This is a genomic window from Streptomyces sp. NPDC093109 (genome assembly GCF_040701725.1).
GTDB lineage: Bacteria > Actinomycetota > Actinomycetes > Streptomycetales > Streptomycetaceae > Streptomyces.
In genome coordinates, this window is sequence record NZ_JBFBEZ010000026.1 from 1 (window position 1) to 55549 (window position 55549).

The window sequence follows — 55549 nt, forward strand, 5'->3', positions numbered from 1 at the left end:
ATCAAAACGCTCACCCCCTAATCCGAGATCGCAGCTTGAGTGAGTGGAGTTCAGTCGTGTTCTCGGCCGCCGCCCGCGCCGTGGCGGCGGGCCCGCCGCCCGCCCGGCGCCGCGCGCACCGGCCTCCGGGGATGGTGTCCGCTCCCGTACGTATCGCGGACGCGGCGACGGTCAGGCTGCTGCGCCGGGGCGACCGCGTCGATGTGATCGCCGGGGCGGAGGGTGAGTCCGAGGCCCGGGTGGTCGCCGAGGGCGCGCGGGTGTCCGAGATCCCGCGGGTGCGGGAGGGCCTCACGGACGGCGGCGCGCTGATCGTGCTGTCCGTGCCGCGCGCCACCGCGGTGGCGCTGGCCGGCGCGAGCGCCACCTCGCGGCTGGCGGTGACGCTGTGCTGAGACATGGCGCGCCGGGTCGAACACGTGAGGTGTCACGTCGCCTGATCGCGCATGCGGATTGGACAGCGTGGGCACTGGCTGCCGTAGGTTTCGCAGCAGTTTGTCATTCCTACGGCACATGTGAAGAAAGGCTCACTCGTGAGCAAAGAGAAGGAAAGCGTGCTGGCGGGCTTCAAAGCCTTCCTGATGCGCGGCAACGTGATCGACCTCGCGGTCGCGGTCGTTATCGGCGCGGCTTTCACCAACGTGGTGAACTCGCTGGTGAAGGGCGTGATCAACCCGCTGGTGGGCGCCTTCGGCACGAAGGACCTGGATCACTACAGCTCCTGCCTCAAGGCGCCGTGCGTGACGAAGGGGGGCGAGGTGGTCACCGGTATCCCGATCATGTGGGGATCGGTGCTCAGCGCCGTTCTGACCTTCCTGATCACGGCCGCCGTCGTCTACTTCCTGATGGTGCTGCCGATGTCCAGGTATCTGGCCCGGCGGGCCAGGCTCCAGGCGGCCAAGGAGGAGGTCAAGGAGGTTCTGGAGGTCAGCGAGCTGGAGGTGCTGAAGGAGATCAGGGACGCTCTGGTGGCGCAGCGCGGTGCTCCGGGGCCGGGCGGGTCGGGACCGGCCGCGCGGTAACGGCGGTACCGCCCTGCTGGGCGCGGTCAGATGTGGTGGGGCGGCTTCTCGTCGAGGAAGCGCGCGAGGTCGGCGGCGCTGTCGCCGCTCGCGGCGGGCCGCTCTCCCCAGCCTCGGTCCGTGTCGTCCGAGGACGGCTGGTCCAGCGGGTCGTCGAAGATCAGCGCCGGACTGGGTCGCGGCGGCTCAGGGGTGGGGGCGGTGCTCATCACTCCAGAGTACGGGCGCGCCCGGCTGACCGTTCCCGCGGCCTGCGACGACCCGTCGGCCCTGGGAGTTGTCGTACCCACGTGGTACGCATGGGGATTATGGCGAGGAATGACGCACTGACCGATGTGGCGGGGCTGCGGGTGGGGCACGCGCGGGTGGCCGGGGACCGGGCGTTGACCGGGACCACGGTTGTGCTGGCTCCGGAGGGCGGCGTGGTCGCGGCCGTGGATGTGCGGGGCGGCGGTCCTGCCACGAAGGAGATCGAGGCTCTCGATCCACGCAATATCGTCCAGCGGATCGAGGCCATCGTCCTGACGGGCGGCAGCGCGTTCGGTCTTGACGCGGCGGCCGGGGTGATGGCGTGGCTGGAGGAACACGGGCGCGGGGTGCGGGTGGGGCCTGACCCCGGGCAGGTGGTGCCGGTCGTGCCGGCCGCGGGCGTCTTCGATCTGGGGCGCGGTGGTGACTGGCGGATACGGCCGGACGCGGCGACGGGGCGGGCGGCGGTGGAGGCCGCGGCCGGGACGGCCCTCGGGGCGCCTGTCGAGGAGGGCGCGGTGGGCGCGGGCACGGGCGCGCTGGTCGGCCCGCTGAAGGGCGGGACGGGTACGGCGAGTGTGGTGCTGGACTCCGGGGCGACCGTGGCCGCCCTGGTCGTGGCCAACGCGGCGGGTTCGGTGGTCGATCCGCTGACGGGGGTGCTGTACGGGCGCTACTTCAGCGGCCGTGCGGAGTATCCGGCGCCCGAGGTCCACCGGGCGGCGTGCGAGCGGCTGGCCGAACTGAGCGAGCGGAACGGGCCCGCTCCGCTGAACACCACGCTGGCCGTCGTCGCCACCGACGCCGAACTCTCCCGTGCCCAGGCGCAGAAGCTCGCGGGGACGGCGCACGACGGCATAGCGCGCGCCGTCCGTCCGGTGCATCTTCTCAATGACGGCGATACGGTATTCGCGATGTCGACCGGTGTTCGCCCGCTCGACGCGACGGATCAACTCGCTCTCAACGAAGTGCTGGCGGCCGGTGCGGACGTGGTGACCAGGGCAATAGTCTCGGCCGTCCGCGCGGCGAAGGGCGTGGACGGCCTCGGCGGGACGTTTCCTTCGTACCATGATTTGTACGGACTCGACTGAGGGGCGCGACCGGCGGGTTGACCGGGGGCGCGAAAGAACTTTGCGTGCGCCCCCTTCGTTTTCCAAAACTTAGGACGCGATGTCAGCCCTAGGCACTACGTTATGCAATCACCAAGTGACATGTGGCGACGGCCTGGAGACCCATCTTGAACGATCCCTACGAGACAACCGAGACGCACCTCGAGCGACTCCTGGGTCGGGCACTCAACTCCTTCGACCTGCCTGACACGTTGGTCGAGGGACTCGACCGTGCGCTGGCGCACGCCAGCTCGCTGTGTTCCGCGCACCACAGTGCGGGGCTGCACCGCGAGACGTACCGGCACACCTATCTGCTCGACGACGGCAGCGCGCTCAGCCTGTGGGAGCTGGTGCACAACACCGGCCGGGACGGCGCGCGGCTGCACGAGCTGTACGGGGAGGAGTCCGAGGCCCAGCTCGCCGCGGCACGCCTCGGCCGCATCGGCGGTGCGGAGGGGCCGCTGTGCTCCCCGTTCGCCGGAGAGAGCTGGGAGGGACCGGCGGACGCCGCGTATCCGGCCGCCCCCGAGGCGGAGTCCCATACCGGCGATCCGGCCACGGACGATCTCGCGGCCGGACTGCTCGCGGAGCTGGAGTCGGAGCGTACGGCGGAGATCGACGCGCATCTCGCGCTGCTCCGCGCGCTGCGGGCGCTGCCCGCGCCGGCGCCCGCGACCCGGCACCGGATGTACTCCCCGGACAACTCCCCCGACCACGCGCGCCGGGTGCTGCGCCGGGCGGAGAACGACGACCGGCCGGGCGAGGAGACCGGACGGATGCTGAAGACGGCGTTCGCGCACCACATCACACAGGTCTTCGGCCGGCAGTGCCAGGTCGAGGGCAAGGACGCCGGGTTCATGCTGTACGAGCACGCGTTCCTGCTGATCGACGGCAGTGAGACGAGCCTCTGGGAGGTCGAGCACACGGCGACGCGGGACGGCCGCCATATGTGCGAGGTCTACGAGACGGAGAGCGCGGCGCGCGAGGCCATGGAGCTCCGCGCGCAGGTGAGATAAGACCGGTCGGTCCGAGGCCCAGGGGATGTCATGGGTGTGGGTCGTACGGCCGCCAGGGGTGGACGGGCGTACGACCCACGGGGGAAGGCGGCGGTCAGACGGCCACCGGCAACTTGGTCTCGGCCGGGGCCGTGGCCCCGGTGTCACCGGCGGCTATCGGCTCCTCCGACCGGTCGGGACCGCCCGTCCTGCGGGCGCCCTTCAGCAGGATGACCAGCCCGGCGCTGACGGCCGTACCCGCCGCGATGGCGATCAGGTAGAGGATCGGGTGACCGATCAGCGGGATCACGAAGACGCCGCCGTGCGGAGCGCGCAGGGTGCACTCGAAGAGCATGGAGAGCGCGCCGGTGACGGCCCCGCCCGCCATGGCGGACGGGATGACCCGCAGCGGGTCGGCCGCCGCGAACGGGATGGCGCCCTCGGTGATGAAGGAGGCGCCGAGGAACCAGGCCGCCTTGCCGTTCTCCCGTTCGGTACGGGTGAACAGCTTGCCGCGCACGGTCGTGGCGAGCGCCATCGCGAGCGGCGGGACCATGCCCGCGGCCATGACGGCGGCCATGACCTTGAGGCTGCCGGGGTTGGGGTTGGCGAGGCCGCCGACCGCGAAGGCGTAGGCGACCTTGTTCAGCGGGCCGCCGAGGTCGAAGCACATCATCAGGCCGAGGATGACGCCGAGGACGATCGCGTTGGCGCCGGAGAGGCCGGACAGCCAGTCGGTCAGGGCCTTCTGCAGTTCGGCGATCGGTTTGCCGACCACCAGGAACATCAGGAAGCCGACGACGATGGAGGACAGGAGGGGAATCACGACCACCGGCATGATCCCGCGCAGTACGGAGGGCACCCGGACCCGCTGGATGGCCATCACGGTGCCACCGGCGATCAGACCGGCGGCCAGCCCGCCGAGGAAGCCCGCGTTGATGGTGGTGGCGATCATGCCGCCGACGAAGCCGGGCACCAGACCGGGACGGTCGGCCATGCCGTAGGCGATATAGCCCGCAAGGACGGGCACCAGGAAGCCGAAGGCCAGGCCGCCGATCTGGAAGAGCAGGGCCGCCCAGCTGAGGTGGTCCGTCCAGACGAAGTGCTCGGCGACCGAAGGCGCCTTGTTGATGGTGTAGCCGCCGATGGCGAAGCCGAGGGCGATGAGGAGGCCGCCCGCCGCGACGAACGGGACCATGTAACTCACGCCGGACATCAGCCACTTGCGCAGCTTGGTGCCGTAGCCCTCACCGGGTTCCCCGGCGCTCTCGACGGGCGTGGGGTGGCCGGCCGAGGCGGTGACCTCGCCGCGGGCCGCCTTGCCGCGTACTTCGGTGATCAGTTCGTCGGGGCGGTTGATGCCGGCCTTGACGCCGACGTCGACCGTGGGCTTCCCGGCGAAGCGCTCCTTCTCCCGTACCGGCACGTCGTGGGCGAAGATCACCGCGTCGGCGGCGGCGATGACGGCCGGGTCGAGACGGTTGAACCCGGAGGAGCCCTGCGGCTCGACGGTCAGCTCGACGCCGGCCCGCTGCCCGGCCTGCTCCAGGGCCTCGGCGGCCATGTAGGTGTGGGCGATACCCGTGGGGCAGGAGGTGACGGCGACGATACGGAACGGCTCGGCGGAGTCGGCCGCGGCGGGCGCAGACGGCTCCTCCGGCGCGGGCGCGGCGCTCTTCGGGGTCTCGGGCGCCACCGGGGGCGTCTCTGAGGCTGTTTCCGTGGCGACGGGTGCGGCAGTCGCCGCCGGGGTCTCCTCGGGCTCCTCGCCGCGGATGAGAGCCGCGGCGGCCGACGCGTCGGTCGCGGACCGCAGTGCCGTCGTGAACTCCTCGTTCATGAGGCGGCGGGCCAGCGCCGAGAGGATCGTCAGATGCGCGTCGTCCGCACCGGCCGGGGCCGCGATCAGGAAGATCAGGTCCGCCGGGCCGTCGGGGGCGCCGAAGTCGATGCCCCGGGGGGAGCGGCCGAAGCCCAGCGTCGGCTCGCTGACGTGGGCGCTGCGGCAGTGCGGGATCCCGATGCCGCCGTCGAGGCCAGTGGGCATCTGCGCCTCGCGCGCGGCCACATCGGCCAGGAAGCCGTCCAGGTCGGTGACCCGGCCCAGGGTCACCATCCGCTCGGCCAGCGAACGGGCCGCTGCTTCCTTTGTCTCGGCGGCCAGGTCGAGGTCGACCAGGTCCGCGGTGATCATGTCGCTCATCGCGGGCTCCTTTGCTCGCTTATCGCGCGGTGGGGAGGAAGGGGAAGGAGGGGGAAGAGGGGAAGGGGGTACGGGAGGGGAAGGGAACTGAAGCTCGGGCTCATGAGGCGGGCTCCGTGAGAAGACGGTCCAGCGGGACATCCGCGGTCACCGTAACCGCCGACAGGTCCAGGTCCCCCGGTGACGGCATCACGCTGCCCGGCAGCTGTACGGCCGCCGCGCCGTGCGCGACGGCGGACGCCAGCGCCGCCGGGCCTTCGCCGCCGGCCGCCAGGAACCCGGCGAGTGAGGCGTCACCCGCGCCCACATTGCTGCGGACCGAGGTGACCGTGGCGGAGCCGAAGTACGTGCCCGCCTCCGTGACCAGCAGCTGGCCGTCCGCGCCGAGGCTGGCGAGGACCGTCGCGGCGCCGTACGTCCGCAGCTCCTCGGCCGCCTTGACCGCGTCCCCCACCGTGGCGAGGGGGCGGCCGACGGCCTGGGCCAGCTCTTCGGCGTTCGGCTTCACGACGTCCGGGCGCTCGCGGAGCGCGGCCAGCAGCGAGGGCCCCGAGGTGTCGAGCGCGATCCGGGCCCCGGCGTCGTGGGCGCGGGCGACCAGCTCGGCGTACCACTCGGGGGCCAGCCCGCGCGGCAGGCTGCCGCAGCAGGCGATCCACGTCACGGTGTCGCCGTCCTGGCCGAACCCTCCGCCGGCGCCCGCGTGGGCGCCGATCCGGGCGCGGACGGTGGCGAGCAGCGCCTCCGACTCGGCGGCGGTCAGCTCGGGACCGGGCGCGTTGATCTTCGTCAGGGTGCCGTCGGGCTCTGCGAGCGCGATGTTCGACCGGGTCGCCCCCGCGACCGGCACCGGTACGACCTCGATGCCCTGCTCCGCGAGCAGTTCCGCGACGAGCGCGCCCGGCGCGCCGCCGAGCGGCAGCACGGCGACGGTACGCCGGCCGGCGGCGGCGACCGCCCGCGAGACGTTGACGCCCTTGCCGCCGGGGTCCATGCGCTCGGCCGTGGCGCGCAGCACTTCGCCGCGGTCCAGCGCAGGGACCTCGTACGTACGGTCCAGGCTGGGGTTGGGGGTGACGGTGAGGATCATGGCGGCGGTGCTCCTAAACACTCAGCACTTCGGTGCCCGCGGCCTCGACCGCCGCGACATCCGAAGGGCTGAGCCCGCTGTCGGTGATGAGCAGGTCGACATCGGCGAGGGTGCCGAAGCGCGCGAAGTGCTCCTGGCCGTGCTTGGCCGAGTCGGCGAGCAGCACCACCCGCCGGGCGGCGCCGATGAGCGCGCGCTTCACGGCGGCCTCGGCGAGGTCCGGGGTGGTGAGGCCGCCCTCGGGCGAGAATCCGTTGGTGCCGAGGAAGAGGACATCGGCGCGGATCTCGCTGTACGCGCGCAGCGCCCAGGCGTCGACGGCCGCACGGGTACGGTGCCGGACCCTGCCCCCGACCAGGTGCAGATCGATCCCCGGGTGGTCGGCGAGGCGGGCGGCGACGGGCAGCCCGTGCGTGACCACGGTGAGCCCGCAGTCCAGCGGCAGCGCCGCCGCGAGCCGCGCCACGGTCGAACCGGCGTCGAGGATCACGCTGCCGTCCCGCGGCAGTTCGGCGAGGGCCGCGTGCGCGATCCGGTCCTTCTCGTCGGCGGCGGTGGACTCGCGCTCGGCGAGATCCGGCTCGAAGTCCAGCCGCCCGGCGGGTATGGCCCCGCCGTGCACCCGCCGGACGAGCCCGGCCCTGTCCAGCGCCTTGAGATCGCGCCGTACGGTCTCGGCGGTGACCTGGAACTCCTCGGCCAGCGACAGCACATCGACCCGGCCGCCCTCGCGGGCCAGGCGCAGGATCTCCTGCTGACGCTCCGGTGCGTACATGTGGTTTTACGTCCGTTCCGTGCCCGAACCTGTGGTTTCGACGGAAGGCTACGCCGACATTTCCACAAAGTAAACAGATCCGGGCATGGTGCGGACATGATCAGGCATCATGTGGACGTTCGTGGACATGTGGTCCACAGGGCAGGGGTCAGGGGGCAGGGCAGAACGATGAATGGGTACGCTGTAGCGCTGAACGCGTCCATGGTGGTGCTCGCCGGGGCGGGCGGGACAGCCGCGCTCACGGCCGGCTGGGTGTTCCCCTGGCTACGCAAGGGGATGTTCCGGCCGCGGCTGTGGGGCTATGGGCTGCTCGTCATGGCGGCGGCTTTCGCGCTCCAGCTGGCCGGCGGTCTGCTGATCGACGACCGGGGCACGGAGCTGCGTTTCTTCACCACTCCGGCCGCGATCGGCTTCGTGACCGCCCTGGCGCTGATGACCTTCGCCCAGGTGGCGTCGCGCGACAAGCGTTGAGGGGCTCCGGCTCCGTACGGGAGTCCCGTACGGAGCCGGAGCCCCCCCAAAAAAAAGCGCTACGCCTTCGCGTCCTCCTCGTGCGGCTTCGGCCGTCCCGGTAGCGCGAACATCACCGCGAAGATGACCGCGAGCACCGCCACCACCCACCACATCGCGTGCTCGAAACCGGCCGCGAAGGCCCCGCCCACCGCGCCGGAACCGCCCTCGAGCCGGTCGTCGACCACGCCGAAGAACACCACCGACACCAGCCCGAGCCCCAGCGCGTTGCCCATCTGCTGCACGGTGTTGATCAGGCCGGACGCCGACCCCGAGTGTTCGCGCGGCACCCCCGACAGGACCGCGTCCGTGAGCGGCGCCACGATCAGGCCCATGCCGAGGCCCATCACCACCAGGGGCGCGGCCATCTGCCACGGGTGGATGTCCAGGCCGTAGCGGTCGGCCACCGCGATGTAGAGCAGCAGTCCGGCGATCATCGTGAGGGCGCCCGCCTGGAGCACCTTCCGGCCGAAGCGCGGGACCAGTTTCTGTACGGAGAGACCCGCCGCCACCGACACCGCGATCGAGAACGGCACCCCGGTCAGCCCCGCGCGCAGCGGGCTCCAGCCGAGTCCGGTCTGCATGTAGAGCGTCCAGACCAGGAAGAAGATGCCCAGCGCGACACCGAAGGTGAGCTGGACCGCGGTGCCCGCGGCGAAGCTCTTCACCCGGAACAGCGACAGCTCGATCAGCGGCGAACCGTCCACGCGCGCCTTCCGCCGCTCGTACGCCACCAGCACCGCGACCACGCCGACGCTGCCGATCATGCAGAGGTGCCCCCACAGCGGCCAGCCCAGCTCGCGCCCGCGCGTCAGCGGGTAGACCAGCATCAGCATCGCGGCCGTCACCAGCACCACGCCGACCAGGTCGAGCCGGAGCGCCTTGGGTGCCCTGGACTCGGTGATGAACCTCCGGCCCAGCAGCACGCCCGCGATGCCGACCGGCAGGTTGATCAGGAAGATCGGGCGCCATTCGAGCCCGAAAAGGTTCCACTGCGTGAGCAGGGCGCCGAGCAGCGGTCCCGAGACGGCGCCCAGACCGACGATCGCGCCGAACATCCCGAAGACCTTGCCGCGTTCGTGCGCCGGGAAGGTGACATGGATGATCGAGAGCACCTGCGGCACCATCATCGCGGCCATCGCGCCCTGGAGCAGCCGGGAGCCGACGAGCATCTCCGGGTTGACCGCGAAGCCGCAGAGCGCGGAGGCGATCGTAAAGCCGGTGATACCTATCAGGAAGAGCCTTTTACGGCCGTAGATGTCACCGAGCCGGCCACCGGTGATCAGGCCGGCGGCGAACGCCAGCGCATAGCCGGCGGTGATCCACTGGATCGCCCCGAACGAGGCCCCCAGGTCCCTTTCCATGCTCGGGACGGCGATATTGACGATGGTCACATCGACCAGGTCCATGAAGGCGGCCGTCATGACGATGGCCAGCGCCAGCCAGCGGCGGCTGTCGGGCGCGGGGTCCGGGGGAAGGTGGGCGTCGAGCCGGTGGCCGGGGTCGGGCGTCGGGTCCAGAGCGGGTTCGGCGGTGGTGGAAGAACTCATGCGGCCGACGCTAGAAGCCATCTAGGTCGGAAAGTGTCCTCGATGACGCGCACGATGGCCGTATGACCGATACCCCGGCCCGGCTGCTCAGCCTGCTCTCGCTGCTCCAGACCCCGCGCGAATGGCCCGGCAGCGAGCTGGCCGGGCGCCTCGGCGTCAGCCCGCGCACCATCCGCCGCGACATCGACCGGCTGCGCGCCCTCGGCTATCCCGTCGAGGCCACGATGGGCGCGGTCGGCGGCTACCGGCTGGTCGCGGGGGCGGCGATGCCACCGCTGCTCCTCGACGACGAGGAGGCCGTGGCCATCGCCGTCGGGCTGCGGGCCGGTGCGGGCCATGCCATCGAGGGCGTCGACGAGGCGTCCGTACGGGCCCTCGCCAAGCTGGAGCAGGTGCTGCCGGCCCGGCTGCGGCACCGCGTGTCGACGCTCCAGGCCGCGACCGTACCGCTCACGCGCGGCGACGGCGCGACCATCGATCCGCGCACCCTGACCGTCCTGGCGGGCGCCGTCACCGGCACCGAGCGGCTGCGCTTCGGCTACCGCTCGGGGGACGGTACGGAGACGAAGCGCCAGGTCGAGCCGTACCGCCTGGTCTCGACGGGCCGGCGCTGGTATCTGGTCGCGTACGACCTCGGGCGGGAGGACTGGCGTACGTTCCGGGTCGACCGCGTGGGCGAGCCGTTCGCGACCGGCGCCCGGTTCGCGCCGCGCGAGCTGCCGACGGGCGGGGACGCGGCGGAGTATCTGAGCGCGTCGATGTCGGGCATGAAGCCCCGGCTGGAGCTGGACGTGGACTTCCGGGCACCGGCGGCGTTCGTGGCGGCCCGGCTGCCGCGCCATCTCGGCGCCCCGGAGGCGACGGGGCCCGACTCCTGCCGGCTGCGCGGCACGGTGCACGATTCGCTGGAGTGGCTGGCGCTGCGACTGGCGCTGGTGGACTGCGAGTTCACCGTCCACGAACCGGCCGGGCTCACCGATTTCCTGAGCGAGCTGGGCGCCAGGCTGACCCGCGCGGTGGCCCGCCCGGTGGCCCGCCAGGAAGAGGGCCAAGAGGCGGGCCCGGGGCAGAGGTGAGCCCCGGCACCTGGGGGGGGTTGGTGCCGGGGCTCGTCTTCGGGGCCGAATACCGGCCGTCGGCCGATAAATCGGCCGTCCCGTACCGCGCTCACGGGGAGCGGATCGGTACGAGCTAAGGGGGACACTACGGCTCTCGGGCGCCGACGTCACGCCGCCGCGTCGAAACCTGTGTCCCGAGCCATCTTTTTCAGCTCCATCAGAGCGTGCTTCTCGATCTGCCGGATCCGCTCGCGCGTCAGGCCGTGCTGCTTGCCGACCTCGGTCAGCGTGCGCTCCCGGCCGTCGTCGATTCCGTACCGCATCTTGATGATCGAGGCGGTGCGCTGGTCGAGCTTGCTGATCAGGTCCTCCAGCTCCTCGCTGCGCAGCAGCGTGAGGACGGACTGCTCGGGCGAGATGGCGGAGGTGTCCTCCAGCAGGTCGCCGAACTGCGTGTCGCCGTCGTCGTCCACCGACATGTTCAGGCTGACCGGGTCACGGGCCCAGTCGAGGACGTCCAGGACGCGCGCCGGGTTCGAGTCGAGCTCGGCGGCGACCTCGGCGGGCTCCGGGTCCCGGCCGTGCTCCCGGTTGAACTCGCGCTGCACGCGGCGGATCCTGCCCAGCTCCTCCACCAGGTGGACGGGCAGCCGGATCGTGCGGGACTGGTCGGCTATGGAGCGGGTGATGGCCTGGCGGATCCACCAGGTCGCGTACGTGGAGAACTTGAAGCCCTTGGCGTAGTCGAACTTCTCGACCGCGCGCACCAGGCCCGCGTTGCCCTCCTGGATCAGGTCGAGCAGGGGCAGACCGCTGCGCGGGTAACGCCGGGCGACGGCCACCACAAGACGGAGGTTGGAGCGGATGAAGACGTCCTTCGCGCTCTCCCCCGCCGCGTACAGCGCCTCCAGCTCCTCGTGCGAGGCGCCGGCACCGGCGGTCCCGCTCTCCACCTCGCCGTCGAGTATCTTCCGGGCGTAGACACCGGCCTCGATGGTCTGGGACAGCTCGACTTCCTTTGCGGCGTCGAGCAGCGGTGTGCGCGCTATCTCGTCGAGGTACATGCCGACCAGGTCGCGGTCGGCGATCTCCCCGCCTACAGCGCGAACACTGCTTGCCGCTTTCGCCCCACGCGAGCCGGAACCGGAGGCGCCGGAGGCGGTGGTGGAACGACGGGCGACGGCACGGGTTGCCATGCGAGCTCCCTTGCTGAACTGAGTAGGTCGCGACACCCTCCCGGGTGCCCTGCATCCGTTGGAAACAACGACTGGAATCCGGACAGAATTCCCCTCCGGTGCGGAGAATTTCTGATCATGCAGTACCCTGTGCCGCGAACCGGGGAGAACAGATGCCGTACATAAGTACAGAAGTGCAGGTCAGGCCGGGCGAGGAAGCCGATCTTGAGGCGCTGACCGACCTCTACAACCACTATGTGCGTGAGACCGTCATCACCTTTGACACCACCCCTTTCACCCCCGAACAGCGGCTCGGCTGGCTGCGCTCTCACCCGAAAGACGGCCCGCACCGGCTTTTGGTTGCTCAGGATGTCGCGTCTGCCCGCATTCTCGGGTACGCGACGAGCAGCGCCTTCCGCCCGAAGGCCGCCTACTCGACCTCGGTGGAGGTGTCCGTCTACTGCGCGCCGGACGCCGGCGGGCGCGGTATCGGCAGCCTCCTCTACCAGGCACTCTTCGCCGTCCTGGAGACGGAGGACGTCCATCGCGCGTACGCCGGTATCGCCCGGCCGAACGAGGCGTCGGACCGGCTGCACGCGCGGTTCGGCTTCCGGCACATCGGCACATACGAAGAGGTCGGGCGGAAATTCGACGCGTACTGGGACGTGGCGTGGTACGAGAAGCGCCTGGGCGCCGAGACCCCGGGCGCTTCCGCCCCGGCCGCCCCAGCCGCCCAGGCCGCCCCAGCCGCTCCGGCCGCTCCGGCCCCGACGCGATCCCCGGCCCCGTAACCAGGGCCCGGTGCCGGTCAGCCGAACTGCACGGACCTCTTCGCCATCCCCAGCCAGAATCCGTCGATGACGCTCCGCCCGCTGCCCAGCTCCTCCTCCGCGGCGCCGAGCGTGACGAAGAGCGGCGCGAAGTGCTCCGTGCGCGGATGGGCCAGCCGCCCGGCCGGGGACTTCCGCTCGAAGTCGAGCAGCGCGTCGATGTCCTGGTCCGCCAGCGCCCGCGCGCCCCAGTCGTCGAACTCCGACGACCAGCCGGGCACCCCGCCGCCGGTGTGCCGCAGCGCGGCCAGGTTGTGCGTGAAGAAGCCGCTGCCGACGATCAGCACGCCCTCGTCCCGCAGCGGCGCCAGCCTGCGCCCGACCTCCAGCAGCTTGCGGGGGTCGAGCGTGGGCAGGGAGACCTGGAGCACCGGGATGTCCGCGTCGGGGAACATCTCCACGAGCGGTACGTAGGCGCCGTGGTCGAGCCCCCGGTCCGGCACGTCCTGTACGGGCATCCCCGGGGCACGCAGCAGCTTGCGTACGGAGTCGGCGAGCGCGGGGGCGCCGGGCGCGTCGTACCGCACCTGGTAGTAGTGCTCCGGGAAGCCCCAGAAGTCGTACACGAGGGGTACGGTCACGGTCGCGCCGAGCGCGAGCGGGGCCTCCTCCCAGTGCGCGGAGACCATCAGGATCGCCTTGGGGCGGGGCAGGTCCGCGGACCAGGCGGCCAGTTCACCGGGCCAGACCGGGTCGTCCGCGAGCGGCGGGGCGCCGTGGGAGAGGTAGAGGGCCGGCATACGCGTCGGCGTCGGCGTGGGCTCGGCATCGGTGGCGGTATCGGTCGCGGCGGCGGTACTCATGGCGGTCATGGCGGCTCCCCGAATCTACACTTGAATCCTCAAGCATTATCCCGCCCACTCTAGCCACACTTACTTTAACTTTCAATGATGAGTAGAGTGGAGAGCATGACCATGGCAGCCACCGGCAACGAAGCCGACGTCCACAGCGATCAGGAGCCGCGCTGGCTCAGCGACGAGGAGCAGCGCGTCTGGCGCGTGTACCTCCACGCGACCACGCTGCTGGACGACCATCTCGACCGGCAGCTCCAACGCGATTCCGGCATGCCGCACATCTACTACGCGCTGCTCGTGCACCTCGCGCAGGCGCCGCGCCGCCGGATGCGGATGACGCAGCTGGCGAAGGACGCGAAGATCACCAGGTCCCGGCTCTCGCACGCGATCGCGCGGCTCGAACAGCACGGCTGGGTCCAGCGCGAGGACTGCCCCTCCGACAAGCGCGGCCAGAACGCGTATCTGACGGACGAGGGCGAGAAGGTGCTGCAGCGCGCCGCGCCCGGCCATGTGGCCGCCGTACGCCAGGCGCTCTTCGACCGGCTCTCGCCCACGCAGTTGGAGCAGCTCGGCGAGATCATGCGGCTGATGGCCGACGGGCTTCAGCCGGAGGGTACGGGCGCGGATCTGCCCTGGCGCCGCTGAGTTCGCTCGCGGCCGTACCAGGGCAGATCCGGTTCTCTGTTTCTTGTACTTGCTTGCCTACGTAGGTGCTTGCTTACGTAGGTGCTTGCTTACGTAGGTGCTTGCCTACGTAGGTGCCTGCTTACGTAGTGCCTGCTTACGTACGCGCGGTGCCCGTCCGCCGTGCCGCCGTCAGTGCATCGCCACCGGCAGCACCATCTCGTCCTCGGCACCGTCGCCCGCGCCGCCAGAAGCGGTCGGTGAGGTGCCGGGGCGGCCGGTGTTGATGAAGGTGACGGCGATCGCCGAGGCGACGACCAGGATGCCGACAGCCCACCAGATGGCGCTGGCGAAGCCGGCCACCAGGCCCTGCAGGGCGAGCAGCTTCTGGTCGCTCGCGCCCGCCGCGTGCGAGGCGAGGTACGAGGTCGTGGCGGAGGCCGCGATCGTGTTCAGCAGCGCCGTCCCGATCGCGCCGCCCACCTGCTGCGAGGTGTTCACCATCGCGGAGGCGACGCCCGCGTCACGCGGCTCGATGCCGTGCGTGGCGAGGGACATGGCCGGCATGAACGCCGTACCCATGCCAAGACCGAGCAGCAGCTCCGCCGGCAGGATCAGGGTGGTGTACGAGGAGCCGATCTCCAGCTGGGTCAGCAGCAGCATGCCGACGGCGGCGACCAGGAAGCCGGGGCCCATCAGCAGCCGCGGCGGGACCCGGGTCATCAGCCGGGCGCCGATCTGGGTCGAGCCCGTGATCATGCCGACGATCATCGGCAGGAAGGCGAAGCCCGTCTTGACCGGCGAGTAGCCCTCGACGACCTGGAGGTAGTAGGTCAGGAAGAGGAACAGGCCGAACATGCCGATGATGGCGAGACCCAGCGAGAGGTAGACGCCGGCGCGGTTGCGGTTGGTGACCACGCGCAGCGGCAGCAGCGGGTTCTTGACCCGCGACTCGACGACGACGAACAGCAGCAGCAGGACCGCGGAGGCGACGAAGAGGGAGACGGTCGAGATGTCGCCCCAGCCGTCGGACTCGGCGCGCGTGAAGCCGTACACCAGCGAGACCAGGCCCAGCGTCGAGAGGACGACACCGGGGATGTCCAGCGCGGAACTGTTCCGTCCGCCCGCGGGCTCCCGGATCACGAAGTACGCGCCGAGCGCGGCCACGACGGCGAACGGGATGTTGACGAAGAACGTCCAGCGCCAGTCCAGGTACTCGGTGAGGAAGCCACCGAGGATCAGGCCCACGGCGCCACCGCCACCGGCGATCGCACCGAAGATGCCGAACGCCTTCGCGCGCTCCTTGGCGTCGGTGAAGGTCACCGCGAGCAGCGACAGCGCGGCCGGTGCGAGCAGCGCGCCGAATGCGCCCTGGAGCGCGCGGGCGCCGAGCAGCAGCGCCTCGCTGTTGGCGGCGCCGCCGATGGCGGACGCGGCGGCGAAGCCGGACAGACCGATGACGAAGGCGCGCTTACGGCCCCACAGGTCGGCGATGCGTCCGCCGAAGAGCAGCAGACCGCCGAAGGCGAGGGCGTAGGCGGTGATGACCCACTGCTTGTTGCCGTCCGATATCCCCAGGTCCTGCTGGGCGGAGGGCAGCGCGATGTTCACGATCGTCGCGTCGAGCACGACCATCAGCTGGGCGACGGCGATGAACACCAGCGCCTTCCAGCGGTTCGGATCGGGAAGCGCGGCTCCCGTGTCGGGAAGCCTCTTCTCGGCTGTTTGTGACATGGAGGTATCCACCTAAGGGTACGGAAGGGCGAAAAGGTACGTAAGTGCAGGCGACGTTGCGGGACTTACGAAGTCATCGAGGGGTTCATGGGCTCACCTCACCGGCGGCGAGGGAGCAGGTCCTCCGGGGTCGCGGGGGGTCCCGGCAGTACGGACCGGGCCGGGGCCGCCATACCGTCGAGAAGCAGTTGGATGTGCCGGTGCGTGAACCGGTCGAGCTTCAGGCACCCGGAGTCCGGCAGCGGACGGGTGAGCTGGGACAGCGCCATCATCACGTCGGTGACGGCGACGTCCGGGCGCAGCTGCCCCGCCTCACGCGCCCGCTCCATCAGACGCTCGGCGGCGCCTTCGAGCCGTTCCCGCTCGGCTCGCGTATCGGGGCGGTTCTGTTCGAAGGTTTCGGAGAGCATCGGGCAGAGCGCCCCGATCCGCTCGTCCGCCGCCGTGTGCACGAAGCGGCTCAGCGCGCCGAACGGGTCGGGCCGCTCGGCCACCGCGTCCTCAGCCAGGAGCAGCTCCGCCGCGTCCGCCGTACGGGACATGACCGAACGGACGACGCCGTTGATGAGGGCACTGCGGTCGGGGAAGTGACGGTAGAGGGTCGCGTTGCCGATGCCGGCGCGCCGGGCGATCTCGTCCAGCGGCGCCTCTGAACCGTACTCCACCAACATCTCGCGCGCCGCCGCGACGATCCGCTCCCGGTTGCGCAGCGCGTCCGCGCGTGGACGCGTGACGCGGCGGGCCGCTCCGGAGGCTCCGGCCTCCACGGCCGCTCCGGCTTCTCCGGCCGCTCCGGATGCCGTGGTGTCGCTGGCGGTGGTCACGTGTCGCGCTTCTTTCGGGAGTCTTCGTAACGCTTCGGCGAACCCTTGGCAATGCCCAGGTAAACGGGGAACACCTCCCCGTTTCTCGGGGACACGAGTGCAAACGGGGAGAGCCTCCCCGGTTATTTCACCCCTTAATGTGATCCAGGTCACAAGCTCGGAAGAACCCACGATCGGCGCACCCAGCGGGCGCCGACACGCCGACCGACGGAGGGTGATCGAACGGAGAGCAGTCAGAACCGCCGACTGCCGCGCGACCGAAGGCGGCCGGATGCAGCAGAGGCGTGGGATAGGCAGAGCCGGCGGACGTGCCGGAAGCGACACCAGCAGCACCAGCAGCATCCGCGACACCAGCAGCCCCCGCGGCACGCGTGGCACCCGTGGCATCCGCAGCCCCCGCGGCACCCGCCGGCTCGGCACCCTCGCCGGCCTCACCGCGCTCGCCCTCGCCGCCCTGACATCGGCGAGCGGCACCCTCCCGCACCCCACCCGCGCCTCCGCGGGCCCCGGAAGCACCACGGGCTCGGCGCTCGGCCCGTGCCGTATCGCGTCGGGCACCGCCGTACAGATGTCGGAGGGGCTCCCCACCCCGTCCGGCTACTCCCGCTCCACCGGGCGGATCCGCGCCCTCAACCTGATGATCGACTTCCCGGACGCGGTGGGCCCGGTGAAGGCGACGGAGCGGCTCGCCGAGTTCTTCCCGCAGACGTCCGAGTGGTTCAGGACCAGCTCGTACGGGCGGCTCGACTACCGCGCCGAGGCCCCGGTCCGGGAGTGGCTGCGGATGCCGGTGCCGTTCGCGGAGTACGGGATCGAGCGCGGGTCACCGTACGAGCCCGGCTACCGGCGGCTCGTCGAGGACATCGTGGCCGCCGCCGACACGGACGTGGACTTCAGCGCGTACGACCTGGTCAACGTCCTGGTCACGCCCAACGCCGGGCCCTCGGCGCTGGACACCGTCCTGTCCGTGACGTTCTCCGGCAACGCGGACGCGCCGCACGCGGACGGGGTGCCGCTCGCCAACACGTCCTTCGTCTACAGCCGCCAGGACGACGGCTCCGGCTCGTACACCGACACCGGCTACCGGGTGCTGCCGCACGAGAACGGCCATGTCTTCGGCCTCCCCGACCTCTACACGGCGGAGGGCGGCGGCGCGGTCGGGCACTGGGACATCATGTCCGAGGACTGGGGCGCCAACAACGACCTGCTGGGCTGGCACAAGTGGAAGCTGGGCTGGCTGGACGACGAGCAGGTCGGCTGCGCCGCCGGCCACGGTTCGAGCGAGTTCCTGCTCTCGCCGCTGGCGCTTCCCGACGGCCCGAAGGTCGTCTTCGTACCGGTCTCCAAGGAGTCCGGTTACGCGGTGGAGGTACGGACCCGGGCGGGCAACGACGAGGCCGTCTGCGAGCCGGGTGTCCTCATCTACCGCGTCGATTCGGGCGTGGACACCGGGCGCGGTCCGGTGACGGTCTCGGACAGCAGGGAGAACAGCGGCGGCTGTACGCGGCGGCCCAACGTGCACGCGGAGCTCTCGGACGCGCCGTACGGCCCCGGGACGTCCTTCACGGACAAGGAGAACCGGGTGCGGATCTCGGTGCTGTCGCGGGAGCCTGACGACAACTTCCTTGTACGGGTGGAGCGTTCCTGAGCCGCTTCCCGGTACGGGTGGAGCGTTCCTGAGCCGGGCGGCCGTTCGAGGAGCCGCGGCCGTCAGCCGATGCGGCCGTCAGCCGACGCCCTTCAGGAACTTCGCCGCGATGGGTCCGGCGTCCTTGCCGCCCGAGCCGCCGTCCTCCAGCAGGACCGCCCAGGCGAGGTCCTGCTCGCCCTGGTAGCCAATCATCCAGGCGTGTGTGCGCGGCGGGGTCTCCTCGCCGAACTCGGCCGTGCCGGTCTTGGCGTGCGGCTCGCCCGCGAGGTCCTTCAGCACCGCCCCCGAACCGAAGGTGACGGTCGCCCGCATCATCTCCCGGAGGTCCGCCACGACCGCCGCGTCGAGGGCGGCGGGGGCCTCGTACTTCTTCTTCACCCCGTCGGGCACGAGGACCGGCTGCTTGAACGCGCCGTCCTTGACCGTCGCCGCGATGGAGGCCATCACCAGCGGGGACGCCTGGACGCGCGCCTGTCCGATGGCGGAGGCTGCCTTGTCGTTGTCGCTCGTGGCGACGGGCACGCTGCCGTCGTACGTACTGATGCCGACGTCCCACGCGCCGCCGATGCCGAACGCGGTCGCCGTGTCGTGGAGGGCCGCGTCCGGGAGTTTGGCACGGGAGTTGATGAAGAAGGTGTTGCAGGACTTGGCGAACGAGTCCTTGAAGGTGGCGCCGGCGGGCAGCGTGAACTGGTTCTGGTTCTCGAACTTCTGGCCGTTCACCTCGGCGAACTTGGGGCAGTCGCCCGGGTCGCCCGGTCTCAGGCCCTCCTTCAGGAGCGCGGCGGCGGTGACGACCTTGAAGGTGGAGCCCGGCGGGTAACGGCCTTCGAGGGCGCGGTTCATGCCGCCGGGGTTGTTGGCCGCGGCGAGGACATGCCCGGTGGACGGTTCGATGGCGACGAGGGCGGCGTTCTTCGTGACGCCGTCCAGCGCGTCGGCGGCGGCCCGCTGGATCTTCGGGTCGATGGTGGTCTTCACCGGCTTGGCCTCGGCGCCCCCGACCTCGGTGAGCCGCTTCACGGCCTGCCCGGACCCTCGGTCCACGATCGCGACGGACTTGGCGCCGCCTCCGCCGCCGGTGAGCTGCTTGTCGTACCGGGCCTGGAGTCCGGAGACCCCCTTGCCGCTCTCGGCGTCGACCGCGCCGACCAGGGAGGGCGCCAGCAGTTCGTCCCCGTTGGTATCGAGCACGGCCGCGCGCTCCTTGGACTGGAGGGCGAGGGTCTGCCCGGCGGCCAGCTTCGGATGGATCATGGGGGAAGTGAACTCCACCTCCCATTTCCCCTGCTTCGAGACGACCTTGGCCTCTGACTCCCACGCGAAGCCGCCGGCGTCGGGTATCGCCATCTCGACGGAGAACGGGATGTGGACCTCGCCTTCCATCTTCTTCCCGGAGCCCGCGGAGATGGTGGTCTTCGACGGCTTCAGGTTCGTCATGACGGACTTGATGAGCGATTCCGCGTTGGCCGGCGTGTCCGTGAACGAACCGGCCGCCTCGGCGTCGCCCGACTCCCACGCGGCGAGGAACTTCGTCAGCTGATCGGTGGCCGCACGGACCTCCGGGTCCTCCCTGGAACCACCCGCCAGCGCCGCGTATCCGCCGTAGCCGACCCCTGCTACGGCAGCGACCGCCACCAGCGTCGCTATGACGGGACGACGGCGCGAACGCGACGCGTCACCCCTGGAACGGTGGTTGCGGTGACCGGTCTCGTGCGCCATGAGAAGCAGACTAAACGTACGTTCGCTTCCGTCACCCCCGAACAGGTGATTCGAGCCAGGGAACCCAGGATTCGAGACAGCTTCGTCCCGGCAACCGGGGAAAGGGGCCGGTCGGGGCTCGTCCCCTACGCGATCGTCAGCGCGGCGAATGCCTCGTCCAGGAGGCCGACGAGGTCCAAGTCGCCGTCGGACACGAGCCAGTGGTCGAGAGCGGTGTTCAGACACTCCAGCGCCGCGCCGGCCCGCACCGACAGCGCCACCGTGACGGGCCGCGGCGGGTCGGTGCGCTCGGCGAGGGCCGGAACCAGGAGCGGGCGCCAGCTGTTCTGCTTCTCCCGCTGCCGCGCGCACAGGGCCGGGGTGCCCATGATGAGGCGGGTGGTGGCGAGCGCCTCGGCCGGGTCCCGGCGGTAGGGCTCGACGAGGACGTCCAGCGAACGCCGGAGCGCCGTCCAGTCGTCCTCGGCTGCGGGGCGGGCCCGCAGGGCGTCGGCGAGCTGTTCACCCTGTGCGTCGACGGCACCGAGGACGGCGTCCTCCTTCGTACCGAAGTACCGCAGGAAGGTGCTGCGGGACACTCCCGCCGCCGCGGCCAGATCGCTGACGGTCACCTTGTCGAAGCCCTCGCGGCGGATCAGGTCGTAGGCCACCTGTGCCAGCTCGGACCGCACGGCGGCGCGGGCGATGTCTCTCGTTCTCGTACGCGGTCCGTTCACCTCGCGAATCCTACCCCTCGATCGACCCTGGCTCGCATGTATGAGCTTCGGACGCTACTGTGACACCGAGTGTCAATTATCGCCATTGAGCCATGCCTGCGGCAACAACTCGGTCATGAAGCTGAGTAACGAAGAGCGACGAACGAAGGAGGACACATGAGAGGTCTGAAGGGCAAGGAGGGCATCCGCTGCAATGTGCTGGCCCCCGGGCTGGTCCTGAGCGAGCAGCTGGTGCGGAACTTCGACGAGGGGCAGCCGGCCCACGCGCTGGACGCCGGACGCAGTCCGCGGCTGGGCGATCCCGCCGACCTGGCCGGCGCCGCCGCCTTCCTGTTCTCCGACGACGCGGCCTGGATCAACGGCCAGGCGTGGTCGATCGACGGCGGCGTGAGCCTGCGCGCCTGACACCCGCCCCTCTCCCGCAGCTCCACCCCCATAACTCCCTTTCGAAAATGGAGACATGAAGCCATGACCAAGACCCTCGGACTCATCGGCGCCGGCAACATCGGCAGCGCGCTGGCCCGCCTCGCCGTCGCCGCCGGCCTGGACGTCGTACTCAGCAACTCCCGCGGCCCCGAGACCCTCGCGGACCTGGTCGCCGAACTCGGCCCCCGGGCGCGCGCGGCCACGCCCGTCGAGGCCGCCGAGGCCGGTGACCTGGTGGTGGCGACGATCCTGCTGGGCGCCCACGAGCAGCTGCCCGCCGCCGCGTCGGCCGGCAAGACCGTCATCGACACGATGAACTACTACCCGGACCGCTTCGGCCCCATCGCCGCGCTGGACGAGGGCGCGCCGGCCGGGCTGACCTCCAGTGCGCTGGTGCAGCGGCACCTCGCCGAGTCGAAGGTCGTCAAGGCGTTCAACAACATCGACTTCGTCCGGCTGTTCACCCTGGCCCGGCCCGCCGGCGCCACCGACCGCAGCGCCCTGCCGATCGCCGGTGACGACGCGGTGGCCAAGGCCGAGGCCACGGCGCTGCTGGACCTGCTCGGCTACGACGCGGTGGACATCGGCACGCTCGCCGACAGCTGGCGCAGCCAGCCGGGCACCCCGGTCTATGTCGACCCGTACTTCACCGCGAAGCCCGAGCAGGAGCTGAGCCAGGAGGAGATGTACGGCTGGTACGTCCGGACGCCCGGCACCCCGGTCGCCGCCGACCGGGTCGCGGCACTGGCCCGCTCGGCCGTCCGCCCCACCACCAGCGCCAACGCCACCACCGACCAAGCCTGATCAGTGCGCCGCGCACCGTCGCGGCCCGCAGCGAGGAGGAGACGTACATGCGACTGGGCATGAACATCGTCGGATTCGACGACGCGAAGGGGCCGGGCGGTCCCGGTCCCGAACTGGCGGCGGTCGGCGCCGCCGCCGAGACGGCCGGGGTCGGCTGGATCTCGGTGATGGACCACTACTTCCAGGTGACTCCTCCCCCTCGTGAACGAGGGGGCTTCTCGCTATGCCGGTTGGGCTTTGCGACGGACCAGCCCGGCCCGTAGAACGTTGAGCGCGCCCACGGTGTCAGCGTGCGTCTGGTGGTCGCAGTTCTGACAGTGGAACTTCTCCTGTGTGGGCCGGTTCTCCGCTGCGACGTGCCCGCATTCGGGGCAGGTGCGGGAGGTGTTGCGGGGGTCCACGGCGATCACTTCCCGTCCGGCGCTTTCAGCCTTGGCGTGCAGGATCGTCAGGAACACCCCCCATCCGGCATCCGAGATCGAGTGGTTGAGTCCGGCCTTGGAGGCGGCCCCGTTCGGCAGGAAACTGCCCGGGGCAGTGGGGTCCGGCTTCGGGGCGGGAGCCTTGACCATATTGCGGATCTTGAGGTCTTCGTGCGCGATGAAGTCGTGTTCGCGCACGAGGTCGAGGGCGGTCTTGTGTGCGTGGTCGAGGCGTTGGCGCCGGACCTTACGGTGCAGGTCGGCGACCTTCTGAACGGCCCGCTGGTGGTTCTTGGTGCGCTTGTCGCGGCGCACCCGGGGGAAGCGGGACAGTGCCCGCTGTGCGGCTTGAAGTTTCGCGGCGGCGCGGCGGCCGTGGCGCGGGTTGGGCGCGAACTCGCCGTTGGAGTCGGCAAGGAAGTTGGCTATGCCCATGTCGATGCCGACCACGCTGCCGGTCGCGGGCAGCGGCTCCGGCTGGGACTGCTCGGCGGTCAGGATCACGTACCAGCGCTTGCCTTCGCGCTTGACGGAGACGGTCCCGACCTTGCCGGCCACGGGCCGGTGCTGGTTGACCTTGACATGCCCGACGCCTTGGAAGCGGACACGGGTGACCGGGTCGTGCGGGGTGGAGTCCCAGCGGCAGCCGTCGCCGTCCTTGGGGAAGTCGACGGTGCCGAACCGGTTGACGCCCCGGAAACGGGGGCAGCCCGGCGTCTCGCCGGACTTGACCCGGCGGAAGAACGCGGCGAACGCCTTGTCCAGACGGCGCAACGTCGCCTGCTGCGACGAGAACGACCAGCGACCCTGACGTTCCGGGTCGAACGCCCGGATGTCCTTGAGCTGCGCGGACTGCTGCCCGTACGTGACGCTCGTCCTCGAGGCGTGCCGGTAGGCGTCGCGGCGTTCCTGCAAGGCTCCGTTGTGTCGGGTAGGCCCCGCCCATTACTGGGACGGAGCCCCCCTCAGAACCGTGCTTGCGACTTTCACCGCACACGGCTCAAGCAACATCATGCAGCTTCTACAGGCTTCTTTCCGGGCCTTCTGCCGTCTCCTGCGTGACGCAGATCGTGGCAGTCGGCGTGTACGAGCCGGAGGTTACTCGGATGATCGCTGCCGCCTTCGCTTCGTCGTACCAGGTGGTCCACGTCGAGCGTTTCGCCTTTCGCTTCGAACCAGTCCACCCAGCCCCGGACGTTGTCCGGTTCATACTCGGCTCCTTGGATGAGGTCCAACCAGCAGAGTGGGCACAGCCCCTTCTGCCGGGCCGCGAGGTAGACCTTAGAGGCCGTCATGCGCGGCGGTTCTTTCCTCTTCCTGCGGCTTTCCCAGTACGTCTTGAGGTCTGGGTTATCGGGTGAGTGATTTCCCTTGACCTTGACATGTCTGACGATCTTGGTGTGTGCGAACCGCAGCAGATGCCCTTTCCCACTTGGGTCTTTGAGCATCCACTTGTCGTTCCGCCCGGACACCTTCCCGTAGTACCTGCGCGCCACCCACTTCTTCCCCTTGTTGCCGTGCATCCTTCTCGCCCATCTGTATGTGCATTTCCACATGTAGTGGTCGAGTTCGGCGAAGGTCTCCGAGGATGATGCGCCCCTGTAGTACGTGGACCATCCCCTGATGTAGGGATTGAGGGCCGAGATGAGCGCGGCCGCATTTGCGCCGTGCAGTTTCTTGATCTCGTCCCTGATCCTCGCTCGGGCCCTAACGGCAGCCTCTTTGCTGGGGGTTACCAGAGTTGCGGCTTGGCCCCGCTTGTTCTCTGGGTACCTTCGAATGGTGAAGCCCAAGAAGTTGAACCCTTCACTGAGGTGTCTGACCTTCGTCTTCTCCTCGTTGAAGTGCAGCCCTCTTGGGTGCAGCCATTCCGCCAGCTTCCTCCTGGCTTGGTGCGCACCCTCTTCTGTTTCCGAGATGACCACAAAATCGTCTGCGTACCTCACCAGGACTGGGGTGCCTTTGGCCGCGCTGCCGCGACTGTCGTATACGCACCCGGCTGCCTGCTCCATTCCGTTGAGCGCGACGTTCAACAGTAGAGGGCTGATTACCCCACCTTGAGGTGTGCCCTCATCAGTGTGGGCGATCCGCCCATTCTCCAGGACTCCGGCCTTAAGCCACCGTTGGATCATTCCCTTGCCGGGGAAGTTGCCAATGCTGGCCATGAGGTGGGAGTGATCGATTCGGTCAAACGCCGACGCAAGGTCGGCGTCCAGCACCCAGCGCCGGGAGGGCGCTTTGCCTGCCCTGGTGCTCGTGGTGATCCAGATCGCCTGAATGGCGTCGTGGGCCCCACGTCCGGGCCTGAACCCGTACGATCTCCTGTCGAATTTGACCTCCCACTCGGGTTCCAGAGCGTTCTTGGCCCGTGCCTGATTAGCTCGGTCCGTGATCGTCGGGATGCCCAGTGGTCGCTGTCGTCCGTTGGCCTTCGGGATGTACACGCGCCTGACCGGTCGGGTCCGCCAAAGCTGTGTAGCAGAATGAATCTCCCCTACCAGCTTCATGCGTTTCGCGTTTGAGAGAGCGGTTCTCCCATCCACGCCCGCAGTCTTGCGCCCTTTGCTCACCTGCGTGACCCGACGCACGCTTACCAGCGTGTTGTCGTAGCTGCGCAACATGAGCTTCTGCAAGTTTCTCACTTGCTTGTAATTGCCTGTTTCCGTAGCCCGGTAGATCCGCTGCCTCAGCCGCTGTACTCGTTCGTTGACGCGAGCCCAGTCAACCTGGTCCCACTTCAACTCCTCGTCCCTCGGTCCGTTCACCGCGAGGGCGTCGTCGACCTCGGTGGTGCTTATCGTGGTCATCTTCCCCTCCGTGTCTAACTTGTCCTCAGGTTCTGTTGGCCTTGCAATCTTCAGTACCGTGTGTCACCAGATCCACGTCAGCCCCCTTGCGGGGCGCGACATGTGTCGCGTATGCGACCAGTTATTGCCGGGCAGGCGGTGTACCTGGGCCCCGGTTTTCCTGTTGCTTTTCAGCGGTCGCCCTTCGCTTCTTGGATCTTCCTTTCCTGCCACCTCATCGGTTGACCTCTCGATCTCCCTACCAGCTTTTGCTGGAAGGAGGCAGGGTTTCCGTGTTCCGCATGGAGTAGATGCGGCCGGGGTGGGTGCCTCTTATCCTCCGGGGTCGAGGGTGTGCGTATAGCCTGCTCACTCTAGAGCTGACTTCCTCTGATCCTCATAGGATCTAGACCCGTCTCTCCGTTTCGTCCCGTCTGACGAGAGCCCACTGTTACGAAGTTTATTGGAGGTTCGCTTTCGCTCACCCGTCCGGCCTTCCCCTCGCCTGTTCCTTCCTGACGGACAGGATGGCCTTGGACTTTTACGATCTGCTTCCCACCGAGGCGTTGCCACCTCCGCAGTTGATCGTGGGGATCGGACTGTGCACACTGTCCGAAACCGTTATCTTTCACCTATTTCGATTACTACATCCAAGCGACTTCACGTCGCACAGAGCGAGCAGTGATCCCGCAGCATCTCGCCGAGCGCGGCCGTCTGACGAACGGTGGGCCGCATGAGGAACTTGTACGCACGGATCATCCGGCCCACCCCGCTTCCTGGTCGGCTTCAAAGAAGATACTACGCTTGGCGTATGTCACCGCGCTGGGAATCAAACCCTGATATCCGTAGTGGACGCCACGTCACCTACACCTTGCACGCTCACTTGGTGTTCGTCACCAAATACCGGCGCGATGTCTTCGACAACACCATGCTCAAGCGCTGCGAAGAGATCATGCGGGAGGTCTGCACCAGCTTCGAAGTGGAACTGCGCGAGTTCAACGGCGAAGCCGACCACGTCCACCTGCTCGTGCACTACCCTCCGAAGATCGCCCTGTCCAAGCTGATCAACAGCCTCAAGGGCGTCAGCTCCCGCTACCTGCGGGCCGAGTACACCGGCCGGATAAACCACATCGGGACGGGCTCAGCGTTCTGGTCACGCTCCTACTTCGCCAGCTCCTGCGGCGGCGCACCACTGACCGTGATCCGCCAGTACATCGAGGACCAGAAGCGGCCTGTCTGACCGTCAAAACAGAGACGGAGCGAACTCCGGCGCCACGCGCCACCGGGACGAGGATGCGTTTCCCTCCCCGGCCGAAGCCGAGGATACCCACGCAAGATCAGGGATGGAGTGGATCAAGTTCTGGTCGCTGCGCTCCAGCTTCGCCACCCTCTCCGTCGCGGCGCTGGTCACGGTGGCCCTCGGCCTGGTGTCCTCCCTGGTCGTGGAGGGTGACGGCGGAAGCGGCCCGGCGTTGCGGGATCCGACGTGGAACAGCCTCTACGGGGTCACGATGGCCGCGCTGGCCACGGCGGTGGTCGGGGTGCTCATGGCCACCGGCGAGTACGCGACCGGCACCATCCGCTCCACGCTCTCCGCGGTGCCGGCCCGGCTGCCGGTGCTGTGGGCGAAGGCGGCGGTCTTCACCGCGGGAAGCTTCGCGTTCACGTTCGCCGCGAGCATGGTGTCGTTCCTCGCCGGGCAGGCCATCCTGGCCTCCCGCGGTCTCGACGGCGCCTCGCTGGCCGACCCCGGAGCCTTCCGGGCGGTCATCGGCGCGGCCGTCTATCTGACCGGCGCCGGGCTGGTCGGACTGGCGGCGGGCTGGTCGGACTGGCGGCGGGCAGCATGCTGCGCAACACGGCGGGCGCGATCACCGCGGTGGTCGGCGTGCTGTTCCTGGTGCCGAGCGTGCTGCGGCTGCTGCCCGGGAGCATCAGCGACGCCGTCTTCCCGTATCTGCCGATGAACGCCGCGCAGTCGTTCATCACCGAGCAGACGGGCGGCGCGGGCGTGGGCGACGCGCTGGCGCCGTGGACCGGGCTCCTGGTCTTCGGCTGCTACCTCGTCGTCCTCATGGCGGGCGCGGCGGCGCTGCTGAAGCGGCGCGATGCGTGACTGACGGACGCGGTCGCGCCGGGGCCGTGACGTCGTACGCCGGGGCCGGGGCCGGGAAGGGCACGGTGTTCCTGCGGCGGGTGGTCGGGGCGGTCGGGGCTCACCCGCGCCTGTGGGACGCGGCCCTCGCGGCCGTGATCGCGGGCGCGGGCACGGCGCTGGAGACGCTGGGCGCGGCCGGGCGGGGGCCCTCGGGCCGCCACGCGATGGCCGCCGGTGTGACGTTCCTGCTGCTGCTCGCCCGGCGCCGGGCGCCGCTGACCGTACTGGCGCTGGCGCTGCCGGGCGCGGTGGCGGCGGTCGGGGCCGCGACCACGACCGCGCACCTCCTCCAGACCACCGCGATGATCGCGCTCTGCACCGTCACGGCCACCTCCCGCCGGTGGCCCGCGATCACCGCCACCGCCGCCACGGCCGGCGCCCTCTACGCGGCCAACGCCCATGCCGCGGGCTCGGCCCTCAGCGGGGAGACCTTCGGGGTGGTGGCGTTCGTCGGGATGGCGGCGGCCGTCGGCTTCAGTGTGCGCACCTGGCGCAGCTACGTCACCGCGGCGGAGGAACGGGCCGAACGCGCCGAGGCGACCCTGGAGGAGGAGGCCCGCCGCCGGGTCGCGGAGGAACGGCTGCGGATCGCCAGGGAGTTGCATGATGTGATCGCCCACCACATCGCGCTGATCAACGTGCAGGCCGGAGTCGCCGGCCACCTCGCGCGCACCCGGCCCGACAAGGTGGAGGTCGCGCTGGGCCACATTCACGAGGCGGGCAGCGCGGTGCTCGACGAACTCGGCCAACTCCTTTACGTACTACGGCAGTCCGGCGACGAGACCATGCCGACCGAGCCCCTCCCCGGCCTGTCCAGGCTGGGCCGGCTCCTCGAATCGTTCACCTCGGTCGGTCTCGCCGTCCGGCAGAGGATCGCCGGGGAGCCCCGGCAACTGCCGCCCGCCACGGATCTGGCCGCGTACCGGATCATCCAGGAGGGGCTGACCAACGCGCACAAGCACGGCCGCGAACCGGCGGCGGGGCTGCTGCTGGAGTACGGTCCGGGCGCGTTGGACATCACCGTACGCAACGCGATGCGCGCGGGGCCGGCCAGAACCGGCACCGGACTCGGACTCGGACTCGGACTGACCGGGATGCGGGAACGCGCCCGCGCGACCGGCGGTTTCCTGTCCGCCGGGCCGGAGCCCGACGGCACGTTCCTGCTCCACGTAAGGCTTCTGCTGCCCGCGGCCAGCGCCGGCACCGAAACCACGACAGAAGGAGCGAATCCGGCATGACCATCCGCGTACTCGTCGTCGACGACCAACTGGTGATCCGCGCCGGATTCCGCATGCTCATCGAGGCGGAACCCGATCTGGAGGTGGTCGGCGAGGCGGGTACGGGCCACGAGGCCGTCGCCCTGACCCGCGCCACCCGCCCGGATGTCGTGCTCATGGACATCCGCATGCCCGACATGGACGGCCTGGAAGCCACCCGGATCATCGGCGCCGACAGCGCGCTGGGCGGCGTACGGGTGCTGATCCTCACCACGTTTGAGGCCGACGAGTACGTCTTCGAGGCGCTGCGCGGCGGCGCCGGCGGCTTCCTCGGGAAAGGGGTCAAGCCGGCCGTCCTGCTCGACGGGATCCGTACCGTGGCCCTCGGCGAGGAGCTGCTGTCGCCCAAGGCCACCCGAGCGCTCATCGCCCACTACCTGACCGCGCCCGGGCCCGTACCGCCGAGCCCGGCACCGCCCGGCATGGACCGGCTCACCGGACGCGAGCGCGAGGTGCTGGGTCTGGTCGCCGCCGGCCTGTCCAACGACGACATCGCGCAGCGGCTGTACGTATCGCCCCACACGGCGAAGACGCACGTCAACCGCATCATGACCAAGCTGGGCGCGCGCGACAGGGCGCAGCTCGTCGTCGTCGCGTACCAGACGGGCTTCGCCCGTCCCTGACCCGTGTCCGACCTCTGTCTGACCCCGCCCCTGCCCCCCTCACGGGGTGTAGCTGGCTACACCCCGGGTTCGGGAGGGTGGTCCCTCGTGGCGGAGCCCGCGGAACGGAATCGTGGAGACCGATGAGGCGCGCCGTCCCCGGCCCTGGCCGAGGCGGACGGAACGAGCCTCTCTCTCCGTCTTTTCCGCTCCGCTTTCCCCTGTTCGTGTTCCGCCGATGTGGAGGCTCCTGACCGCCATGGCAACTTTCCTGTATCACGTGGGTCGTATCTCATTCAGGTGGCGATGGTTCGTCACTCTGCTGTGGGTGGCCGTGCTCGGCGCTGTCGGCTTCGCCGCGACGCAGGCTCCGGAGGCGCCCGACGACGGGTTCGCGATGCCGGGCATCGAGTCGCAGAAGGCGTTCGACCTCCTCGACGAGCGTTTCCCCGGGTCAGGGGCGGACGGGGCGAGTGCCAGGATCGTCTTCATCGCGCCGAACGGTGAGAAGGTCACCGCCGCGAAGAACAAGGCGGTCATCGAGGAGCTGGTCAAGGACGCCGCGGACGGCCCGCAGGTCGCCGGGGCGGTCGATCCGTTCCAGGCGAAGGCGGTCAGCGCGGACGGCTCCACCGCGTACGCCACCGTCTCCTTCAAGGAAGTCGCCGGTGATCTGACCGACGCGGGCAAGGAGCACCTGGAGCAGGCCGTCGACCAGGCCCGCAAGGCGGGGCTGACCGTCGAGATAGGCGGCGACGCCCTGGCCACCCAGCCCGCCGCGGGCGGCTCCGCCGAGATCATCGGCATCGCGATCGCGGCGGTGGTCCTGCTGATCACCTTCGGGTCCATGGCCGCGGCCGGGCTGCCGCTGCTGACCGCCGTCATCGGCGTCGCCGTCAGCATGACCGCCATCATCGCCCTCGGCAGCACCTTCGGCCTCTCCCTCACCAGCGGCACCCTCGCCTCCATGCTCGGCCTCGCCTGCGGCATCGACTACGCCCTGTTCGTCGTCTCCCGCTACCGGGAGGAACGCGGCAAGGGACGTACGCCACGGGAAGCCACGGCGATGGCCGTCGGTACGGCCGGATCCGCCGTCGTCTTCGCCGGTCTGACCGTCGTCATCGCGCTGGCCGGACTGACCGTGGTGGGCATTCCGATGCTCACCAAGATGGGTCTCACGGCCGCAGGTGCCGTCGTCGTCTCCGTCCTCATCTGCCTGACCCTGGTCCCCGCCCTGCTCGGCTTCTGGCCCAACGCCGTCCTCTCCCGCCGGGTCCGCAAGGGCAAGAAGCCCCGCCGTACCAAGACCGACAGCGCGGGCAACGTCAAGAACGCCAGCAGCCGCTGGGCGAGCGCGGTCGTACGCCACCCCCTGCCCATCCTCATCCTCGGTGTCGTGGGCCTCGGCGCACTCGCCGTCCCGGCCGCCGACCTCCAGCTCGGTATGCCGGGCGACGAGGCCAAGCCCACCTCCGCCACCGAACGCCGTGCCTACGACGCGCTGGCCGACGGCTTCGGCCCCGGCTTCAACGGCCCGCTGATGATCGTCATCGACACCAAGGGATCGGACGACCCGAAGGCCGCCGCCGCCACCATCAGCAAGCGCATCGCCGACACGAACGGGGTCGTCTCCGTCTCACCGGCGCAGTTCAACAAGGAGAGCGACGCGGCGATCATCACCGCGACCCCTTCCACCAGCCCCACCGACTCCAAGACCATCGACCTGGTCAAGTCGATCCGCGCCGAACGCGGCGGCATCGAGGCCGAGGCCGGCGCCACGTACGAGGTCACCGGCAGCACCGCGATGAACATCGACGTCGCGAAGAAGTTCCAGGACGCCCTGATCCCCTACCTCATCGTTGTGGTCGGGCTCGCGATCGTCCTGCTCATGCTGGTCTTCCGCTCCCTCCTGGTGCCTCTGAAGGCCGCCCTGGGCTATCTGCTCTCCGTCCTGGCCGCCCTCGGTGTGGTCGTCACCGTCTTCCAGAACGGCCACGGCGCGAGCCTCCTCGGCGTCGAACAGACCGGCCCGATCATGAGCATGATGCCGATCTTCCTGGTGGGCATCGTCTTCGGACTCGCCATGGACTACGAGGTCTTCCTGGTCTCCCGTATCCGCGAGGCATACGTCCACGGTGAGCGGCCCGCGGAGGCGATCGTCTCCGGGTTCCGCACCAGCGGCCGGGTGGTCGTCGCCGCCGGTCTGATCATGGTGGCGGTCTTCTCCGGATTCATCGGCGCGAGCGAGTCCATGATCAAGATGATCGGCTTCGGTCTCGCCGTCGCCGTCCTCTTCGACGCCTTCATCGTCCGCATGGCCATCGTGCCCGCCGTCCTCGCCCTCCTCGGCGACCGCGCCTGGCGCCTGCCCCGCTGGCTGGACCGGCTCCTCCCCAGCATCGACGTCGAGGGAGAGGCCATCAGCCGCAAGCACCCGGCCCCCACGGCGCCGGCCGCCGACCAGGACAACCCCGAACTGGTCCTGACCGGTCACTGACACCTCCCAGACCCGGGGCCGCCATGGCGGTATCGGCCCCGCTCTCGCCCGACCCGTGGGGACGGGGAACGGCGAGAACCCAGGCCCGGCGGCGAGCGCGTTCTGCTCGCCGCCGGGCCCTCGGGCGTTCCGGGGCGGTCCACCGGCGTACGCCTACATCCGCCTGCGTCCGCCGGCGCCCACCTGCGTCCACCTGCGTCCACCTGCGTCCACCGCTCGCTCAGCCCACCGGCCGTCGTGGCCTCGCCGCGACGGCCTTCCGTACGGCTGTCCGGTCGCGCATGGGCTCGGGCTCGGGCTCGTACTCGGGCTCGTACTCGCGCTCGTAGCCCTCGCGCAGCGCCGCCCTGAGTGCGGTGACGCGCGGGAGCATTACCGTACGGTCCTCCCGGCCGGGGCATGCCATGCCGTCCCGGGCGGGACGGGTGGGACAGGCAGGACGGGCGGGGACGGGCGTGAGCACCGCGCACAGCGAGCAGCCCCCTCCGCCCGACGAGGGGCTGAGGGGGCTGCGAGGCTGGGCGGTTGGGGCTGGTGGCTGTGGGCTGGGGGGCTGCTCTACGCCATGCGCGCGAGCGTCCGGGCCGTCGCCATGGGGCGAACGGGCCGCTGCGCCGGGATGGACGGGGACACCGTCACGCGCTTGGCCCGCCCCTTGGCCCGCTCCGGGGCCCGGTTCCGGCCGGCGGCGAAGACGTACAGGCGCAGGACCAGGAAGCGTCCGATGCCGGCGAGTGCGGAGGCGCTGAGGTAGACGGCCTGCTCGCGCAGCGTTCCGGCCGACGGCTGCACGATGTGAAGGATGAGCATCGCGAGGGTGGTCACCGCGTAGGCGGCCGAAGCCGACCCCGCCGACTGAAGATGCTGCCGCCATCCGGCGCGCCGCCCGGCCCCGAAGGTGAAGCGGGCGTGCAGCTCCGTGCACAGGACCGTGGAGGCGACCGTGACCAGCGCGTTCGACACGGCCCAGGGCATCATCCCGGCGAGCGAGGTGACGGCGAAGCTGGAGGCGACACCGACGCCGCCGCCGAGCAGGACGAACCGGGCGAAGGAGGCGAGCGGTCCGGGAGCGGCGGCCGGGGCGGCTATGGGGGCCGGGGTCCGCTGGACGCCGTCCCGCCCGGTCTCCGTACGCGCCATGGGCCGCTCCACGAGATCCGTCCCCGGATGCGACGAGAGGAGCGACTTCATGGGATTTCCTTCCGGCGCGCTGAACGGTGGTGGGCCTCGGTGAGCCTTGGGGCCTCGGCGAACCTCGGAGATCCGCTGGGTTCAACGATGCCGTCGCCCGCCCGCCGGAACGAGGAGTGCCGCTCCCGAACTCATGGTGTAGCGGGCTACACCCCGAGTCGGGTGCCCGCTCTCCCGCCCCGGGGCGGAGCCAGGAATTAGCCTGGTCAGCATGCGAAAAACAGTGCGACAGGCGGCTCGGGCCACAGTGCAGCTCGCGGGGGCCACGGCCCTGGGCTTCTTCTCGTACCTGTTCGTCACCGTGCTGCTGTTCTCGGCCGCCGCCACCGTGACGGTGGTGGGTGCCGGGATACTGCCCGAGGCGGTCCTCCTGCTGCGCCGGGTGGCGGGCGCGAAGCGGACCCAGGTGGAGGCGTGGACGGGGAGGAAGATCCCCGAGGCGTACGCGCCCCTGACGGGTCCGCTCAGGGAGCGGCTGCGCACGGCGGTCCGCGACCCCGGTACGCGCAAGGATCTGCGGTGGATGGCGGCCTACTACGTCTACGGTCTGCTGCTGCTGTTGGCGGTGCCCCTGTGGCTGGTGGGGCTGCTCGTCGACGGCGTGCTGTGCGGACTGCTGCGCCGGGACGCGGTCGTCCTGCCGCTGATCAGCCGGCTCGCGGACCTCGACGCCGCATGGTCGACCGCCCTGCTCAAGCCCTCACCCAGCGCGCTGCTCGCCGAGCGCGTCGAGGAGCTGACCGCCACCCGGGCCGGCGCGATCGCCGCGCACGGCGCCGAACTGCGCCGTATCGAGCGGGACTTGCACGACGGTACGCAGGCCAGGCTCGTATCGCTGTCCATGCGGATCGGGCTGGCGAAACGCGCGTACGACCGCGACCCGGACGGCGCGCGCCGGCTGCTCGACGACGCGCAGCACCAGGCCGAGGAGGCGCTGACCGAGCTGCGGCACGTCGTACGCGGCATCCACCCGCCGATCCTCACCGACCGCGGCCTCGCCGGCGCGGTGCGGGCGCTGGCCGCGAGCAGCGGGCTCGACGTGACCGTACAGGTGCAGGGTCTGGAGGACGGTGCCGAGAGCGGCGCCCGCGTGCCGGCGGCGGTCGAGGCGGCGGCGTACTTCGTCGTGGCCGAGGCACTGACGAACGCGGCCAAGTACAGCGGGTCCGACACCGCCGAGGTCTGGCTGGCCGGCACCCGCACCGGGCTGGTGGTCATGGTCCGCGACGAGGGCCGGGGCGGCGCCGACGAGACGGGCGGCTCCGGCCTGGTGGGCATGCGCCGCCGCGTCGCCGCCCTCGACGGAACGGTCACCGTAACCAGCCCCCAGGGCGGCCCGACAGTGATCGACGTGGAGCTCCCCTGCGTATGGTGACCGGCTCCTGAGCGGGACGGCGGCCACCGCGATCGTGGGTGAATGCGGTGGCAGTCGCGGAGCACGGCAGACCAGCGGTGGCAGTCGCGGAGCACGGCAGACCGTAGGAGCAAGCCATAGGAGCACATGAGACAGAACAGCGCGCCTCTCAGGAGAGCGGCCAGTTCCGCAGGGCGGCGTCCGCCATCTCCTGGAGTTCATCGCGGCCGATACCGCTCGCGGCCTGCACGGCGATGCCGAACGCCAAGGTCGTGATGTAGCGGGCCAGGAGCGCCGGATCGGCGCCCGGAGGCAGGTCGCCCTCGTCGACGGCTCGCCGGAACCGCTCCCGGACGGAGGCGCAGCCGTTGTTGCGCCAGGCTGCGAGGAGATCGCGGACTCCGCGCCCCGAGTCGCTGGCAGCCAGGGCCCCTTGGACGCCCAGGCACCCCTGCGGGTGGGCCGGGCGGGTGGTGGTCCGCACCGTGCCGGTCAGGATCGCGGTGGCGGCGTCGAGGGCGGTCGGCTCCTCCAGGGCGCGGGCCAGGTAGGCGCCCGGGCCTTCGGTGTAGCGCTCCAGCGCCTTGCGGAACAGCTCCTCCTTGTTGCCGAAGGTCGCGTACATGCTGGTGGTGGAGATGCCCATCGCGTCGGTCAGGGTGGCCAGGCTGGCCCCCTCGTAGCCGTGCTCCCAGAAGACCAGCACAGCGCGCTCAAGAGCCGCGTCGGCGTCGAATCCTCGCGGTCGTCCGATCGGGCCGCTCTTTCTCGTCTCCACGCCCCGCAGTCTACCCCTTCCGCATCGATCGCTACGGAAGTGCTAGCGTTCAACTTCCGCATCGATCGATGCGGAAGTTATCGGAGGTTGTTCACATGGGACTGTTTGAGGGAAAGACCGCGCTCGTCACCGGCGGCGGCGGCGGAATCGGCCTGGCCAGTGCCGTACGACTGGCGGCCGAGGGTGCGCATGTGTTCATCACCGGCCGGCGCAAGACCGAGCTGGACGCGGCCGTCGAGGCGATCGGGCCGTCGGCCACCGCGGTGATCGGCGACATCTCCGACCTGGCCGACCTGGACCGGCTCTACGACACGATCCGCGGCCGGGGGCAGGGCCTCGACGTCCTGTTCGCGAACGCCTCCGTCGCCGAGTTCGCGACGCTGGAGCAGAGCACCGAACAGCACTTCGACGCCCTCTTCGGCATCAACGTCCGGGGCACACTGTTCACCGTCCAGAAGGCGCTGCCGCTCCTGAACGACGGCGCCTCGGTGATCCTGAACGGCTCCACCAACGTGGACTCCGGTACGGAGGCGTTCGGCGCGTACGCGGCGTCCAAGGCGGCCACCCGGTCGTTCGCTCGCACCTGGGCCAACGAACTCAAGGGCCGCGGCATCCGGGTCAACACCGTCACGCCGGGCCCGACCGACACCCCCGGCCTGTCGGCACTCGCTCCCACCCCCGAGCAGGCCGCCGGCTTCAGGGAGCACCTGGCCTCGCAGGTGCCGCTGGGCCGGCTCGGGCGCCCGGAGGAGATCGCCGCCGCCGTGGTCTTCCTCGCCTCCGGGCAGAGCAGCTTCATCACCGGTTCGAGCCTGTACGTCGACGGCGGCCTGAACCAGATCTGAGCACCGCGGGCCGCACCTCCGGACCTCCGGACCTCCGGCGAGGGTGGCGACGTGGGACCGGCCGGGCCTGCCCAGATGGGCGGGCCCGCAGCCGCGCGCCCGCGTCGCGGTCCGCCGCAGCCCGCCGCCGTCCGCGGAGCAGTCCGGCTTCGTCACCCGCAAACCCTCCCCCGACAGCCGCCGGGCCATCGTCGTCAGCGCCACCCGGGCCGGCCAGGCCATGCGGGTACTGGCCCGGATCGAAGCGAATCTCACGACTCCGCCGCCCGAAGAGCACCGAGTTCGGCGGGAGCCCTGATGTCACGGTTACCGGTCTTGCTCGATGGTGTTCCCAGGCCGCTTACCGGGCCCCCGTCCGGGCAGCGATCTGTTCGGCCAGCCGCCCGAGTTCGGCCGCCGTCGCGGGTGAGGCGTCGCTGAGTCCGCTGTGTACGGCCGTCGAGCTCCGCAGGAAGCGCCGGAGCCCGGCCACGAGGAGCCCTTCCGGCAGAGTCCGCAACGCGGCGAACCCGCGAGGGACCGGCGGCGTCGGCAGGGCGGCCAGGTTCTGCCGCATGAGGCGGAGCATGCCGCGGACCGCGTCCGGATCGTCGGCGAGCGCCACCGGGCCGCCTGCCGCGCGGACCGCCTGCCCGAGGGGCACCTCGAACGCGGCGTGCGTCATGAGCCAGGCATCCATCCGCGGCTCGGGCTTGGCGTTGAACCCGATGGCGCGGAACGTCCGTACGGTCCGCTCCAGTCGCGGGGTGGTACGGCCGTCGGGTTCGCCGATCGGCATCGCGACCCGGCGGGTCATGGCGTTGGCCGCGCGGTGGCGGACCACATCGCCGTCCATCGTGCCGCCGACCGTGGGGAAGCCGAGCAGTACCCGCTCGTGACCGATCGCGGCACCCAACGACCCTGCGCCTGCGGCCCAGTTGAGCAGGAACAGTACGTCGCCCTCGACACCGTCGAGCGACTCGAGCACCGCGTCCACCTGATGGGTACGGACGAGAACGGCGATCAGGTCGTACCCGCCGGCCGGGTGCTCGACGATCGGCACCGGTACCTGCCTGACGGCCGGACTGTCCTCTTCGGCGAGCCGTACGCCGTGCCGGCGCAGGGCGGCCAGGCGCTCGCCCCGGGCAAGGAGCGAGACGTCGTGCCCGGCCTCGTGCAGACGGGCGGAGAACTGGCTGCCGGTAACCCCGGCGCCGTATACGAGCAGTTTCATGCCATCCCTCGGTCGGGCGTCCAGTCGCACAGCGCTCATTCATACGTTCGTTTCATTCAAACGTCCGTATAGTACGCACACATGGCGCCACCCGACACCCGCACACCTGCCAGCCGCACACCCGACAGCCGCGCACCCGACACCCGAACCAAGATCCTCGACGCGGCCGAACACCTCTTCGCCGAGCACGGTTACCGCGGCACCTCGGTCCGCGCGATCACCGACCGCGCCGGAGCGAACCTGGCCGCCATCGCGTACCACTTCGGCTCGAAGGCGGAGCTCATGGCCGAGGTCGCCCGCCGCGTGATCGAGCCCATCAACGCGGCGCAGTGCGCCGGGCTCGACCGGTTGTTGGCCCGGACGCAGGACCCGCCGGTCGCCGAACTGGTGGAGGCGTTCGCCGGGCCGATGTTCGACGGAATGCCGGCCGGCGACGCGAGCGGCGCCCGGACGTCCCGGCTGATCGTGACGATCCTCAGCGACCCGGCCGACGAGGTACGCAGCTGGACCGGCCCGGCCGAGGACACGGTCCGCGACCGCTACCTGACGGCCTTCGCGCGCGCACTGCCCGATCTCGCCCCGGAGGAGCTGCGGTTCCGGATGCGGAGCATCCTCGCCGTGACGGCCGTGGACCGCGTCGAGGTCTACAACCAGGCGCCTCCGGCCGGCCCGTCCCCGGCCGCGGGCGAGGCAGCCCGGCGCTGGGCGATCACGTTCCTGACGGCGGCGATGAGCGCGCCGGCGACACGATAACGCGCGTCCGAAAAGGGGAGAAGGAAAGAAACCACACGCGGATGCGTCATCCAGGAGAAGGGCCGTGCCGACCGGCAGCAGGTCCCGGTGCCGGAGACCGGACCGTACGACGCCCTGGTCCGCTTGACCGCGGTCGCGCCCCGCACGCACGGCAGGCGTGCGTCTCAGCGTCGTCGAACGTAGTCGTCGAACGTATCGGAGACCTGGTCACCGGCTTCGCCCCCGGAGACCGTGTCGTTCTTCCGCGCACCCGGGAAAGCCCCCTGTGGCGTGGCGAACCGTCGAGGACCGTGTCGCCGGCGGGTCACGCGTCCAGGTCGCGCGCGTAGTGCCGGAACCCCGTCCGTTCGCTGTGCATGTCCCACAGAGTGCGGGCCAGGACGGCGGGATCCGTGTGCGGGTCACCGGGCGTGATCGCGCCCGGGATGATGAGCTGCCCAGTGTGAATGCCGTCGGCGGCGAGCGTGTCGTGGAGCATCCGGGCGTAGGCGCTCTCGGCGGCGAAGGCGATCGACGTACCGGCCCGTTCGGGGTGGGGACGTACGGCGGTGCCCCCGTTGACGAAGAGGAGGGTGCCCCGGCCGAGAAGCCGCATCCCGGGCAGCACCTGGCGCACCGCGGTGACCGGTCCGTAGAGCGAGAACGCGATCGGACCCGCCAGGTCGGCGGGGGCGGTCTCCAGCACCGGCCGCATGAACTCCCGCTGCGGCACCGGGCTGTACTGCAGCACCTCGATCGGACCCAGCGTCGCGGTTGCCGCGTCCAGGGCGGCTTCCAGGGCGGCCGGATCGCGTACGTCGGCGGTGAAACCGCGTGCGGTCACGCCCTCCGCGGTCAGGTCGGCCGCCAGCGCGTCGAGCCGGTCGCGACTGCGGGAGATCAGCGCGACATCGAAGCCGCCGTGGCCGAACTGCCGGGCTACGGCGGCTCCCAGGCCGTGTCCCGCTCCGACGATGACGATGGTGGTCATATGTCCTCCTCCAAGGCGGTTCGCCGCCGCCGGTCCCGGTCCGTCACTCAGCGGTCGATGCTGGACATGTTCGCCTCGTCGTGGCGCTCGCCCGAGGCCGGGGTGAGGTTGTTGAGACGGTCGAGCTGGGCGGCGCTGAGTTCGATGCCGTCGGCCGCGGTGTTCTCCTCGACGCGCGAGACCCGCCGGGTGCCGGGGATGGGGGCGATGTCGTCGCCGCGGGTCAGCAGCCAGGCCAGCGCGGTCTGGGCCGGGGTCGCTCCGATCTCGGCGCCGATGGCCTGGACCTCGTCGACGATACGCAGGTTGCGCCGGAAGTTCTCGCCGGTGAACCGGGGGTTGGTCTTGCGCCAGTCGTCGTCGGAGAAGTCGTCGACGGTGCGGATCTGCCCGGTCAGCAGGCCGTGCCCGAGCGGCGAGTAGGGCACGAAGCCGATACCCAGCTCGCGCAGCAGGGGCAGGATCTCGGCCTCGACGTCGCGCGTCCACAGCGAGTACTCCGTCTGGAGCGCGGCGACCGGGTGTACGGCGTGGGCGCGGCGGATCGTCTCGGGGCCGGCCTCGGACAGCCCGATGTGGCGCACCTTGCCCTCGGCGACCAGCTCGGCCAGCGCGCCGACGGTCTCCTCGATGGGGGTGTTGGGGTCGACGCGGTGCTGGTAGTAGAGGTCGATGTGGTCGGTGCCGAGGCGCTTGAGGGAGCCCTCGACCGCGGCCTTCACGTTGCCGGCGCCGCTGTCGGTGACGCCGGGACCGCCGCCCGCGTGGGAGACCAGACCGAACTTCGTCGCCACGACGACATCGTCGCGGCGGCCCTTGATGGCCTTGCCGACGATTTCCTCGCTGTGGAACGGGCCGTAGATCTCGGCGGTGTCGATGTGGGTGACTCCGAGGTCCAGCGCCCGGTGGATGGTGCGGATCGACTCGTCGTCGTCGAGGCCGCCGCCCGTGGTGTAGGTGCCGGCCATGGTCATGGCGCCCAGGCCGATGCGCGAGACATCGAGCCCGCCCAGTGATACGTGCTTCATCTCATTCTCCTTGTGGTGGTGGCCACTTGAGGTGGTGGCTGTTTGAGTGACGGCCGTCTTGATGTGACGGCCGTATTGCGTGACGGCCGTCAGGCCTGGTCGGTGGGCATGATCCAGAGTTCAGCGACCGAGGCGCGCCGGGGCCGGGTCACGATGTAGGTGACGCCGTCGGCGATGTCGTCGGGGACGAGGACCTCGGTCTGCTCGTAGAAGGAGCCGATCGCTTCGCGGACGTCGGGCTTGTGGTCGTTGTGGGAACCGAGTTCGGTGTCGACGCCGCCCGGCTCCAGGACACTGACGCGGACATGCCGTTGGGTGACTTCCTGGCGCAGGGCTTCGGTGAAGCCGTTCACACCGAACTTGGTGAGGTTGTAGACGCCGTAGCCGTTCCAGGCGACGCGTCCGGCGATGGAGCTGATGTTGACGATGTCGGCGACCCGGCGCGGTCCGTCCTCGGCGGCTTCGAGGAGGTGGGGCAGGGCGGCGCGGGTGGTGTAGAGCAGGCCCTGGACGTTGACGGCGAGCATCCGCTCCCACTCCTCAACGTCCGCGCCGACGACGGGCCCCAGGAGCATCAGACCGGCGTTGTTGACGAGGATGTCCAGCCGTCCGAACCGCTCGACGGTCTGCCGCACGGCGGCCTCGGCCTGGCTGCGATCGGTGATGTCCGCCTCGACGACGAGGGCGGTGCCGCCGGCCTTCCCGATCTCGGCGGCCAGCTCTTCGAGACGGGCCCTGCGGCGGGCCACAAGCGCCACGGACGCGCCGCGCTCTGCGAGTTGGCGGGCGGTAGCGGCGCCGATCCCGCTGCTCGCGCCGGTGACGAGAGCGACGGTTCCGGTCAGATTCGTTGCCATGAGGTACTTCTCTTCTCTGAACGTACGAAAGGGAGCGGCGAGCGACGGCACATCACAGCAGCCGCCCCCCTTTGCTTACGCGATTCAACGGTGCCATCGACTCCCGAAGGCCACAATGGGAGAGATCTTTCCGGGTATGAAAACGTACCCCCCAGCAAATCATCCGGAGCGCCCGCACACAGTAGTTACAGGATCGGAAAATGAACACCGGCCACACCGGGCCACAGAGAACGCGCGGATGGATTCCTCCTATTCATTCACCGGCACCGCATGTTCCGGGTATGGATCTCTACCCCCCGGCCGAGCTGTGCCGGAGCGGCTTCCGCAGTACCGTGACGGACATGAGCAGGAACGCACACCTCGGCGAGCTGGGTGAATTCCTCAAGGCCCGGCGCGCCGAGCTGAGCACGCATGCGATGGGTCTCCCCGAGAGCGGGTCCCTGCGGCGTGTCCCGGGGCTGCGCAGGGAGGAGGTGGCGCGGCTGGCCGCGATCAGCACCGTGTACTACACCCGCCTGGAGCAGGGCCGGATCGAAGCGTCCGCACCGGTGCTGCTCGCCCTGGCCCGGGTGCTGCGCCTGGACGAGGACCAGCGGGACTACATGCTCCAGCTTGCCGGGAAGGAAAACACTCGGCCACACCGGCAGGCCGCGCAGAAGGTCCGGCCGCCGACGCGCCGGCTCCTCGACAATCTCACCGACACCCCCGCCCTCATTCTCGGCCGCCGCATGGATATTCTCGCCTGGAATTCCCTGGCCGCCGCCTTGATGACGGATTTCTCCCGGATCCCGGAGGAGCACCGTAATTCCGTACGGATGGTCTTCACCGATCCCGCGTTCAGAGAGCTGTACGTGGACTGGGAAAGCTCCGCGCGGAACACCGTGGCGTTTCTGAGGATGGAAGCAGCCGATAATCCGGGCGATCCGCGCCTGACCGCACTCGTCGATGAACTGTCGGAACGGGATCCCCAGTTCCGGACATGGTGGGCCGCCCACCATGTCGCCCACCACTCGACGGGGACGAAGGCCTTCCGCCACCCCGTGGCCGGTGACATGTCCCTCGACTGGGAGTCCCTCGCCTGTCCCACCGACCCCGACCAGCAACTCGTCATCCTGACCGCGGAACCGGGCTCTCCGTCCCACCAGGGGCTGCGTCTCCTCGCCGCCCGGGCCGCCCGTCACGAGCCGAGAGCCGACACCGCGAGCTGACCGCGGGCGTCCTCCAGCCAGGAATCGCTGCTGCGGACGATCGACCGGACAGTGAGACACCAGCGGGCATCACCAGTCCGGCAGCGCCTCCATCCCCCGCCCGGCTCGCCGCCGCCGGCGCGAGCGCGCACAAGCCCGACGAGTCGCCCACAGGCGCCCCATCCGGATCGCACCCCACCCGCTACACTGTCTGCGGTGGCGGGGCTCTCAGCAGCCCACCATGCCTTCGTAGCTCAGGGGATAGAGCACCGCTCTCCTAAAGCGGGTGTCGCAGGTTCGAATCCTGCCGGGGGCACACGACTAAGGGCCAGTTCAGAGGCTTGATCCTCTTGAACTGGCCCTTTCGCATGATCGCGGCCGTGCCACACCCGTGCCACAAAGTCCGCTAAGAGTCCACTTCCCCCCGCGTCTTGCGGATCATCGAGCCGAGCCGATCAGCAATCTCGCGATCACGGCCGTTGACCATGTGCTGATAGATCAGCGCCGCGCGCGGCGTGCTGTGGCCCATCCTGGTCATCAGTTCACGCAGGCTCGCACCGGAGGCAGCAAGCGTGTTCCCCGTGTGCCGAAGATCGTGGAAGTGTACGTCCGCGGTGATGCCCGCCTTGGTCCGTGCCTTGATCCAGTCGTCCCGGAAGTTGCTCCGCCGGAGCTGTCCACCCTGCGGCCCAAGGAAGACGTGACCATCACGGGCAGTCCCGGCGTAGGCGTCGAGGTGGCGTGTCACATCCGGCAGAAGTTCGTTCGGGAAGGCGACCGGCCGGACACCGGCATCGGACTTGGGCGCCTTGTCGAACAGGGCCCCCGTCTGCATCTCCGCCTGTGAGCGCCGGACCATCAGCGCGGCATTCTCGGTATCGACGTCCCGAAGGCGGAGCGAAGCCAGCTCACCGAAGCGGAGTCCGGTGAAAGCAGCCAGCAGAACGAGCAGCCGATAACGCGGAGCGATGGCGTCAGCCACGGCGAATACCTCAGCCACGGTGAGGACAGGGCGTTCAGGCACGTCGTAGCTGTCTGCCCCCTTGATCCGGCACGGATTGCGGCGGATCAGCTCATCATCAACAGCCGTGTTCAGGATCGCCCGCAGGATCTGGTACGCCTTGACCACGGTCGGCTCGCCGGTCCGCGTGAGGCACGCCGTGCGCCAGGCCCGCACCTGTGCCGTCGTAATCGAGGACAATGAGCGATTCCCGAACGTGGGCATCAGGTGCAGCCGGATCACCGACTCATGACGCTCATGCGAACGAGCAGCCAACTTGCGATCCTTCAGCCACGCCGTGGCGTACTCCCTAACCTCGCGCTTTCGCGAGTGGGCCTGTCCGGGGCTTGATCAAATAAACGGAGAGTGCCGCTGACCTGCAACGATGGGACTTGTCGAGGGTCCTGTCAGCTGCGAGGAAAGAAGCACTCTCCAGGTGAAGAAGCGTAGCGGGTCGTATCCGTGTGTTCGTGTCGAGGGCGGCGGCCGTGGGGTGGTCTCGCAGGCCGGGGCGGTGCTGCTGGTCGAGATGGTCCGCAAAGTGGGCCTGGACACCGCGATATCGGCTGCACTGGCGCCGTGGCGCAAGCCGCGGGCAGTGCACGACCCGGGCAAGGTCCTGCTGGATGTGGCCCTGGCCGTCGCGCTCGGCGGGGACTGCCTGGCCTACGTCGGCATGCTGCGGGCCGAGCCCGATGTGTTCGGCCCGGTGGCCTCCGATCCGACGGTCTCCCGTCTCGTCGACGCTCTCGCCGCAGCCGGACCGAAGGCACTCACCGCGATCCGGTCGGCGCGGGCAGAAGTACGGTCGCGGGTCCGGGAGTTGGCCGGTGCGGACGGTCCGGCCGCCGACGGCAGCGTGATCGTGGACATCGACGGCGTGCTCGTCCTCGCCCACTCCGAGAAGCAGGACGCCACCGCGACCTGGAAGAAGACCTTTGGCCATCACCCGCTCGTCGCGTTCGTCGACCACGGCCGGGCCGGGTCCGGGGAACGGGTGGCCGCGCTGCTGCGGCCCGGCAACGCCGGCTCCAACACCGCCACCGATCACATCGAAACCACCCGGCTCGCCCTGGCCCAACTTCCCAAAGCCCTGCGGCGGAGACAACAGACCCTGATCCGCACCGACTCCGCAGGCGGCACCCACGCCTTCCTCGACTGGCTCACCACGCCAGGCCGGTGGCTGTCGTATTCCGTCGGAATGACCATCACCGACACCCTCCACCAGGCCGTCCTGAAGATCCCGAAGAAGGCGTGGACACCCGCCTACGACGCGGGTGGCACCGAGCGGCCCGGCGCCTGGGTCGCGGAGATCACCGACATGCCCGACCTGAGCACCTGGCCCAAGGGCATGCGGCTGGTCGTCCGCAAGGAACGCCCGCACCCAGGCGCCCAGCTGCGCTTCACCGACCTCGACGGACTGCGGCCGACCTGCTTCGCGACCAACACCAAAGGCGGCCGGCTCGCCGACCTCGAACTACGCCACCGCAGACGGGCCCGCTGCGAGGACCGCATCCGAAACGCCCGCGACACCGGACTGCGCAACCTCCCCCTGCACGACACCGCACAGAACCGGATCTGGCTGGAGATCGTCTCGCTCGCCCTCGACCTCCTCGCCTGGATGCCCATGCTCGCCCTGACCGGCCAAACCCGCCGCTGGGAACCCAAAAAGCTCCGCCTGCGCCTGTTCTCCGCCGCCGCGCAGCTGGTGAACACCGGCCGCCGCCGCTGGCTCCGCCTCACCACGCGATGGCCCTGGACCGACGTCATCACTCACGCGATCGCCAGGCTCCACATCCTCCCGAACCCCGGCTGACCAGCCACACCGACCGCCCCCAACGACCCGCACCACCACACCGGGAAAGTGGAACCCGGCGCCCACCCGACGCGACACTCGGGCCGTCAACCTGCCCACCCTCAGCCACCGAAAGCAAAACGGCCCGCCGACTCCGTCGGCAGACCGTCAAGAGATCGAGGCTAACAGACTGTCAGTGGCGGACCTTACGCTTCCGCCATGCGCAAAGGTGCGATCAGCCGAGACGGTGTCCTCAAGGCCATAGCGGAGTATGACGAGTTGGGTCGCGACAGGTTCCTGTCCGAGTACGGGTACAAGCCGGCCACCGGGTATCTCCTCTTGCACGAGGACCGGACGTACGACTCGAAGGCCATCGCTGGTGTGGCCCATAGGTTCGATCAAGGCCGAGTGCTGAAGCCGGACGAGTTGAGCGGGGGCAGGTCGCACGCCGCCAGGTGGCTCGCCCAACTCGGATTCGTAATCCGTGCGTCCCGGAGCCCCGACTGGACACGGGACGAGATCATTCTCGCCTGTGCCCTGGCGATGGCCAACGGTTGGAAGCGACTGGAGTTCGACGATCCACGCGTGATCGAGCTGTCTGCACTGCTGCAGACCATGCCGATCCATCCTGAAGAACTACGTAACGAGCTGTTCCGGAACCCCAACGGCGTCGCTCGCAAAACGGTTGACATCACGTCCCGGCATCCGGACTACCGGGGGAAGCCCACGAACGGCAACGCACTGGATGTCGAAGTCATGAACGACTTCCTCGCCCGGCCGGCCGAGATGGCGGAAGTAGCTCAGCGCATCCGGCGCGGACTTACCGCAGGCGAATTCCAACAGCTGCACCCGGAGGCCGAGGAGGAGGACGACTACAGCGCGCCCGAAGGCAGGTTGCTGCTACGCCGCCACCGGAGCCGCGAGCGGAACAAGGGGCTACGCAAGAAGAAGATCGCTTCCGTTCTTAAGCGTGGCGGGCAGCTTGCTTGTGAGGCATGCGGTTTCGATTTCGAGGCACTCTACGGTGACCGCGGCGCCGGATACATCGAGTGCCATCACGTCGTTCCGCTGCACGAAGCAGGGGAGGGCCGGACCAAGCTCAGCGATCTCGCCCTCATATGTGCCAACTGTCACCGCATGATCCACCGGCGCGCTCCATGGCCGACTCCAGGGGAGCTACGGGCCTCCATAGAGCAAAAACATGCAGCGGACAGGCGCGCAGCGGAAGCCATGACACGACCGCGCGGGGCCGCTGACAAACAGATATCGAACCCCTGATCTGACATCTACAGCTGACATCAACGACGTCGAACGGCAGCGGTGCTGAGCGGTCGTTCGCAGCACGGCCGCCCAGGGCCCGTTCGCGTGCGACGGGGCTCCGAGCGAACTCCTAAAGCGGGTGTCGCAGGTTCGAATCCTGCCGGGGGCACACAGCGAAACAGCAGGTCAGAAGCCTTTCCGCTCGTACGGGCGGAAAGGCTTCCGTCTTGCGGCGCACGCGATGAGGGCGCGCATCCTCTTGTGTCCTCATTCGGCAGGGAAATCGACTGCCACCGCGACGGATTCTTCACGAAGGTGGATGGCCAGGGCCTCCATCTCCACGAGCGTGGGCGGGTTACAGGGGTTGCTTGGTGCCGCGGTAGAAGGTGAACGCGGTCAGGGCGGCGGCGAGGGGCAGGAGGATGGCGGCGCCGAGCCACTGCATGGTGGACATCTGGGAGATCGGCAGGTAGTCGATCCACAGGCCGACAATGTCCCCTGCCTGGTGGCATGAGGTGCGGGCGGCGTCCTCGGTTTCGCCGACGCAGGTCAACCAGCTCAGGTGCTCGCCGGAACCGGCGAGGTAACCGTGGCTCATCTCCACCGCGCCGGAAGGCAGTTCGGGGGACGGCAGGTCCGACCCCGCGTTCCCGCGGGACTCGGCGGTCACGATGGTTCCGAGGTCCAGCCGGAAGTAGCCCCATACGGACTGGACGGCCGCGACGACGCCCAGGGTGACCACCATCGACACCAGAGTGCGGCGCAGCACCATGCCCACCGCCGCGCCCGCCGAGAAGGCCAGGAGGGCGAGGGCCACAGGGACGATGCCCGTGGTGTCGAAGAAGGTGCCGCTGGTGAAGCTCATGATCTCGTCGTGGCTGACGGGCTTCCACCACCAGCCGAACACCGCCGAGAGCAGGCCGGTGAGCGCGGCGACCACGGCGGCGGTCAGGCCGAGCTTCGTGGCGATCCAGCGCGTACGGCTGACCGACTGGGCGGTGACCAGCCGGGCGGTGCCGGTCTCCAGGTCGCCGGCGAAGAGCGGGGCGCCGATGAAGACGCCGACCAGGAGCGGGAGATAGCCCAGGTATTCGCCCATGCGCCAGAGGTGGTTGGCGTGTGTTTCGAAGGACTCCGAATTCTCCGCGGTCGGGGTCCCTCCCTTCTGGTGGGCCAGGAAGTCCATCAGGTCCGCCCGCAGGTAGGCCATGAGGCCCACGGCGACGGCGGTGACCGCGATGAAGGTGAGGAACGCGGCCCGGTGCTGGCGCCGGACCAGCCAGAGCAGTCCGACGAGTCCGGCCGGCCCCCGTTGGACGGTCTGCCGGTCCCGCGAGGGGTGGTACGGGGTGGCGGTGTATGTGCTCATGCGGCCCGCTCCTCGGAGGATGCGTTCGGGTGGGTGGGAGTAGTGGTGGGGGTGGGGGTGGGAGTGGGAGTGGGGGAGTAAGGGGGGGTTGTGGGGTTGTTCGTTATGGCGTCCTCTATGTCGCCCACCCGCGCGCTGGGGCAGATCAGCCGCGGTGCCTCCGGCGAGCGCAGATAGCCGAGGAGCAGATCCTCCAGACCCGGGGGCCGCACCTCCTGGGAGCCGAAGGGTACGGGCGGCCCGTCCAGCCGTACGAGGGTGACGGCGCGGCCCGCCGCCCGGCGGGACTCGATGACGTGGTGGCCGCCCAGGGCCGCCGGTACGGCCGTGGGGTCGCCGTCGACCAGGGCGTGCGCGGCGAACAGCTCATGGGCGGCGCCGGCCAGTCGCAGGGAGCCGTCCGCGATGACGAGCAAGTAGTCGCACAGGTCCTCCAGTTCGGAGAGCATGTGGGTGGAGATCAGCACCGTGGTGCCGTGCGCGGCGGCCTCCGCGGCGAGTTCGGCCGTCAGCTCCTTGCGGACCAGCGGGTCGAGGTCGGCCATCGGTTCGTCCAGGACGAGCAGGTCGGGACGCTTGCCGAAGGCCAGGGCGAAGGCGACGCGGGTGCGCTGCCCGCCGGAGAGGGTGCCGATCCGCGCGGCGAGGGGGACGTCGCCGGCCCGGACGATGGCCTCAGCCGTCTCCTGGTCCCAACTCGGGTTCAGCCGGGCGCCCATGCGCAGGGTCTCCGCCACCGTGAAGCGGCGGAACAGCGGCTTGTCCTGCGACAGGAAGGCGGTCCGCAGACTGCCGTCCGACGCGTCCGCCTCCGCGCCGAACACCCGCAGCCGCCCGGCAGTTGGCCGCGTCATGCCGGTCACCAGGCTCATCAGGGTGCTCTTCCCCGCCCCGTTGGGGCCGACGAGTCCGCAGATGCGCCCGGCGGGAAGGCGGAAGGAGCAGTCCCGCAGCGCCCAGCCACGACGCCGGTACCGCATCCCCAACCCGCTTGCCTCGATGGCCGGTTCACCCCACGGGCGCTGCCCGTTCCGCCCGTTCGGCTCGATCGGTTCCTCTGTCCGGTTCATGGCATGCTCCTGCGTGTGATGGACAACGGCACCGGGACCCGCCGCCCGGCAGAGACAACTCTCTCCGCGCTCCATGCGCCGCGGATCGGGCGAAAGACAGATCTCTCGCGGTCCCCTACGACTTTGGGCCGAGGGGAGCCGTCCACCGGCCCGGCCTCGCGGTGGGCGCGTGTGGGGCGGCCACTGGCCCGGGCCGGATGGCTGCTGTGGCTGGCCGTGCTGGGAACGGCTCTGGTGTTCGACTACAGGTCCGATCGGTTCGGCCCGTACGACGCCGACCTCATCAAGCTGGGCGTCGTCCTGGCGGTCGTCGCGGTCGTCGCCGTGTCACCGTGGCTCGGCGCCCGGGCGCTCTCCGCGGTCGCCTGCGCGGCCGGGGCGGCGTCCCTGGGCTTCACGCTCGCCGTGTACGGCCTTCACCTCGCTGTCCCCGGCTTCCCCTTCCTCAACAGCCCTTACGGGTTCGCCGAACCGGGGGCACTGGTCTGGCTGCTGCTGATCGTCCCCGTACGAGGACGGCGGGAGTGGACGGGGTGGATCGCCCCTCCCCTGCTGTGGACAGCGATCGTGCTCAGGCCGCTGGCGCTCGGCACGGGGGGCGGCAACGCGATCGCCATGATCACGTTGTTCGTCTTCGGCTCGACGGCCGTCCTCGGCATCGCGGTCACCTGGCGGCTGATCATGACGGAGCAGCGGCGCCAGTCGTCCATGCTGCGCCTGGAGCAACGCAACGAGTTCGCCCGCGACCTGCACGACTTCGTCGCCCACCACGTGACCGGCATCGTCGTCCAGGCACAGGGCGCCCTCGCCATCGCGGAGCGGCGCCCGGAGCTGATCCCTCCGGCGCTGGAACGGATCGAGCAGGCCGGGACCGAGGCGCTGACGTCCATGCGCCACATGGTCGGCATGCTGCGCGACACCGAGGGCCGGCCGGCGCTGGCGCCGCTGGCCGGGATCGGCGAGATCGACGCGCTGGTCGAGGGGTTCGCCGGGGTCGGCGGCGCGCGGGCCCGGCTCGACCGGGAGGGCGCGTTCGACGATCTGCCGGTGGAGGTGGCCACCACCGCCCACCGGGTGGTGATGGAGTCCCTCACCAACATCCGCAAACACGCCCACGGTTGTACGGAAGTGACCGTGCGCGTGGCCCGGTCCGCCGGGCCGGAGGACGGCGCCGACTCCGTCACCGTACGCGTCACCGACAACGGCCGACCGCGTCACACCGGCGGCGGGGGCGGCTTCGGCCTGCGCGGGCTGGCCGAGCGAGTCGCCCTGATCAGCGGCCGTATCCAGGCGGGCCCGGTCACGGGCGGCGGCTGGGGCGTCGAGGCCACTCTTCCCGTCGCACCCGCCCTTCCCCACAGACTCGCCGGAGCGGCCCGATGACCATTCGCGTACTGATCGCCGACGACCAGGCCATGGTCCGCGCCGGATTCTCGATGATCCTCGGGGCCGAGGACGACATCGAGGTCGTCGCCGAGGCCGCCGACGGCCTGGAGGCCGTCGAACTCGCCGCGCGGCACTGCCCCGACGTCGTCCTGATGGACATCCGCATGCCCCGCCTCGACGGCCTCGAAGCGCTCCGCCGCCTCAACCGGCCCGGCGTCGTCAACCCGCCCAAGGTCGTCGTCGCCACCACCTTCGACGACGACGAGTACGTCCACCGCGCCCTTCACGACGGCGCCGCCGGCTTCCTGATCAAGGACTCGGGCCCCGCCCTGCTCGTCGAGGCGGTACGGGCGGCGGCCTCCGGCGAGGCCCTGGTCAGCCCCTCCATCACCGTACGGCTGCTGCGCCGTCTGAACCGCCCCCCGACCGACCGTGACCGGGCTCAAAGCCCGCTCTCGGCACGCGAGTTGGAGCTCGTACGTCTCGTCGCCCGAGGGCTGACCAACGCGGAGATCGCCGCCGAACTCTCCATCTCCGTCGGCACGGTGAAGACCCACCTCGGCAACGTGCAGACCAAGCTGCCCGCCCGCAACCGCGTGGAGATCGCCGCCTGGGCCTGGGAGACCGGCCTCGTCGAGCGGACGTGACACCGGCCCGTCAGGCCCCGGCCCGTCAGCCCGCGGCCCGTCCCGCCCGGCTCACGCCACCGCCGCGCCCGGCCGCTTGAAGACCTGCCGTCCGTGCCAGATGACGAACTCCGTTGATACGGGCGGATGCCCGGGCCGGGGCGGCGCGACGGGGCTGCCGTGCAGGGCGTCCACCGCGCGGCCCGCCTCGCTCCTCGTGACGTACAGCCGCGACACCTGGATACGCGGGCCGGGCGGGCTCCCGGGCGGCGCGCCGGGCCGCGTCCCGGGGAGCAGGCCCAGGACGCCCAGGTCGAAGAGTGTGTGGTGCAGGGAGCAGAGGGCGAGACCGTTCTCGACGGCGTCCGGCCCGTCCTGGCTGTGCCAGCGCACATGGGCGGCCTCAAGTCCGACCGGGTGACGGCCCAGCGCGCCGTCGAAGCCGCAGAAGGCACAGGCGTAGGCGTACGCGTGGAGCACCTCCTCGGCGAAGCCCGCCCGGCGCGCCCGCCGTGCCGGGCGGACCGGGGGCGGTACGGCGGCGTACGCCTCCTCGTCCAGCCCCGGCAGGTCCAGGCCCGCCGCGTCGCAGACGAGCGCCTCCAGCGCCGGGGTGAAGTGCTGTTCGAGCAGTTGGCGGGCCGCCCCGGCCAGTACGGCGGGGTCCGCGAGCAGCGCCTCGGCCTCCGGGCGGAGCCGGCCGTGCGCACCGCGCGCCCGGAGCGGGCCGCCCCGCTCCGGCGCGTCCGGGCCGATCGGATGCCCGGCCGCGTCCCGCAGGTCCCACAGGGAGCGCTCCAGGTGGACGAAGGGCATGGCGGCCCGTTCCCGGGCCCGCGCGGGGCTCGTCACGGCCGGGCCGAAGTCGTTGATCAGCCGGCTGACCGGCTCCTCCGCCTCGTCGTACGTGACGGCCGTACCGCCCGGCGCACCGCCCGAGGCGGCGAACCGGCCCAGCAGCCAGAGCACCAGCAGCGGTTTGTGCGGGGCCCGCCGGCCGCCGATCGACGCGCGGCGCAGGCCGGTCAGCTCCCGGGTCAGGTCGGCGCGCTTCACCTGATGGCTTCTACCACTTCTCTGTGCAGTTGATCTCTGTGTGCCGTTGGTTGCTAGGTGCAGTTGATCTTCATCTGGGCCGCCGCGTGGTGCGCTCCGGTGCGTTCCTCGCTGCCGAAGTCCACTCCCCGGTCGACCATTTGGACCGCGAACGTCCGGCCCACGGCCTTGTAGCTGCCCACCTTCACCAGGCTGCCGCGGTGCTTGGTCTGGATCACGGCGAAGCCGTCGTAGCCCGTGCCGCTGTCCGCCGGGTCCTTGAGCACGCTGTAGACGGTCGGGTTGCCGGCGACATCGCGGTCCCGGCCGCTCTTCGGTACGTACACGGCGACGGCGCAGGTCTCGTATGTCTTGTCGAGCGTCCAGGACCAGGTCGCGGTGGATCCCGAGTCCTGGTCCTGTCTGCCGGACATGGGTACGGCGGAGAATCTCCCGTCGCAGTAACTCCCCTTGTATCCGCCGGACTTCACCGTGTACCAGGCCGCGTCACCGTTCTCCACGCGGCCGTGCTCGCGGTAGTGGCCCGTGCTGCAGCCGGGGCCCGCCCACTCCTCGTACGCCGCCGCCCCCGAACCGCCGGGCGTGCCCGGCGCCGCCGAGCCCGCCTCCGAGCCGACGCCGGCGCCCGGTCCCGGCTCGGCCGACGCACCGCCGGACGGGTCGCCCGCGTTCGTGCCCATGCCGGCGCCCGGGTTCGTACCGGTGCCGTTGCCGGTGCCCACGCCGTCACCCACGCCGTTGCCGGGGTCCGTGCCGCCGCCGCCCAGGCCCGGGAGCTGGGGTGCGTCGGCGCCCGGGGGCACCTGCGGGTTGGCGGTGCCGGCGACCGGGCCGCCACTGCCCGAGGTGTTGACCACGGCGACCGTCACGCCCAGGCAGCCGAGGGCCAGCACGGCGAGCGTGATCAGCACGCGCTTGCGCGAGCGCCCCTTGCTGTACATGCTCCCCGGCGGGAAGTCCGGCGAGAACTCCGAGAAGGCGCCCGCCTCCTGGCTCGCCGCGAGCGCCCGCTCACGGTCGCGCGCGCGGTCGCGCGAGGCGTCCCGCTTGGAGCGCCGCCTGGAGCCCCGCCCGCCACCGCCGCGTTCGCGGTTCTTGTCGTCCCCCGACTCCGGCCACGACTCCGGCCCGCCGAGGCCCTGTTCGCCCAGCCGCGACGGATCGGCCGGCTCGTCGAAGGCCCGCCCCAGGGGTTGGCCGGGCATCTCGTCGGGTATCTCGTGAAGCCTGGGGCCGGGCGCGACGTTCGCCGCGGCGGCGGCCGTCCTCGGCATCGTCATGCCGGGAACCGGCCCCGAGCGCGCCTCCAGGCCGGTCCAGGCCGCCTGTGTGGCACCGGCGTCGGACCAGCGCTGTGTGTCGGCGGCATCGTTCCAGGGTTCCGAGCCCCCGGCGCCGCACACCTGGCACTCCGTGCCGGGCCGCGATTCTCCCCGGTCACTCCCGCACCGTTCACACCTCATATCGCATCACTATGAGGGATCGCGCCGTAACCCGAAAGCAAAAGTAGATGATTGACGGTTTGACCTTTCTCTCTTTTCACCTTGGCCCCGGTGTTGAACTCAACCTCGGTTCCGCCCGTGGGTCCAACCTTCCTGCCGTGCCGCCGCGCCTCGGCGCTTGACCCTGCCCCAGGGGCAAGGCGCACGCTCTGCCCCGCCGGGCCGACAGCGGCCCGGTGACGGAGGATGGGACCTCGTGGAACTACTCACGATCGGTGACTTCTCGGCCCGTTCACGCCTCTCGCCGAAGGCACTGCGGCTGTACGACCGGCTCGGTCTGCTCGCCCCCGCGCGGGTCGACCCTGCCACCGGCTACCGCTGGTACCGCCCCGACCAGGTCGAACAGGCCCGGCTCGTGGCGCTCCTGAGGCAGCTCGACATGCCGCTGGCGCGCATCGCCGAGGTCGTCGCGCTGCCCGGTGAACAGGCCGCCGACGCGCTGAAAGCGTACTGGACCGACGTCGAGGAACGCCACGCGGTCCGGCGCGCGCTCGCCGCCCATATCCGTGACCGACTCTCCGGCAGGAGTAGCCACATGTACGAGATCAGGACCGTCGACGTACCCGAGCGGACCGTGCTGGCCGAGCGCCGCCATCTGCTCTCCGACGAGCTTCCCCAGTGGATCCCGGCCGCCCTCGGGCGCCTCACCGGGGCCGCCGCCGCGTGCGGGGGCGTGGCGGGCGTCCCGTTCGTCGCGTACCACGCGGAGGTCAACCCGGACAGCGACGGCCCGGCCGAGGCCTGCGTACCGGTCGCGGACGGCGCGGCGGCACGCGCGTACGTGGCCTCCACGAGCGCTTCCACGACCGCCTCCCCGGCCGACTCGCCGGCCGGCAAAGCCCCCACCGTACGCACCGAGCCCGCGCAGCGCCTCGCCTACGTCCGCATCACCAAGGCGCAGGTCGCGCACCCGCAGATCCTCTCCGCCTTCGAGGCGGTGGAGCGGTGGATCGAGCGGCGGGGCCTGACGGTCACCGGCCCGTGCCGCGAGATCTACTTCGCCGACTGGGACGCGTCGTCGGCCACGGACGAGGTCTGCGACGTGGCGTTCCCGATCGGCTGAGCCCGGCGGTTCCTTGGCGGATGGGCGGATGGGCGGACGACACGCACCGCCATCCGCTACGGCCACCCCGTGCCACCCGCCGCCGTACCGGCTAACGCATCTCCTCCGGGCACCCCGTGCCCCGCGGCAGCTGGTACGGCGCCGCCAGCCGGTAGACGCCCGGCCGCGGTGCCAGCAGCTCCGTCCACTCGTCGCCGTCCCCGGTCGCCTCGGCCTTCATCAGGCAGCCGTTGGGGTTGGTGAAGACCTTCGGGCTCTCCGGGTCCGCCTTCGACGTCTCCGTCTGCTGCGGCGGCAGCACGCTCTTGCCGTCGCTGTCGACCAGCCCCAGCCACGGCGAGTACGGGATCCGGATCAGCACCCGGCCCGCCGACTCCACATGGATCGTCAGCTCGCCCGCGCCCGCCCGGTCCACCGTCGCGGGCGGGTCGGCCAGCGGCATCGGGTCCTCCACCGCGAAGAGCTGCCAGTTCGCGTCGCCCCAGAGGCGCTCCAGATACGGCAGCCCCTTCTCCACCAGCTCCGCCTCCAGCCCCGCGCCCGCGTCCGGCCTCCCCCGCGGCAGCACCACGTAGTGCACGGCCCAGCGGTCGAGCCAGCTCCGGTAGCTGTCGGCGGTCAGCGTGTCGTCGTAGAAGAGCGGGTTGCGCTCCATGTCCGCCTGCCGGTTCCAGCCGCGCGCCAGATTGACGTACGGGGCGAGCGCCGACGCCTCCCGGTGGCTGCTGGCGGGCACGACCTCGACCCGGCCCTTCTCCGCCCCCACCCGCTGCAACTGGTTCACCAGCGGCGCCAGCTCGCGCGTCCACGAGGCGGCGGGCGCCGTGCGGACGATGTCGTCGACGCCCTTGAAGCCGATCCAGAAGTTGAGCCCGACGACGGCCAGGACCAGCGCGTACCAGCGGTGCGAGCGGGGTTCGGTGTACGGGAGCGCCGCGAGCAGCACCACCCCGCCGATGATCATCGCGAGCCGCGAGACGTTGGAGCCGATCTGCGAGTCGACCACGTACGTGAGCAGCACACCGGTGCCGTAGACGGCGGCGGCGACCCGGACCGTACGCCACTCCTTCGGTACGAGCACGAACGTGACGACCGAGGTGATGAACGGCAGCGACGCCGTCCCCACCGACATCGGCTGCGTCCCCGAGAACGGGAACAGCCACGCCGAGAGCGCCACGACGGCCGCGGGCGCGAGCCCCAGCGCGTACGCCCCCGGGCGCCGTTTGTTGAGGAAGAGCGCGGCGGCCACGACCCCGAGGAACAGCCCGGCCACCGGGCTCGCCGCCGTCGCCAGCGCGGCCAGCGGCGCCGCCGCGACCCCCTTGAGCCAGCGCTTGCGGCGCCAGCGGTACGGCCAGCAGAACACCGCCGCGACCGCGCCGACCGCGAACATCACGCCGAGCCCGAACGTCACGCGCCCCGACAGCGCGTTGCACAGATACGCGAAGACCCCGACGAGCGCGCACGCCACCGGGTTACGGACGGCCCGCACCCGGACGAGGATCAGCGCGGTCAGGGCGGCGGAGACGGTACCGGCGATCATCATCGTCGTACGGACGCCGAGGACGGACATCAGATACGGCGAGACGACGCTGTACGAGACGGGGTGCATCCCGCCGTACCAGGCGAGGTTGTACGCGGAG

General features: G+C 70.3%; 52 protein-coding genes, 1 tRNA gene and 2 pseudogenes (1 of these 55 cut by a window edge). 29 read left to right on the forward strand and 26 right to left on the reverse strand.

From position 1 onward, the window contains the following. Together AB0389_RS23900 and mscL are read left to right on the forward strand one after the other, a co-directional pair. Positions 1-395, forward strand: a 395-nt coding sequence (locus AB0389_RS23900; RefSeq protein ID WP_366397506.1) for a hypothetical protein, incomplete at its 5' end; no start/stop codon positions are given. Between the two features lie 138 nt (positions 396-533). Continuing rightward, entirely contained in the window at positions 534-1022 is a 489-nt protein-coding gene (gene mscL / locus AB0389_RS23905) for a large conductance mechanosensitive channel protein MscL (RefSeq protein WP_366397507.1), read from the forward strand. Positions 1023-1048: 26 nt separating this feature from the next. Here mscL and AB0389_RS23910 read toward each other — a convergent pair whose 3' ends face one another. After that, positions 1049-1231, reverse strand: coding sequence for a hypothetical protein (locus AB0389_RS23910; RefSeq protein WP_366397508.1), 183 nt, complete (start codon positions 1229-1231; stop codon positions 1049-1051). A gap of 99 nt (positions 1232-1330) precedes the next feature. Between AB0389_RS23910 and AB0389_RS23915 the strand changes: the two genes are divergently transcribed. Beyond that, entirely contained in the window at positions 1331-2362 is a 1032-nt protein-coding gene (locus AB0389_RS23915; protein WP_366397509.1) for a P1 family peptidase, read from the forward strand. A 146-nt stretch (positions 2363-2508) separates the two neighbouring features. Then, positions 2509-3396 carry a DUF6227 family protein gene (locus AB0389_RS23920; RefSeq protein WP_366397510.1) on the forward strand — a complete coding sequence of 296 codons (888 nt, stop codon included), beginning with the start codon at positions 2509-2511 and terminating at the stop codon, positions 3394-3396. A gap of 94 nt (positions 3397-3490) precedes the next feature. On the opposite strand, the gene AB0389_RS23925 is transcribed toward AB0389_RS23920, so the two are convergent. From AB0389_RS23925 to AB0389_RS23935, 3 genes are all read right to left on the reverse strand, one after another. Further along, positions 3491-5578, reverse strand: coding sequence for a fructose-specific PTS transporter subunit EIIC (locus AB0389_RS23925; protein ID WP_366397511.1), 2088 nt, complete (start codon positions 5576-5578; stop codon positions 3491-3493). 100 nt (positions 5579-5678) lie between these two features. Beyond that, the gene (pfkB, locus tag AB0389_RS23930) at positions 5679-6668 is read right to left on the reverse strand and encodes a 1-phosphofructokinase (RefSeq protein ID WP_366397512.1); all 990 of its coding nucleotides are present in this window, start codon (positions 6666-6668) and stop codon (positions 5679-5681) included. A gap of 13 nt (positions 6669-6681) precedes the next feature. Next, positions 6682-7443 (reverse strand): DeoR/GlpR family DNA-binding transcription regulator, encoded by a 762-nt coding sequence (locus AB0389_RS23935; protein WP_366397513.1) that lies wholly within the window; start codon positions 7441-7443, stop codon positions 6682-6684. Between the two features lie 168 nt (positions 7444-7611). Between AB0389_RS23935 and AB0389_RS23940 the strand changes: the two genes are divergently transcribed. Then, on the forward strand, positions 7612-7914 hold the full coding sequence (locus AB0389_RS23940; protein WP_366397514.1) for a hypothetical protein: 303 nt from the start codon (positions 7612-7614) through the stop codon (positions 7912-7914). Positions 7915-7973: 59 nt separating this feature from the next. Here the strand turns inward: AB0389_RS23940 and AB0389_RS23945 are convergent, their stop codons facing one another. Continuing rightward, on the reverse strand, positions 7974-9377 hold the full coding sequence (locus AB0389_RS23945) for an MFS transporter (protein WP_366397607.1): 1404 nt from the start codon (positions 9375-9377) through the stop codon (positions 7974-7976). Positions 9378-9565: 188 nt separating this feature from the next. On the opposite strand from AB0389_RS23945, the gene AB0389_RS23950 reads away from it, so the two are divergent. Beyond that, a complete protein-coding gene (locus AB0389_RS23950; protein ID WP_366397515.1) occupies positions 9566-10579 on the forward strand; it encodes a YafY family protein in 1014 nt (337 codons plus the stop codon). 149 nt (positions 10580-10728) lie between these two features. Here the strand turns inward: AB0389_RS23950 and AB0389_RS23955 are convergent, their stop codons facing one another. Further along, positions 10729-11757 (reverse strand): sigma-70 family RNA polymerase sigma factor, encoded by a 1029-nt coding sequence (locus AB0389_RS23955; RefSeq protein ID WP_366397516.1) that lies wholly within the window; start codon positions 11755-11757, stop codon positions 10729-10731. Positions 11758-11909: 152 nt separating this feature from the next. Here AB0389_RS23955 and AB0389_RS23960 point away from each other — a divergent pair, with 152 nt between their 5' ends. After that, positions 11910-12527, forward strand: a complete 618-nt coding sequence (locus tag AB0389_RS23960) for an N-acetyltransferase family protein (protein WP_366397517.1) — start codon at positions 11910-11912, stop codon at positions 12525-12527. Positions 12528-12544: 17 nt separating this feature from the next. On the opposite strand, the gene AB0389_RS23965 is transcribed toward AB0389_RS23960, so the two are convergent. Further along, positions 12545-13306: a class III extradiol ring-cleavage dioxygenase gene (locus tag AB0389_RS23965; RefSeq protein WP_366397608.1), complete on the reverse strand. Its 762-nt coding sequence runs from the start codon at positions 13304-13306 to the stop codon at positions 12545-12547. Between the two features lie 174 nt (positions 13307-13480). Here AB0389_RS23965 and AB0389_RS23970 point away from each other — a divergent pair, with 174 nt between their 5' ends. Next, entirely contained in the window at positions 13481-14005 is a 525-nt protein-coding gene (locus AB0389_RS23970; protein ID WP_366397609.1) for a MarR family transcriptional regulator, read from the forward strand. 171 nt (positions 14006-14176) lie between these two features. Here the strand turns inward: AB0389_RS23970 and AB0389_RS23975 are convergent, their stop codons facing one another. Next, positions 14177-15718, reverse strand: coding sequence for an MFS transporter (locus AB0389_RS23975; RefSeq protein WP_366397518.1), 1542 nt, complete (start codon positions 15716-15718; stop codon positions 14177-14179). A 98-nt stretch (positions 15719-15816) separates the two neighbouring features. Continuing rightward, positions 15817-16485 carry a TetR/AcrR family transcriptional regulator gene (locus AB0389_RS23980; protein ID WP_366397610.1) on the reverse strand — a complete coding sequence of 223 codons (669 nt, stop codon included), beginning with the start codon at positions 16483-16485 and terminating at the stop codon, positions 15817-15819. A gap of 328 nt (positions 16486-16813) precedes the next feature. On the opposite strand from AB0389_RS23980, the gene AB0389_RS23985 reads away from it, so the two are divergent. Continuing rightward, complete coding sequence (locus tag AB0389_RS23985) at positions 16814-18190, forward strand: M6 family metalloprotease domain-containing protein (protein ID WP_366397519.1); 1377 nt, start codon at positions 16814-16816, stop codon at positions 18188-18190. A 78-nt stretch (positions 18191-18268) separates the two neighbouring features. On the opposite strand, the gene AB0389_RS23990 is transcribed toward AB0389_RS23985, so the two are convergent. Next, a complete protein-coding gene (locus tag AB0389_RS23990) occupies positions 18269-19915 on the reverse strand; it encodes a penicillin-binding transpeptidase domain-containing protein (RefSeq protein ID WP_366397520.1) in 1647 nt (548 codons plus the stop codon). Positions 19916-20040: 125 nt separating this feature from the next. Continuing rightward, complete coding sequence (locus tag AB0389_RS23995) at positions 20041-20631, reverse strand: TetR family transcriptional regulator (RefSeq protein WP_366397521.1); 591 nt, start codon at positions 20629-20631, stop codon at positions 20041-20043. Between the two features lie 156 nt (positions 20632-20787). Here AB0389_RS23995 and AB0389_RS24000 point away from each other — a divergent pair, with 156 nt between their 5' ends. The 3 genes from AB0389_RS24000 (at position 20788) to AB0389_RS24010 (ending at position 22124) form a co-directional block, all read left to right on the forward strand. Further along, entirely contained in the window at positions 20788-21036 is a 249-nt protein-coding gene (locus AB0389_RS24000) for an SDR family oxidoreductase (RefSeq protein WP_366397522.1), read from the forward strand. A 63-nt stretch (positions 21037-21099) separates the two neighbouring features. Continuing rightward, entirely contained in the window at positions 21100-21861 is a 762-nt protein-coding gene (locus tag AB0389_RS24005; protein WP_366397523.1) for an NADPH-dependent F420 reductase, read from the forward strand. A 47-nt stretch (positions 21862-21908) separates the two neighbouring features. After that, on the forward strand, positions 21909-22124 hold the full coding sequence (locus AB0389_RS24010) for a hypothetical protein (protein WP_366397524.1): 216 nt from the start codon (positions 21909-21911) through the stop codon (positions 22122-22124). On the opposite strand, the pseudogene AB0389_RS24015 reads toward AB0389_RS24010, so the two are convergent. Together AB0389_RS24015 and ltrA are read right to left on the reverse strand one after the other, a co-directional pair. Continuing rightward, positions 22083-23210: pseudogene (locus AB0389_RS24015) on the reverse strand (transposase); the annotation flags it as partial. The gene AB0389_RS24010 and the pseudogene AB0389_RS24015 sit on opposite strands and share 42 nt — an antisense overlap. Before the next feature lie 83 nt (positions 23211-23293). Next, positions 23294-25090 (reverse strand): group II intron reverse transcriptase/maturase, encoded by a 1797-nt coding sequence (gene ltrA / locus AB0389_RS24020; RefSeq protein WP_366397525.1) that lies wholly within the window; start codon positions 25088-25090, stop codon positions 23294-23296. A gap of 790 nt (positions 25091-25880) precedes the next feature. Between ltrA and tnpA the strand changes: the two genes are divergently transcribed. The 6 genes from tnpA to AB0389_RS24050 all read left to right on the forward strand — a co-directional run bounded on the left by tnpA (position 25881) and on the right by AB0389_RS24050 (position 31603). After that, on the forward strand, positions 25881-26309 hold the full coding sequence (gene tnpA, locus AB0389_RS24025; protein WP_366397526.1) for an IS200/IS605 family transposase: 429 nt from the start codon (positions 25881-25883) through the stop codon (positions 26307-26309). A gap of 103 nt (positions 26310-26412) precedes the next feature. After that, positions 26413-27036, forward strand: coding sequence for a hypothetical protein (locus AB0389_RS24030; RefSeq protein ID WP_366397527.1), 624 nt, complete (start codon positions 26413-26415; stop codon positions 27034-27036). Continuing rightward, positions 27033-27185: a hypothetical protein gene (locus AB0389_RS24035; protein ID WP_366397528.1), complete on the forward strand. Its 153-nt coding sequence runs from the start codon at positions 27033-27035 to the stop codon at positions 27183-27185. The genes AB0389_RS24030 and AB0389_RS24035 overlap by 4 nt, the downstream gene beginning before the upstream one ends. Further along, positions 27182-28465 (forward strand): histidine kinase, encoded by a 1284-nt coding sequence (locus AB0389_RS24040; RefSeq protein ID WP_366397529.1) that lies wholly within the window; start codon positions 27182-27184, stop codon positions 28463-28465. The genes AB0389_RS24035 and AB0389_RS24040 overlap by 4 nt, the downstream gene beginning before the upstream one ends. After that, a complete protein-coding gene (locus tag AB0389_RS24045) occupies positions 28462-29127 on the forward strand; it encodes a response regulator transcription factor (RefSeq protein ID WP_366397530.1) in 666 nt (221 codons plus the stop codon). The genes AB0389_RS24040 and AB0389_RS24045 overlap by 4 nt, the downstream gene beginning before the upstream one ends. A 238-nt stretch (positions 29128-29365) precedes the next feature. Next, positions 29366-31603, forward strand: coding sequence for an MMPL family transporter (locus AB0389_RS24050; protein WP_366397531.1), 2238 nt, complete (start codon positions 29366-29368; stop codon positions 31601-31603). Positions 31604-31823: 220 nt separating this feature from the next. On the opposite strand, the gene AB0389_RS24055 is transcribed toward AB0389_RS24050, so the two are convergent. Both AB0389_RS24055 and AB0389_RS24060 read right to left on the reverse strand, forming a co-directional pair. Beyond that, positions 31824-31976 carry a hypothetical protein gene (locus AB0389_RS24055; RefSeq protein WP_366397532.1) on the reverse strand — a complete coding sequence of 51 codons (153 nt, stop codon included), beginning with the start codon at positions 31974-31976 and terminating at the stop codon, positions 31824-31826. 185 nt (positions 31977-32161) lie between these two features. Then, positions 32162-32794 carry a GtrA family protein gene (locus tag AB0389_RS24060; RefSeq protein WP_366397533.1) on the reverse strand — a complete coding sequence of 211 codons (633 nt, stop codon included), beginning with the start codon at positions 32792-32794 and terminating at the stop codon, positions 32162-32164. 211 nt (positions 32795-33005) lie between these two features. Here AB0389_RS24060 and AB0389_RS24065 point away from each other — a divergent pair, with 211 nt between their 5' ends. Continuing rightward, on the forward strand, positions 33006-34169 hold the full coding sequence (locus tag AB0389_RS24065; protein ID WP_366397534.1) for a histidine kinase: 1164 nt from the start codon (positions 33006-33008) through the stop codon (positions 34167-34169). Positions 34170-34317: 148 nt separating this feature from the next. Here AB0389_RS24065 and AB0389_RS24070 read toward each other — a convergent pair whose 3' ends face one another. Continuing rightward, positions 34318-34926: a TetR/AcrR family transcriptional regulator gene (locus tag AB0389_RS24070; RefSeq protein WP_366397535.1), complete on the reverse strand. Its 609-nt coding sequence runs from the start codon at positions 34924-34926 to the stop codon at positions 34318-34320. 95 nt (positions 34927-35021) lie between these two features. Between AB0389_RS24070 and AB0389_RS24075 the strand changes: the two genes are divergently transcribed. After that, on the forward strand, positions 35022-35771 hold the full coding sequence (locus tag AB0389_RS24075; RefSeq protein ID WP_366397536.1) for an SDR family oxidoreductase: 750 nt from the start codon (positions 35022-35024) through the stop codon (positions 35769-35771). A 43-nt stretch (positions 35772-35814) separates the two neighbouring features. Further along, a complete protein-coding gene (locus AB0389_RS24080) occupies positions 35815-36069 on the forward strand; it encodes a hypothetical protein (RefSeq protein WP_366397537.1) in 255 nt (84 codons plus the stop codon). Between the two features lie 42 nt (positions 36070-36111). Here the strand turns inward: AB0389_RS24080 and AB0389_RS24085 are convergent, their stop codons facing one another. Then, positions 36112-36984: a 2-dehydropantoate 2-reductase N-terminal domain-containing protein gene (locus tag AB0389_RS24085; RefSeq protein ID WP_366397538.1), complete on the reverse strand. Its 873-nt coding sequence runs from the start codon at positions 36982-36984 to the stop codon at positions 36112-36114. An 81-nt stretch (positions 36985-37065) separates the two neighbouring features. On the opposite strand from AB0389_RS24085, the gene AB0389_RS24090 reads away from it, so the two are divergent. After that, positions 37066-37737: a TetR family transcriptional regulator gene (locus AB0389_RS24090; protein WP_366397539.1), complete on the forward strand. Its 672-nt coding sequence runs from the start codon at positions 37066-37068 to the stop codon at positions 37735-37737. Between the two features lie 304 nt (positions 37738-38041). On the opposite strand, the gene AB0389_RS24095 is transcribed toward AB0389_RS24090, so the two are convergent. The 3 genes from AB0389_RS24095 to AB0389_RS24105 all read right to left on the reverse strand — a co-directional run bounded on the left by AB0389_RS24095 (position 38042) and on the right by AB0389_RS24105 (position 40592). Further along, positions 38042-38707 carry an SDR family NAD(P)-dependent oxidoreductase gene (locus AB0389_RS24095; protein ID WP_366397540.1) on the reverse strand — a complete coding sequence of 222 codons (666 nt, stop codon included), beginning with the start codon at positions 38705-38707 and terminating at the stop codon, positions 38042-38044. Positions 38708-38754: 47 nt separating this feature from the next. Further along, on the reverse strand, positions 38755-39735 hold the full coding sequence (locus AB0389_RS24100) for an aldo/keto reductase (RefSeq protein ID WP_366397541.1): 981 nt from the start codon (positions 39733-39735) through the stop codon (positions 38755-38757). Between the two features lie 89 nt (positions 39736-39824). After that, on the reverse strand, positions 39825-40592 hold the full coding sequence (locus AB0389_RS24105) for an SDR family NAD(P)-dependent oxidoreductase (RefSeq protein ID WP_366397542.1): 768 nt from the start codon (positions 40590-40592) through the stop codon (positions 39825-39827). Positions 40593-40933: 341 nt separating this feature from the next. Between AB0389_RS24105 and AB0389_RS24110 the strand changes: the two genes are divergently transcribed. Both AB0389_RS24110 and AB0389_RS24115 read left to right on the forward strand, forming a co-directional pair. Further along, complete coding sequence (locus AB0389_RS24110; protein ID WP_366397543.1) at positions 40934-41800, forward strand: helix-turn-helix transcriptional regulator; 867 nt, start codon at positions 40934-40936, stop codon at positions 41798-41800. A 222-nt stretch (positions 41801-42022) separates the two neighbouring features. Then, positions 42023-42095: transfer RNA gene (locus tag AB0389_RS24115), tRNA-Arg, on the forward strand. A gap of 90 nt (positions 42096-42185) precedes the next feature. Here the strand turns inward: AB0389_RS24115 and AB0389_RS24120 are convergent. Beyond that, positions 42186-43088: pseudogene (locus AB0389_RS24120) on the reverse strand (tyrosine-type recombinase/integrase); the annotation flags it as partial. Positions 43089-43215: 127 nt separating this feature from the next. Between AB0389_RS24120 and AB0389_RS24125 the strand changes: the two are divergent. Together AB0389_RS24125 and AB0389_RS24130 are read left to right on the forward strand one after the other, a co-directional pair. Continuing rightward, positions 43216-44595 carry an IS1380 family transposase gene (locus AB0389_RS24125; RefSeq protein ID WP_366397544.1) on the forward strand — a complete coding sequence of 460 codons (1380 nt, stop codon included), beginning with the start codon at positions 43216-43218 and terminating at the stop codon, positions 44593-44595. Between the two features lie 198 nt (positions 44596-44793). Next, a complete protein-coding gene (locus AB0389_RS24130; RefSeq protein ID WP_366397545.1) occupies positions 44794-45852 on the forward strand; it encodes an HNH endonuclease in 1059 nt (352 codons plus the stop codon). A gap of 337 nt (positions 45853-46189) precedes the next feature. Here the strand turns inward: AB0389_RS24130 and AB0389_RS24135 are convergent, their stop codons facing one another. Continuing rightward, entirely contained in the window at positions 46190-47203 is a 1014-nt protein-coding gene (locus AB0389_RS24135) for a transmembrane transport protein (RefSeq protein WP_366397546.1), read from the reverse strand. Further along, entirely contained in the window at positions 47200-48273 is a 1074-nt protein-coding gene (locus AB0389_RS24140) for an ABC transporter ATP-binding protein (RefSeq protein ID WP_366397547.1), read from the reverse strand. Before AB0389_RS24140 ends, AB0389_RS24135 begins: the two co-directional genes overlap by 4 nt. A 171-nt stretch (positions 48274-48444) precedes the next feature. Between AB0389_RS24140 and AB0389_RS24145 the strand changes: the two genes are divergently transcribed. Together AB0389_RS24145 and AB0389_RS24150 are read left to right on the forward strand one after the other, a co-directional pair. Further along, the gene (locus tag AB0389_RS24145) at positions 48445-49656 is read left to right on the forward strand and encodes a histidine kinase (protein ID WP_366397548.1); all 1212 of its coding nucleotides are present in this window, start codon (positions 48445-48447) and stop codon (positions 49654-49656) included. Beyond that, positions 49653-50306, forward strand: coding sequence for a response regulator transcription factor (locus AB0389_RS24150; RefSeq protein ID WP_366397549.1), 654 nt, complete (start codon positions 49653-49655; stop codon positions 50304-50306). Before AB0389_RS24145 ends, AB0389_RS24150 begins: the two co-directional genes overlap by 4 nt. A 51-nt stretch (positions 50307-50357) precedes the next feature. Here AB0389_RS24150 and AB0389_RS24155 read toward each other — a convergent pair whose 3' ends face one another. Together AB0389_RS24155 and AB0389_RS24160 are read right to left on the reverse strand one after the other, a co-directional pair. After that, a complete protein-coding gene (locus AB0389_RS24155; RefSeq protein WP_366397550.1) occupies positions 50358-51341 on the reverse strand; it encodes a phosphorothioated DNA-binding restriction endonuclease in 984 nt (327 codons plus the stop codon). A gap of 53 nt (positions 51342-51394) precedes the next feature. Continuing rightward, positions 51395-52744 carry a hypothetical protein gene (locus tag AB0389_RS24160; protein WP_366397551.1) on the reverse strand — a complete coding sequence of 450 codons (1350 nt, stop codon included), beginning with the start codon at positions 52742-52744 and terminating at the stop codon, positions 51395-51397. Between the two features lie 295 nt (positions 52745-53039). On the opposite strand from AB0389_RS24160, the gene AB0389_RS24165 reads away from it, so the two are divergent. Next, positions 53040-53906, forward strand: coding sequence for a MerR family transcriptional regulator (locus AB0389_RS24165; RefSeq protein ID WP_366397552.1), 867 nt, complete (start codon positions 53040-53042; stop codon positions 53904-53906). A gap of 91 nt (positions 53907-53997) precedes the next feature. Here AB0389_RS24165 and AB0389_RS24170 read toward each other — a convergent pair whose 3' ends face one another. Beyond that, positions 53998-55549, reverse strand: the 3' portion of a protein-coding gene (locus AB0389_RS24170; RefSeq protein ID WP_366397611.1) for an MFS transporter. The gene runs 134 nt beyond the window's last position; 1552 of the gene's 1686 nt are visible here — the last part of the coding sequence; its start codon lies off the right edge, out of view; the stop codon is at positions 53998-54000.

Excerpts from the sequence above, each read along its gene's own strand:
- AB0389_RS23960 (WP_366397517.1), top strand. The coding sequence starts at position 11,910 with ATGCCGTACATAAGTACAGAAGTGCAGGTCAGGCCGGGCGAGGAAGCC.
- AB0389_RS23985 (WP_366397519.1), top strand. The coding sequence starts at position 16,814 with ATGCAGCAGAGGCGTGGGATAGGCAGAGCCGGCGGACGTGCCGGAAGC.
- AB0389_RS23975 (WP_366397518.1), bottom strand. The coding sequence starts at position 15,718 with ATGTCACAAACAGCCGAGAAGAGGCTTCCCGACACGGGAGCCGCGCTT.
- AB0389_RS24000 (WP_366397522.1), top strand. The coding sequence starts at position 20,788 with ATGAGAGGTCTGAAGGGCAAGGAGGGCATCCGCTGCAATGTGCTGGCC.
- AB0389_RS24130 (WP_366397545.1), top strand. The coding sequence starts at position 44,794 with ATGCGCAAAGGTGCGATCAGCCGAGACGGTGTCCTCAAGGCCATAGCG.
- AB0389_RS24035 (WP_366397528.1), top strand. The coding sequence starts at position 27,033 with ATGAACGCCGCGCAGTCGTTCATCACCGAGCAGACGGGCGGCGCGGGC.
- AB0389_RS24110 (WP_366397543.1), top strand. The coding sequence starts at position 40,934 with ATGAGCAGGAACGCACACCTCGGCGAGCTGGGTGAATTCCTCAAGGCC.
- AB0389_RS24135 (WP_366397546.1), bottom strand. The coding sequence starts at position 47,203 with ATGAGCACATACACCGCCACCCCGTACCACCCCTCGCGGGACCGGCAG.
- AB0389_RS24150 (WP_366397549.1), top strand. The coding sequence starts at position 49,653 with ATGACCATTCGCGTACTGATCGCCGACGACCAGGCCATGGTCCGCGCC.
- AB0389_RS23955 (WP_366397516.1), bottom strand. The coding sequence starts at position 11,757 with ATGGCAACCCGTGCCGTCGCCCGTCGTTCCACCACCGCCTCCGGCGCC.
- AB0389_RS24045 (WP_366397530.1), top strand. The coding sequence starts at position 28,462 with ATGACCATCCGCGTACTCGTCGTCGACGACCAACTGGTGATCCGCGCC.
- AB0389_RS23965 (WP_366397608.1), bottom strand. The coding sequence starts at position 13,306 with ATGCCGGCCCTCTACCTCTCCCACGGCGCCCCGCCGCTCGCGGACGAC.
- AB0389_RS24100 (WP_366397541.1), bottom strand. The coding sequence starts at position 39,735 with ATGAAGCACGTATCACTGGGCGGGCTCGATGTCTCGCGCATCGGCCTG.
- AB0389_RS23945 (WP_366397607.1), bottom strand. The coding sequence starts at position 9,377 with ATGACGGCCGCCTTCATGGACCTGGTCGATGTGACCATCGTCAATATC.
- AB0389_RS24065 (WP_366397534.1), top strand. The coding sequence starts at position 33,006 with ATGCGAAAAACAGTGCGACAGGCGGCTCGGGCCACAGTGCAGCTCGCG.
- AB0389_RS23935 (WP_366397513.1), bottom strand. The coding sequence starts at position 7,443 with ATGTACGCACCGGAGCGTCAGCAGGAGATCCTGCGCCTGGCCCGCGAG.
- AB0389_RS24140 (WP_366397547.1), bottom strand. The coding sequence starts at position 48,273 with ATGAACCGGACAGAGGAACCGATCGAGCCGAACGGGCGGAACGGGCAG.
- AB0389_RS24055 (WP_366397532.1), bottom strand. The coding sequence starts at position 31,976 with ATGCTCCCGCGCGTCACCGCACTCAGGGCGGCGCTGCGCGAGGGCTAC.
- AB0389_RS24060 (WP_366397533.1), bottom strand. The coding sequence starts at position 32,794 with ATGAAGTCGCTCCTCTCGTCGCATCCGGGGACGGATCTCGTGGAGCGG.
- AB0389_RS24030 (WP_366397527.1), top strand. The coding sequence starts at position 26,413 with ATGGAGTGGATCAAGTTCTGGTCGCTGCGCTCCAGCTTCGCCACCCTC.
- AB0389_RS24090 (WP_366397539.1), top strand. The coding sequence starts at position 37,066 with ATGGCGCCACCCGACACCCGCACACCTGCCAGCCGCACACCCGACAGC.
- AB0389_RS23970 (WP_366397609.1), top strand. The coding sequence starts at position 13,481 with ATGGCAGCCACCGGCAACGAAGCCGACGTCCACAGCGATCAGGAGCCG.
- AB0389_RS24085 (WP_366397538.1), bottom strand. The coding sequence starts at position 36,984 with ATGAAACTGCTCGTATACGGCGCCGGGGTTACCGGCAGCCAGTTCTCC.
- AB0389_RS23925 (WP_366397511.1), bottom strand. The coding sequence starts at position 5,578 with ATGAGCGACATGATCACCGCGGACCTGGTCGACCTCGACCTGGCCGCC.
- ltrA (WP_366397525.1), bottom strand. The coding sequence starts at position 25,090 with ATGACCACGATAAGCACCACCGAGGTCGACGACGCCCTCGCGGTGAAC.
- AB0389_RS24095 (WP_366397540.1), bottom strand. The coding sequence starts at position 38,707 with ATGACCACCATCGTCATCGTCGGAGCGGGACACGGCCTGGGAGCCGCC.
- AB0389_RS24105 (WP_366397542.1), bottom strand. The coding sequence starts at position 40,592 with ATGGCAACGAATCTGACCGGAACCGTCGCTCTCGTCACCGGCGCGAGC.
- AB0389_RS23950 (WP_366397515.1), top strand. The coding sequence starts at position 9,566 with ATGACCGATACCCCGGCCCGGCTGCTCAGCCTGCTCTCGCTGCTCCAG.
- AB0389_RS23990 (WP_366397520.1), bottom strand. The coding sequence starts at position 19,915 with ATGGCGCACGAGACCGGTCACCGCAACCACCGTTCCAGGGGTGACGCG.
- AB0389_RS23910 (WP_366397508.1), bottom strand. The coding sequence starts at position 1,231 with ATGAGCACCGCCCCCACCCCTGAGCCGCCGCGACCCAGTCCGGCGCTG.
- pfkB (WP_366397512.1), bottom strand. The coding sequence starts at position 6,668 with ATGATCCTCACCGTCACCCCCAACCCCAGCCTGGACCGTACGTACGAG.
- AB0389_RS23940 (WP_366397514.1), top strand. The coding sequence starts at position 7,612 with ATGAATGGGTACGCTGTAGCGCTGAACGCGTCCATGGTGGTGCTCGCC.
- tnpA (WP_366397526.1), top strand. The coding sequence starts at position 25,881 with ATGTCACCGCGCTGGGAATCAAACCCTGATATCCGTAGTGGACGCCAC.
- AB0389_RS24005 (WP_366397523.1), top strand. The coding sequence starts at position 21,100 with ATGACCAAGACCCTCGGACTCATCGGCGCCGGCAACATCGGCAGCGCG.
- AB0389_RS24050 (WP_366397531.1), top strand. The coding sequence starts at position 29,366 with ATGGCAACTTTCCTGTATCACGTGGGTCGTATCTCATTCAGGTGGCGA.
- AB0389_RS23915 (WP_366397509.1), top strand. The coding sequence starts at position 1,331 with ATGGCGAGGAATGACGCACTGACCGATGTGGCGGGGCTGCGGGTGGGG.
- AB0389_RS24075 (WP_366397536.1), top strand. The coding sequence starts at position 35,022 with ATGGGACTGTTTGAGGGAAAGACCGCGCTCGTCACCGGCGGCGGCGGC.
- AB0389_RS24010 (WP_366397524.1), top strand. The coding sequence starts at position 21,909 with ATGCGACTGGGCATGAACATCGTCGGATTCGACGACGCGAAGGGGCCG.